General features: G+C 65.1%; 53 protein-coding genes (1 of these 53 cut by a window edge). 19 read left to right on the forward strand and 34 right to left on the reverse strand.

The window, feature by feature from the left end:
- Positions 1-546: 546 nt before the first annotated feature.
- Positions 547-1,947 carry an amidase gene (locus MKI84_RS05365; RefSeq protein WP_241617176.1) on the reverse strand — a complete coding sequence of 467 codons (1,401 nt, stop codon included), beginning with the start codon at positions 1,945-1,947 and terminating at the stop codon, positions 547-549.
- Positions 1,948-1,960: 13 nt separating this feature from the next.
- Positions 1,961-2,656: a cyclase family protein gene (locus MKI84_RS05370; RefSeq protein ID WP_241617178.1), complete on the reverse strand. Its 696-nt coding sequence runs from the start codon at positions 2,654-2,656 to the stop codon at positions 1,961-1,963.
- Positions 2,657-2,784: 128 nt separating this feature from the next.
- Between MKI84_RS05370 and MKI84_RS05375 the strand changes: the two genes are divergently transcribed.
- The 5 genes from MKI84_RS05375 to MKI84_RS05395 all read left to right on the forward strand — a co-directional run bounded on the left by MKI84_RS05375 (position 2,785) and on the right by MKI84_RS05395 (position 7,939).
- Complete coding sequence (locus MKI84_RS05375) at positions 2,785-3,903, forward strand: NAD-dependent epimerase/dehydratase family protein (RefSeq protein ID WP_241617181.1); 1,119 nt, start codon at positions 2,785-2,787, stop codon at positions 3,901-3,903.
- Between the two features lie 219 nt (positions 3,904-4,122).
- A complete protein-coding gene (locus MKI84_RS05380) occupies positions 4,123-5,433 on the forward strand; it encodes an ABC transporter substrate-binding protein (protein WP_241617183.1) in 1,311 nt (436 codons plus the stop codon).
- Between the two features lie 2 nt (positions 5,434-5,435).
- On the forward strand, positions 5,436-6,287 hold the full coding sequence (locus tag MKI84_RS05385; protein ID WP_241617185.1) for an ABC transporter permease: 852 nt from the start codon (positions 5,436-5,438) through the stop codon (positions 6,285-6,287).
- A 16-nt stretch (positions 6,288-6,303) separates the two neighbouring features.
- Positions 6,304-7,080 carry an ABC transporter ATP-binding protein gene (locus MKI84_RS05390; RefSeq protein WP_241617187.1) on the forward strand — a complete coding sequence of 259 codons (777 nt, stop codon included), beginning with the start codon at positions 6,304-6,306 and terminating at the stop codon, positions 7,078-7,080.
- A 10-nt stretch (positions 7,081-7,090) separates the two neighbouring features.
- Positions 7,091-7,939: an ABC transporter permease gene (locus MKI84_RS05395; protein WP_241617189.1), complete on the forward strand. Its 849-nt coding sequence runs from the start codon at positions 7,091-7,093 to the stop codon at positions 7,937-7,939.
- A gap of 40 nt (positions 7,940-7,979) precedes the next feature.
- On the opposite strand, the gene MKI84_RS05400 is transcribed toward MKI84_RS05395, so the two are convergent.
- The 4 genes from MKI84_RS05400 to MKI84_RS05415 all read right to left on the reverse strand — a co-directional run bounded on the left by MKI84_RS05400 (position 7,980) and on the right by MKI84_RS05415 (position 11,974).
- Positions 7,980-8,870: an IclR family transcriptional regulator gene (locus MKI84_RS05400; RefSeq protein ID WP_241617192.1), complete on the reverse strand. Its 891-nt coding sequence runs from the start codon at positions 8,868-8,870 to the stop codon at positions 7,980-7,982.
- Between the two features lie 411 nt (positions 8,871-9,281).
- Positions 9,282-10,094, reverse strand: a complete 813-nt coding sequence (locus MKI84_RS05405) for an ABC transporter permease (protein ID WP_241617194.1) — start codon at positions 10,092-10,094, stop codon at positions 9,282-9,284.
- Positions 10,087-10,959, reverse strand: a complete 873-nt coding sequence (locus tag MKI84_RS05410; RefSeq protein WP_241617196.1) for an ABC transporter ATP-binding protein — start codon at positions 10,957-10,959, stop codon at positions 10,087-10,089. The genes MKI84_RS05405 and MKI84_RS05410 overlap by 8 nt, the downstream gene beginning before the upstream one ends.
- Positions 10,960-10,963: 4 nt before the next feature.
- The gene (locus MKI84_RS05415) at positions 10,964-11,974 is read right to left on the reverse strand and encodes an ABC transporter substrate-binding protein (protein WP_241617199.1); all 1,011 of its coding nucleotides are present in this window, start codon (positions 11,972-11,974) and stop codon (positions 10,964-10,966) included.
- A 115-nt stretch (positions 11,975-12,089) separates the two neighbouring features.
- Between MKI84_RS05415 and MKI84_RS05420 the strand changes: the two genes are divergently transcribed.
- Positions 12,090-13,178 (forward strand): LLM class flavin-dependent oxidoreductase, encoded by a 1,089-nt coding sequence (locus MKI84_RS05420; protein ID WP_241617201.1) that lies wholly within the window; start codon positions 12,090-12,092, stop codon positions 13,176-13,178.
- Here MKI84_RS05420 and MKI84_RS05425 read toward each other — a convergent pair.
- Positions 13,175-14,236: a site-specific integrase gene (locus MKI84_RS05425; RefSeq protein ID WP_241617203.1), complete on the reverse strand. Its 1,062-nt coding sequence runs from the start codon at positions 14,234-14,236 to the stop codon at positions 13,175-13,177. The two genes, MKI84_RS05420 and MKI84_RS05425, sit on opposite strands and share 4 nt — an antisense overlap.
- Positions 14,237-14,348: 112 nt before the next feature.
- Between MKI84_RS05425 and dusA the strand changes: the two genes are divergently transcribed.
- Positions 14,349-15,350, forward strand: coding sequence for a tRNA dihydrouridine(20/20a) synthase DusA (gene dusA, locus MKI84_RS05430; protein ID WP_281063195.1), 1,002 nt, complete (start codon positions 14,349-14,351; stop codon positions 15,348-15,350).
- A 26-nt stretch (positions 15,351-15,376) separates the two neighbouring features.
- On the forward strand, positions 15,377-16,228 hold the full coding sequence (locus MKI84_RS05435; protein ID WP_241617208.1) for a sulfite exporter TauE/SafE family protein: 852 nt from the start codon (positions 15,377-15,379) through the stop codon (positions 16,226-16,228).
- Between the two features lie 21 nt (positions 16,229-16,249).
- Here MKI84_RS05435 and MKI84_RS05440 read toward each other — a convergent pair whose 3' ends face one another.
- Complete coding sequence (locus MKI84_RS05440) at positions 16,250-17,041, reverse strand: SDR family oxidoreductase (RefSeq protein ID WP_241617210.1); 792 nt, start codon at positions 17,039-17,041, stop codon at positions 16,250-16,252.
- A 172-nt stretch (positions 17,042-17,213) separates the two neighbouring features.
- Between MKI84_RS05440 and MKI84_RS05445 the strand changes: the two genes are divergently transcribed.
- From MKI84_RS05445 to MKI84_RS05455, 3 genes are all read left to right on the forward strand, one after another.
- The gene (locus tag MKI84_RS05445) at positions 17,214-19,214 is read left to right on the forward strand and encodes an acyltransferase family protein (protein ID WP_241617212.1); all 2,001 of its coding nucleotides are present in this window, start codon (positions 17,214-17,216) and stop codon (positions 19,212-19,214) included.
- A gap of 305 nt (positions 19,215-19,519) precedes the next feature.
- Positions 19,520-20,128 (forward strand): outer membrane protein, encoded by a 609-nt coding sequence (locus tag MKI84_RS05450; protein WP_241617214.1) that lies wholly within the window; start codon positions 19,520-19,522, stop codon positions 20,126-20,128.
- A 383-nt stretch (positions 20,129-20,511) separates the two neighbouring features.
- On the forward strand, positions 20,512-21,156 hold the full coding sequence (locus tag MKI84_RS05455; protein WP_241617216.1) for an outer membrane protein: 645 nt from the start codon (positions 20,512-20,514) through the stop codon (positions 21,154-21,156).
- Positions 21,157-21,230: 74 nt separating this feature from the next.
- On the opposite strand, the gene MKI84_RS05460 is transcribed toward MKI84_RS05455, so the two are convergent.
- The 11 genes from MKI84_RS05460 to MKI84_RS05510 all read right to left on the reverse strand — a co-directional run bounded on the left by MKI84_RS05460 (position 21,231) and on the right by MKI84_RS05510 (position 29,690).
- Positions 21,231-21,839, reverse strand: coding sequence for a glutathione S-transferase family protein (locus MKI84_RS05460; RefSeq protein ID WP_241617217.1), 609 nt, complete (start codon positions 21,837-21,839; stop codon positions 21,231-21,233).
- 120 nt (positions 21,840-21,959) lie between these two features.
- Positions 21,960-22,175 (reverse strand): cold-shock protein, encoded by a 216-nt coding sequence (locus tag MKI84_RS05465; protein WP_241617219.1) that lies wholly within the window; start codon positions 22,173-22,175, stop codon positions 21,960-21,962.
- An 88-nt stretch (positions 22,176-22,263) separates the two neighbouring features.
- Complete coding sequence (locus tag MKI84_RS05470; protein WP_241617222.1) at positions 22,264-23,136, reverse strand: 23S rRNA (adenine(2030)-N(6))-methyltransferase RlmJ; 873 nt, start codon at positions 23,134-23,136, stop codon at positions 22,264-22,266.
- Positions 23,137-23,149: 13 nt separating this feature from the next.
- Positions 23,150-23,833: a ribonuclease T2 family protein gene (locus tag MKI84_RS05475; protein WP_241617224.1), complete on the reverse strand. Its 684-nt coding sequence runs from the start codon at positions 23,831-23,833 to the stop codon at positions 23,150-23,152.
- A gap of 9 nt (positions 23,834-23,842) precedes the next feature.
- Entirely contained in the window at positions 23,843-24,388 is a 546-nt protein-coding gene (locus MKI84_RS05480) for a hypothetical protein (protein WP_241617227.1), read from the reverse strand.
- 98 nt (positions 24,389-24,486) lie between these two features.
- Entirely contained in the window at positions 24,487-24,783 is a 297-nt protein-coding gene (locus tag MKI84_RS05485; RefSeq protein WP_241617229.1) for a hypothetical protein, read from the reverse strand.
- Between the two features lie 40 nt (positions 24,784-24,823).
- Entirely contained in the window at positions 24,824-25,177 is a 354-nt protein-coding gene (locus MKI84_RS05490) for a cupin domain-containing protein (protein ID WP_241617231.1), read from the reverse strand.
- A gap of 83 nt (positions 25,178-25,260) precedes the next feature.
- The gene (locus MKI84_RS05495; RefSeq protein ID WP_241617233.1) at positions 25,261-25,776 is read right to left on the reverse strand and encodes a peptidoglycan-binding domain-containing protein; all 516 of its coding nucleotides are present in this window, start codon (positions 25,774-25,776) and stop codon (positions 25,261-25,263) included.
- A 184-nt stretch (positions 25,777-25,960) separates the two neighbouring features.
- Entirely contained in the window at positions 25,961-27,577 is a 1,617-nt protein-coding gene (locus tag MKI84_RS05500) for a regulator (RefSeq protein WP_241617235.1), read from the reverse strand.
- A gap of 67 nt (positions 27,578-27,644) precedes the next feature.
- A complete protein-coding gene (locus MKI84_RS05505) occupies positions 27,645-28,337 on the reverse strand; it encodes a cysteine hydrolase family protein (protein WP_241617237.1) in 693 nt (230 codons plus the stop codon).
- Between the two features lie 177 nt (positions 28,338-28,514).
- Complete coding sequence (locus MKI84_RS05510; protein WP_241617238.1) at positions 28,515-29,690, reverse strand: hypothetical protein; 1,176 nt, start codon at positions 29,688-29,690, stop codon at positions 28,515-28,517.
- Positions 29,691-29,824: 134 nt separating this feature from the next.
- Between MKI84_RS05510 and uvrB the strand changes: the two genes are divergently transcribed.
- Complete coding sequence (gene uvrB, locus MKI84_RS05515) at positions 29,825-32,458, forward strand: excinuclease ABC subunit UvrB (protein WP_241617575.1); 2,634 nt, start codon at positions 29,825-29,827, stop codon at positions 32,456-32,458.
- 109 nt (positions 32,459-32,567) lie between these two features.
- On the opposite strand, the gene MKI84_RS05520 is transcribed toward uvrB, so the two are convergent.
- Positions 32,568-33,008: a GNAT family N-acetyltransferase gene (locus MKI84_RS05520; protein ID WP_241617240.1), complete on the reverse strand. Its 441-nt coding sequence runs from the start codon at positions 33,006-33,008 to the stop codon at positions 32,568-32,570.
- Between the two features lie 161 nt (positions 33,009-33,169).
- On the opposite strand from MKI84_RS05520, the gene MKI84_RS05525 reads away from it, so the two are divergent.
- Positions 33,170-33,568 (forward strand): DUF805 domain-containing protein, encoded by a 399-nt coding sequence (locus MKI84_RS05525; protein ID WP_241617242.1) that lies wholly within the window; start codon positions 33,170-33,172, stop codon positions 33,566-33,568.
- A gap of 9 nt (positions 33,569-33,577) precedes the next feature.
- Here MKI84_RS05525 and MKI84_RS05530 read toward each other — a convergent pair whose 3' ends face one another.
- The 3 genes from MKI84_RS05530 to MKI84_RS05540 form a co-directional block, all read right to left on the reverse strand.
- A complete protein-coding gene (locus MKI84_RS05530; protein WP_241617245.1) occupies positions 33,578-34,699 on the reverse strand; it encodes a linear amide C-N hydrolase in 1,122 nt (373 codons plus the stop codon).
- Positions 34,700-34,818: 119 nt separating this feature from the next.
- Positions 34,819-35,853, reverse strand: coding sequence for a Tim44 domain-containing protein (locus MKI84_RS05535; protein WP_342593616.1), 1,035 nt, complete (start codon positions 35,851-35,853; stop codon positions 34,819-34,821).
- Between the two features lie 236 nt (positions 35,854-36,089).
- Positions 36,090-36,260, reverse strand: coding sequence for a hypothetical protein (locus tag MKI84_RS05540; protein WP_241617247.1), 171 nt, complete (start codon positions 36,258-36,260; stop codon positions 36,090-36,092).
- Positions 36,261-36,596: 336 nt separating this feature from the next.
- Between MKI84_RS05540 and ppc the strand changes: the two genes are divergently transcribed.
- A complete protein-coding gene (ppc, locus tag MKI84_RS05545) occupies positions 36,597-39,383 on the forward strand; it encodes a phosphoenolpyruvate carboxylase (protein WP_241617249.1) in 2,787 nt (928 codons plus the stop codon).
- A 259-nt stretch (positions 39,384-39,642) separates the two neighbouring features.
- Here the strand turns inward: ppc and MKI84_RS05550 are convergent, their stop codons facing one another.
- Together MKI84_RS05550 and MKI84_RS05555 are read right to left on the reverse strand one after the other, a co-directional pair.
- Positions 39,643-40,404, reverse strand: a complete 762-nt coding sequence (locus tag MKI84_RS05550) for a 3-keto-5-aminohexanoate cleavage protein (RefSeq protein ID WP_241617251.1) — start codon at positions 40,402-40,404, stop codon at positions 39,643-39,645.
- Positions 40,405-40,440: 36 nt separating this feature from the next.
- Complete coding sequence (locus tag MKI84_RS05555; protein WP_241617253.1) at positions 40,441-40,914, reverse strand: YaiI/YqxD family protein; 474 nt, start codon at positions 40,912-40,914, stop codon at positions 40,441-40,443.
- Between the two features lie 333 nt (positions 40,915-41,247).
- Between MKI84_RS05555 and ggt the strand changes: the two genes are divergently transcribed.
- Positions 41,248-42,993: a gamma-glutamyltransferase gene (gene ggt / locus MKI84_RS05560; protein WP_241617255.1), complete on the forward strand. Its 1,746-nt coding sequence runs from the start codon at positions 41,248-41,250 to the stop codon at positions 42,991-42,993.
- A gap of 44 nt (positions 42,994-43,037) precedes the next feature.
- On the opposite strand, the gene MKI84_RS05565 is transcribed toward ggt, so the two are convergent.
- The 7 genes from MKI84_RS05565 to urtA form a co-directional block, all read right to left on the reverse strand.
- Entirely contained in the window at positions 43,038-43,406 is a 369-nt protein-coding gene (locus MKI84_RS05565; protein WP_241617257.1) for an FmdB family zinc ribbon protein, read from the reverse strand.
- A 101-nt stretch (positions 43,407-43,507) separates the two neighbouring features.
- Positions 43,508-44,743: a formamidase gene (fmdA, locus tag MKI84_RS05570; RefSeq protein WP_241617259.1), complete on the reverse strand. Its 1,236-nt coding sequence runs from the start codon at positions 44,741-44,743 to the stop codon at positions 43,508-43,510.
- A gap of 84 nt (positions 44,744-44,827) precedes the next feature.
- On the reverse strand, positions 44,828-45,517 hold the full coding sequence (gene urtE / locus MKI84_RS05575; RefSeq protein WP_241617261.1) for an urea ABC transporter ATP-binding subunit UrtE: 690 nt from the start codon (positions 45,515-45,517) through the stop codon (positions 44,828-44,830).
- 13 nt (positions 45,518-45,530) lie between these two features.
- The gene (urtD, locus tag MKI84_RS05580; RefSeq protein WP_241617263.1) at positions 45,531-46,298 is read right to left on the reverse strand and encodes an urea ABC transporter ATP-binding protein UrtD; all 768 of its coding nucleotides are present in this window, start codon (positions 46,296-46,298) and stop codon (positions 45,531-45,533) included.
- A 10-nt stretch (positions 46,299-46,308) separates the two neighbouring features.
- Complete coding sequence (gene urtC, locus MKI84_RS05585; RefSeq protein WP_241617266.1) at positions 46,309-47,478, reverse strand: urea ABC transporter permease subunit UrtC; 1,170 nt, start codon at positions 47,476-47,478, stop codon at positions 46,309-46,311.
- Positions 47,479-47,488: 10 nt separating this feature from the next.
- Complete coding sequence (gene urtB / locus MKI84_RS05590; protein ID WP_241617268.1) at positions 47,489-48,415, reverse strand: urea ABC transporter permease subunit UrtB; 927 nt, start codon at positions 48,413-48,415, stop codon at positions 47,489-47,491.
- 147 nt (positions 48,416-48,562) lie between these two features.
- Positions 48,563-49,843, reverse strand: coding sequence for an urea ABC transporter substrate-binding protein (gene urtA, locus MKI84_RS05595; RefSeq protein ID WP_241617270.1), 1,281 nt, complete (start codon positions 49,841-49,843; stop codon positions 48,563-48,565).
- A 129-nt stretch (positions 49,844-49,972) separates the two neighbouring features.
- Between urtA and MKI84_RS05600 the strand changes: the two genes are divergently transcribed.
- The 4 genes from MKI84_RS05600 to MKI84_RS05615 all read left to right on the forward strand — a co-directional run bounded on the left by MKI84_RS05600 (position 49,973) and on the right by MKI84_RS05615 (position 55,193).
- Positions 49,973-50,263, forward strand: a complete 291-nt coding sequence (locus MKI84_RS05600) for a hypothetical protein (protein ID WP_241617272.1) — start codon at positions 49,973-49,975, stop codon at positions 50,261-50,263.
- Between the two features lie 43 nt (positions 50,264-50,306).
- Entirely contained in the window at positions 50,307-53,693 is a 3,387-nt protein-coding gene (locus MKI84_RS05605; protein WP_241617274.1) for a hybrid sensor histidine kinase/response regulator, read from the forward strand.
- Positions 53,683-54,615, forward strand: coding sequence for a response regulator transcription factor (locus tag MKI84_RS05610; RefSeq protein ID WP_241617276.1), 933 nt, complete (start codon positions 53,683-53,685; stop codon positions 54,613-54,615). Before MKI84_RS05605 ends, MKI84_RS05610 begins: the two co-directional genes overlap by 11 nt.
- A 236-nt stretch (positions 54,616-54,851) precedes the next feature.
- A complete protein-coding gene (locus MKI84_RS05615) occupies positions 54,852-55,193 on the forward strand; it encodes a hypothetical protein (protein WP_241617278.1) in 342 nt (113 codons plus the stop codon).
- Positions 55,194-55,345: 152 nt separating this feature from the next.
- On the opposite strand, the gene MKI84_RS05620 is transcribed toward MKI84_RS05615, so the two are convergent.
- On the reverse strand, positions 55,346-55,753 hold the full coding sequence (locus MKI84_RS05620) for a DUF779 domain-containing protein (RefSeq protein ID WP_241617281.1): 408 nt from the start codon (positions 55,751-55,753) through the stop codon (positions 55,346-55,348).
- A 266-nt stretch (positions 55,754-56,019) separates the two neighbouring features.
- Positions 56,020-57,139, reverse strand: partial view of an aldehyde dehydrogenase gene (gene adh / locus MKI84_RS05625; RefSeq protein WP_241617284.1) — the 3' portion only. The gene runs 398 nt beyond the window's last position; 1,120 of the gene's 1,518 nt are visible here — the last part of the coding sequence; its start codon lies beyond the right edge, outside the window; it ends in the stop codon at positions 56,020-56,022.

Below are 57,139 nucleotides of genomic sequence, written 5' to 3' on the forward strand. Positions count from 1 at the left end.
CGCAAAGCGGACGGCGCTGCAAGGGCAATCAGGGGCCGGTATGGGTCAGTCGACGCTCTATGGCGGTCTCGGCTAGTATTCTCCCGCCTGCTCGCCTGCCAGTACTTCTCAGGGGTTACGCTCGGTGCCGTAGCGAACGGCTCGAGATCTTTCACCGCCCGCTTGAGCTCACGAATTCGATTGGACTCCGCGCGCTTGAGCTGTGAGTGCGCAGTGGTGTATTTGCGCGCTTCTGCAATCGCCATCTTCTAGGTGTTAATCGCGACCAGCTTGCTTCGCGTAGAGTGGGCTGAGAATTCAAACGGTAACCGGCGCTACCAGCTTCAGTGTCACACGATTACACGCGAAATTGGGACAGTTCGGTTCTGGCGTGCCGGCGCCAGGAGCAAACATGCAGCGCGGAAGTACGCGTTCATCACAAACGATCTGACCACCCCTATTTCGAGACAACTCGTGGACTGGACGTAACTCCTCGCCATCTCCCTGGCAATCTTCTGTCGTCACCTATGGTGAGGAGTAAGGTGCGGGCAAGACTGGGATTATTTCTCAGCACAACGGTGCCCACAGATTCGGGAGGTCGAGCGCCTGGGACAGGGCATGCCCGACGCTCAGGACGCTCGCATCATCGCCAAAGCGGGCGACAAGCTGAACGCCGATCGGGCGGCCGTCGGGATGGGCCGGGCCTGGCACATTCATAGCCGGAAACCCGAGCGCATTAACCCACCCACAATAATTGCCCATGGAGGCGCCCGCATCGGTCCGGCCGTCGATGGTGACCGGACAAGGCAGGCCGATTGGCCATGCCGGCGCCGGCGCCGTCGGCAAGAGGAGGACGTCCCAGTCATTCCATGCTGCGTTGACGCGGGCCCGAAACGCAGAGAGCCGGTCGAAGGTCGCCACGAGTTCCGCCGCGGAGACGCCGTTCCCGCTTTCATAAAGCGCGCGCATCGGCGCCGACAGTTCGTCGACGTGGCCCGTGCCGTTCAGCTGAACGATGCGGGCGACCGAGGCGGATGTGATGGTGCTCCAGATATCGCGCAGATCGACCGGGTCGAAAGGCGGGGGCACGGTGCGTATCGTGTAGCCTATGCTGCGAAGCGTTTCGGCCGCCTGCTCGACCGCCTGGACGACTTCCTTTTCGATTGGTTCGCCGGGAAGCTCAGTCATCCAGCCGATCACCTGGCGGCTGCCGCCTTGCGGTTCGCTCAGCCGCATGGATGCGGGGTCGCGCCGGTCGGGCCCGGACACCGCGTCGTAAAGCATGGCGACATCCTCGACCGTGCGGGCAGCGAGGCCGATCGACTGGAAGTCGTGTGCGGTCGTAGGAAAGCCGAACCGCCGGGGCACCCGTCCATTGGAGGGGCGCAGGCCCACCATGTTGGTGAAGGAGGCCGGCATGCGGATGGAGCCACCGGCATCGGTGCCGACCGCAAGCGGTGCGATGCCCGTCGCAAGCGCAGCCATCGCTCCTCCGCTGGATCCTCCGGGCGTCAGCTCGGGGTTCCATGGGTTGCGGGTGATGCCGGAAATCGGACTGGCAGTGACCAGCCCGAGGGCAAATTCCGGCGTCGTCGTCTTGCCGAGAATCACCGCGCCGGCGGCACGCAGCCGCTCGACGACGATGTCGTCGCATGGCGCTACATGGGACGCAAACAGGCGACTGCCCCATCGTGCCGGCAAGCCGCCCACGAACAGATTGTCCTTCACCGTCACGGGGACGCCATCCAGAGGTCCCAGCCGCGCGCCGCGCTGCTGGCGCTCCTGCGCGGCTTCCGCGGCTCCTCGTGCTCCCTCCGTGTCGAGGCAGGTGAAGATGTTCAACCGCTCGTCGAAGATCTGCGCCCTTTCGAGCGCAGTCTCGATGAGATCGTCGACACGGATATCCCGTGCATCGAGGCCCGCCGAGAGCTGTTCAGCGCTCAGCCGCCAGAGTTCGGAGGTCGCCATGGGCCTGGTCGCGTCAATCGAGGAACGCGACGGCCCGCACGGGCGATCCGCTGCCATTGGCGATGTTCAGTGGCAGGCCGGAGAACTCGAACTCCCCCTTGCCGAGAAGCGACTCAAGGTTCACCAGCCACTCGTAATGGGTCATGCCACGGTCGCGGCATACCCGATGGTTCGGGAATTCATTGTGGGAGGGCTTGTCGGTCGATGGGCCTTCAACGCCATGCACCCGCGAGCGATCCGCCAGCCAGTGGCTCGCCTCATAGGTAATTCCGGGGTTCGACCAAACCACCTTGTCGGTAGGATAGTGGCGATTGTGCAGCCCGGTGCATAGAAGCACGATATGACCGTCGATCCTGACGCCGGCCTTCTTCTCGGCCGCCTCAAGCTCCGCAATGTCGATATCGCCGAGGTCCGGGATGTGGCGCAGGTCCAGGCAAACGGCCTTACCGATGAAAAGGTCGAGTGCCATCTGGTCGATCGTAAGGCCATCCTTCTTGGTGTGGATGAACGCGTCCACATGCGTGCCGACGTGATCGATCATCCCGAGATATGTCGTGCATCCGCCGAACGGGTCGCCTTCGACCCCGTTGCCCCAGGTGATCATTTCCTCGTGCGTCACATGCGGAACGATGACCGGCCGGGGGAAGAACTTGTGCGACGGCATATTGTTCGTGAGCTTCAGGCTCAGATCGATAATCTGTCTCGGCATCAGATATTACACCATACGTCCCGGTTGGTTGCTGAAGGCAGGTGAAGCCGTTCGCGACGCGGCAGTCGAGCCGCCGTATCGCGCTCGCGCATTCATTCTGTATATAGAATTGCATTCTATGAATAGGATTGCGGCGCGACCGGAACGATGTCAAGGATTTTCATCCTGCCGGGGCTCCGACGCGTCCGGCACAGATGCCCAGGCCCTTAACTACCGGAACATGGACCATGCCCCTCAGCGACTATCGAACCGTTGCCGTCACCGGATCGAACGGCTTTGTGATGAGCGTTTTGATTCAGCGGCTGCTGCAGCAAAGCGACGGGCCCCGCGTGCTTTGCCTCGACATCTTCCCGCCGGACGAGATGGCTATGAAGCTGTTCGCCCCGTTTCGCGAGCGCCTGTCCTTCCACACGGCCGATGTCCGTGACCCTGCCGCGCTAAAGGCGCTCTTCGCCGAGCTGAAGCCGGAAGCGCTCGTCCATGGAGCGAGCTACACCCATGTCCCGGCGTGGGAATTTACCGCGCCGCACCCCTTCATCGACGTCAGCGTGTCCGGCACTCTGAATGTCTATGAGGCCCTTCGTGCCGCAGGTTCGGTCCGCAAGATCGTTCATGTCGGGTCGATCGCGTCCTATGGGAGGCCAGGTCCCGGAACGCCCGAAGGCCTGCAGGACGAAGACGGCCCCTTCTATCCCGACGACTACTACAGCATCGGCAAGTATGCCGGCGAACTGGTCGCGCGCCGCTTCGCCGAGTTGCACCGCATCGACCTTTCCGTGGTCCGCTACAGCAAGGTGTTCGGTCCGATGGAACGGCCGACAGGCGCGCGCAAGACGATGCATGTGCCCTTCCATCTCGCGGCCGGCGTCATTCACGGTCGTCCGGTGCGCGTGACACGGCGCACACGCGAGGCGGTCGGCGACTGGATCAATGTCGAGGACGCCGCGGACGCCACGCTTGCTGCGCTCGGCGGCGCGGGCGCGCCGGGACCCTACAATGTCTCCACGGGACGGAAGATTTCGGTGTCCGAGCTCATCACGCTGATGCCGGCGCCGGTCGTCTGGGTCGATCAGGGCGAGGAAGCGGACATCGACATGGACCCCACGCTGCGGAGCGGCCATTACGGGGCATTTTCCAACGAGCGGATCGGGCGCGCCCTCGGCTGGAAGCCGCGCCAGCTTGCCTGCCAGGTCGCGGGCTATCTGGAGTGGGCGGCACAGAACCCGGCCGTGTTCGATCTGCGCTGAAGGCGCGCGGGCGGAGCGCGCGGAATGCCGGCCAAGGCAGCGGCGCATGCCATGCGCCGCCGCCCCGATGATCAATGTTTAGCCATCATCCTGGGCAGCTTGAATGAATATTGAGCTTCCGCGGAATACCCTCTTGACAGTGAAGTCCATCCTAATCTTGATATCGGTAAGTTCCCTATAAAGCATATCATTCTGTATATAGAACGTTATGGAGCTGCCATGTCCGACCATCCCTCCCGAAGCGTCAGCCGCCGTACCGTTCTCAAGGCAGGCGTTGCCGGTGCCGCCGCTGCCGCGATGCCCGCTCCCGTCTGGGCGCAGGCAACCAACATCCCTGCGATTCCCGATGTCACCGTCCGGTTCGGATGTTTCGCGGTGACCAACCACGCATGGACGATCCTCGCCTCCCAGAAGGGCTTCCTGAAGGATGTCGGGATCACCATGGCCGGCGGAGCGCCGAAGCTTTACCGCTTCACTCAGGTCGTTCCGGCCATGCAGAACGACGAGATCGACATCGGCGGCATGTATTACGGCCTGATGACGCAGACGTTGGACAAGCTTACGAACTTCAAGCCCATTCTCGTCTATTCCTTCTTCCAGGGTAAATCGATCCTTGGCTCGGCAAAGAAGGGGTACAGGTCGGTTGACGAGTTCATGGCCTCGGGCATGGACTGGGACACGGCGGCCAAGGCGGCGCTCGGCCAGATGAAGGGCAAGTCCTTCGCCGTGCCGAACGAGCCGAGCAGCTATCCCTGGAACGAGTTCACCCTCGGCCTCGCCGGCATGGCGATGAAGGACACCAAACTCGTTGCGGTCGAGGATCCGAAGATCGTGCAGCTCGCCGCCGGCGAGCAGGTGGACTTCGCCGCGCCGGCCGGCGCCGTCCAGATCTACCAGTTGCGCCATCAGGCCGGATGGAAGCCGGTCATGACCATGGATCAGCAGCTCAAGCATATGTATTCGGGCTCTGAATCGCCGCTCAACCGCTTCCTCGACTACGATCTGATCCAGGTGACGGACAAATATCTGCAGGAGAACCGCGATACGGTCTTCCGGTTCACCTCGGCGATGTACCGCACGCTGGCCTATATGTTCGGCCCCGAGCAGAATCAGGCGCTGACCCAGTACGCCCCCTTCATCAACGCCAATGCCGGGTCCAACCTGAACGCCGAGGCGATCAAGTTTATCTTCGAGGAGATGGACCCCTTCTTCCAGTGGAAGGACCAGGAACAGGTCTGGAATGATCCGAAGTACCCATTGTACTTCAAGAACGTCTACGAGCCGAAGATTAGGCAGTTCGTTGCGTCGGGCACCATCAAGGACCAAGCCTACGATCTCGACGACATTTTCCAGGGCAAGGCGATCTATGAGGAGATGAAGGCCCAGAAGGCACAGGCGGAAATGCTTATGGCGCAGCTCGGCCAGACCCTGGGCGATGACCGCAAGCCGTTGTACGACAAGGGGAAGTTCCACTACGATAACTTTAACTACCTGGATGCGGTCCGCTTTTTCGAGGCTGCTAAGGCCTGACGATGACGGAGGCGATCATCAACGCGCGCAGCCGGACACCGGGGGCGGCCATGATGGCGCGGTGGAGCAACAGGCTTCGCCGCGCCGGGGTCGGTACGCGCCTGCTTGAACTCGCGGGCATCGGGCTGCTGCTGGTGATCTGGCAGCTCTGTCACTATTTCATCGGCCAGTTCTTTCCGGCCCCGCTGGATGTCTTCGACAACATCGCTGCGAATTTCTGGAGCAGCCGCTACTTCGAGGGCATAGGTCTGGCGCCGGGCGGATATGCCGACCATGTCCTCGCGACGACGACGACCGTGCTCGTCGGGCTGGCGATCGGCGCGGTGGCGGGCGTCGCGGCCGGCTATGCCAGCGCGCTGTCGAGCGTCGCCGACCAGATCATCAGCCCGCTCGCGACCATATTGGGAACCGTGCCGATACTGGTGGCCTCGCCGTTCCTTCTCATCTGGTTCGGTCCCACTTTGGTGCCGAAGCTGATCCTTGTCGGCTTCTATTCGGCCGTGGTCCTGCACGTCTATGCGATGCGGGCGGTTCAGAATGTGAACCCGGCTTATGTCGCCTATGCGCGCACGCTCGGGGCCGACGGATTCGGCATCTTCCGCGAGATCATTGTGCCGGCGAGCCTTCCGGAGCTGTTCGGTGGCCTGCGCACCGCGCTCGGCGCGGCCTGGGGCTTCGCCGTGATCGGCGAACTGCTCGGCTCCGAGTACGGAGTGGGACGCGTGATCACGGCGACATGGAGCGCCTACGACATCACGTCAATGATGGCCGGCGTCGTCGTGCTGGGCGTCGTTGCCGTCATCGCCGACGCCATCCTCGCAGGGCTGCGCCGCATGCTCACGCGCTGGCGATAACCCGGAGGTCGCGCCAATGGAAAAGCTGATCGAGATTCACAAGGCTAGCTGCCGCTTCGACCATGCCTCCGGCCGGGTCGTTCATGCGCTCAACGAGATCGACCTGACGATCGGTCGCGGCGAGTTCGTCTGCCTGCTCGGGCGCTCCGGCCATGGCAAGTCGACGCTGTTGCGGTCGTTGGCCGGGCTGAACCCGCTGACTTCCGGCTGGATCCGCGTCGAGGGCGAGCTCGTCGCCGGTCCGAGTTCCCAGCGCGGCATGGTCTTCCAGGAGGATACGGTGTTCCCCTGGATGACGGTGCGGGAGAATGTCGAGTTCGGGCTCAAATGCCAGGGCCTTCCGGCCGCCGAGCGGACGCAGATCGCACGGCGCTGGCTCGCCGCCGTTGGTCTCGCGGCCTTCGAGAACAGCTGGCCGAAAGAGCTTTCCGGCGGCATGCGCAAGCGCGTCGCCATCGCGGCGGCCTTCGCCGGCGGCGCTCCGATCCTGCTGATGGACGAACCGTTCGGAGCGCTGGACTATGTCACGCGCATGGACCTGCAGAATCTCCTGCTGGACCTATGGCAGCGCACCCGGACCACGATCGTGTTCGTGACGCACGACCTTGAGGAGGCCCTGGTCCTCGCCGAGCGGATTCTCGTCTTCTCGGCCGGCCGGGTCGTCGAGGACATGACCATCGATCTCGCACGGCCGCGCAACGAGGAGGTCCGGGCCCGCGCGGAAGCGGTCGCCATCACCAGAACCATCCTTCGGCGACTGGAGCCGAACAACGACGTTCTCCGCGTCGCTTGAGGACATATACATGATGCACGCCGTGCGCCGCATGCTGGCGCGGAACTGGATCGGCGCCCTCTCGGTGCTCAGCCTCGTCGCGGCATGGGAGATCGCGGCCCATCTGGTACCCGTCAGCCCGCTGCAGGGAACGCCGATCGTCCCCTCCCTGGAACACATGCTCGGCGTTTCCTTCATCGGGATGTCCGACTACTGGAAATTCCCGTTCTGGGCGCCGGTGCCGGAGCTCGGCGGAGCGCAGACCTATCGTGGCGCGATCCTCGCCATGAGTTATCATTCGTTGATCACACTCTACCGGATCAGTGCGGGCATGTTGCTTGGCGCCAGCGTCGGCGTCACGCGGGCGCTGCTCCTCGCCCATTTCCCGCTGTTCCGTGCGCTTGCTGCGGGACCACTGCATTTCCTGCGCATGTGTCCGCTTCTGGCGATGATCCCGCTGTTCCAGTTCTGGTTCGGCGCGACCGACAAGTCGGTCATCATCTTTGTCGCCTACGGGGTGGGAGTCGTGTATCTGGTGACCGCGCTCAACGCGATTGCCAACCTGCCGCACAAATACATCGAGGCGGCGTTGTGCCAGGGCGCCTCGAGGCTTCGGATATTGCGCAGTATCGTCATTCCGGCAATCCTGCCGGAGTTCTTCTCCGCGATCTATGTCACTCTCGGCATCGCCTGGAGTGCCGTCGTCGCGGCGGAATACATAGGTGTCGACAGCGGCATCGGCCGGATGGTGATCTGGGCGGATTACTTCAGCGACACCGGTCGCATGATGATCGTGACGCTGTTCATTCTGGCCTATGCCATGCTGACCTTCGCGTTCGTGCGCATCCTGCAGCGCTATGTGCTGCGGTGGATGCCGTAAACTCCCGCGCCAGAAGTCCGCGTCATGCCGTCGCCACCTCTCAATAGTCGGGCGGGACGCGTGCGAGCGTGAGCCGGTGGATCTCCGCCGTCGCAGCGCGCATCAGCTCGGCGAGCTTCCGCTCGTCAACCTCGTCGTCCGAGCCCAGATATGACACGCTGAGGATATAGCTCACCTTGCCGTCCCGATCGAAGATCGGCCTCGCGAGGCCGGTCATGCCCGGTGCAAACTCGCTCAGGCTGCGGGCGTAGCCCCTTTTGCGGGTATCGAGAATTTCCTTCAGCACGCCCTCCTTGTCGATCACCGTATGCTCGGTGTGCCGGACGGCGCGCCAGTCCTGAAGCCATTCGTCGATGGTCTTGCGGTCCTGCCAGGCATAGAGGGCGCGCATCTGCGCCGAGGCCGTCCCCGGAAAGCGGTAGCCGATCGGATAGAATATCTGCATGAACTGACGGCTGCGAAACGTATCGACCACGACGAAGGAACGGTCGGGCAATGGCTGCGTCAGCACGCAGGGCATGTCCGCTTGCTTCACAAACTCGCTCAGTGTCGTGCGCACATGCTCAAGGATCGGATAGTTGAGCAGCGAGGTAATGTAGGACAGCAGGCCCGCCTGAAGCTGGTAGGTCTTGCGGCGCGCATCGAACAGAACCCAGTCGAAGTGGCTGAGCGTCTTGAGGATGGAATGGGTGTGGCTCTTCGAGATGCCGAGATCGGACGATATTTCCGCCAGCGTGGCGGCCTCGCTTGCGCGTTCGTTCAGGTAAGAGACTATGGAAATAGTGTGGACCACGGCCGGAACGGCGGGCCGCGCGAGACTCTGCCCCGCTGATTTGGTCTCGTCAGCAACACTGGCGGGAGCGTTGGTTCCAGCACGGCGGCGAATGGATTGAACGGTCATATCTCTCAGATGGTTGCGTGCTGTCACCATGAGGGCAAACCGGCACGGCAGGAAACGACATCATTTTAGAGAGCCGAGCATCAACAGCAAAGGCAATCGCACCTTAAACCCTCAGCTCCTTGAACTGCCCAGGGTTTGTGGGAGGCCACCTGTCGCACGTTTTCAACCTAGATCCAGATGTTTCGTAGGCCACGTCGGCTCAGCTTCGATGACCGTGCCGATGGAAGTGTGGACCGCTTGAAACCGGACATTGCGGAAGGCCGGAATGGGTCAACTCCGGCTGCTCCGGTCCTTCTCCGCTCCCCAAACATCTTCCACGATTTCTTGCCGCAGTTGCGGTCCCTTCGCGAGGCGAGCCTGCCCTGATGTGCCAGTAACGGTGCAGATGTTCAATCGAGCGAGTTTGGTGACGCAGAGCACCTTGCTGCGGCCGGCCAACTCTCAGGCTTCCTGTCCCCAGCGCTGCACGGTCAGACGGTTGAGAGTGGCGAAGACAAAGCTCTCAACGGCCAACCCGATTAGAATCACGGTCAGCAAACCGGCGAAGACATTGGCGGTTTCGAGCTGGGAGCGGTTCACGAAGATGAACCATCCGAGGCCACCCTCTCGCGCACTGGCGCCGAACACCATTTCGGCGGCGATCAGGGTACGCCAGGCGAAGGCCCAGCCGAGGCGCAGTCCCGACAGGATGGACGGCAATGCGGCGGGGATCAGTAGCCCGACGACATAGGACGGGCCGGTGAGCCCGATGTTGCGTCCCGCCATGCGCAGCGTCGGCGGCACGGCGCGAAAGCCTGCATGACAGGCGAGCGCCAAGGGCCAGAGCACCGAATGGACGATGACGAAGACGAGGCTGGAGGCGCCGACGCCGAACCACAGCAACGCCACGGGAAGAAGGGCGATCGCGGGCAGCGGATTGAACATCGCCGTCAGCAGGCCCAGCAGGCTCTCACCCCAACGGCTCAGTGCGGCCAGCGCGGTGATGATCGCGGCGACGCCGATGCCGATGCCGTAGCCGGTGAGCAGGATGCCGAGCGAGGCGCGCACCCGCTCGGGAAGTTCGCCGTTGCGTAGGTTCTCCCACAAGGCCACCAACGTCTCCAGAAGGCTTGGCAGCAGGAGCGAGTTTCCCAACCAGCGGGCATAGAACTCCCAGATCAGGGCAAGTGCCACAAGGATGACGAGACGGCGTGCGCGGGGGCCCAAGGTGAACGGGGCAGGGCGGGCGGACGTCGAGAGGGTGCTTTCAGACATTGTGAGTAACCTTGACGCGGTGATGAGCGTCCGTGCTAGCCGCGAGACTGGCAGCGGTTTTCGTCTCCGGCAGCGCCGCGCCGAAGATGCGCTGCTGGATCTCCATCTCCAACCGTCCGAATTCGGGGGTGCCCCGCTGCCGCGCTGCATCGGGCACGGAATATTCCGCCCCGATCCGGCCGGGATGCGGCGTCATGACCAGTACGCGGGTGCCCACATGCAGCGCCTCGTCGATGGCGTGGGTGACGAACAGGCAGGTGGCGCCGGTCTCCTCGCAGAGGCCCAGCAGCTCGTCCTGCATGCGCCGCCGAGAGAGCGCGTCGAGCGCGGCAAAGGGTTCGTCCATCAGCAGGATAGCCGGCTGCACGGCGAAAGCGCGGGCGATGGCACAGCGCTGCTTCATGCCGCCCGACAAGGTGTGCGGGTAGGCATCGGCAAAGCCGCCGAGACCGACGCGCCCCGCCCAGTCGCGCGCGCGTTCAAACGATTCAGCCCGACCCAGCCCGCGGGCACGGCGAAGGGCGAAAGCAATGTTCCCCGCCACCGTCCGCCAGGGCAGGAGCTGGTCAAATTCCTGGAACACCACCATGCGGTCGGGCCCCGGTGCGCGCACCGGCGCGCCATGGAGCCTGATTTCGCCGGAACTCGTCTTGAGGAAGCCGGCCACGGCGCGCAGCAGCGTGGACTTGCCGCAGCCCGAGGGGCCGAGCAGGGCCAGTCGCTCGCCGGCGCCGATGTTGAAGGACACGTCCTCCACCGCCGTGACCGTTCCGGCATCGGTTTGGTAGCGCAGAGTAACGTGCTCCACCGCCAGCGGCGGCGGGCCACCGGCCGCCGGCTGGTTCTGCGGCGGCAGCCAACCCACCGGCTCAGCTCCCATTGCGTGCGTGCAGGCCCGGCTGGAACAGTTCCTTCCAGCTCGGCTTCTGCTTGATGAGGCCGATGCGGTGTTCAAAGTCGACGAACACCTCCACCCGCTCCGGGACGGTCGTAAAGCGGATCTGCGGGTCGCGGATGATGGCCTCTATAAAACCGGGATCCAGCTTCGACTTCTCGGCGGCGATATAGAGGGCGGCGGCGTCCTTCGGGTTGGCCTTGATCCACTCATTGGCCTCGTCCAGCGCGGCGACGAAGGCATCGACGGTCTTGGGATTGTCCAGCGCAAACTTCTTCGTGCCGTAGACGACGTTGAAGGTGTGCGGGCCGCCGAGCACATCGTAGCTGTTCAGCACCGCATGAACCTTGTCGTTCTGGAGCTGCTGCTCGAAGAAGGGCGGCGACGTGAAGTGGGCGGTGATGCCGCCGGTGCCGGAGAGGATCGAGGCCGTCGCATCCGGATGTGGCAGGCTCACGGTGAGATGATCGAGCTTGTCGTACTGGCCGAACGTCTTTTCGGCTGCGATCTGGAGCACAATCGGCTGGAACCCGACCTTGACCGAGGGCAGGGCGATGCGATCGGTATCGGTGAAGTCCTTGATGGTCTTTACAGCAGGGTTGTTGGTGGTCAGCACATTCGGCATCGAGCCAAGGGCGGCGATCAGCAGGATGTCAGTCTTGCCGCGCGTCTTATCCCAGGTGAGGATCGCCGGAGCAACGCCGGCCGTCGCGAAATCCAGCCCACCGGAAATGAGTGAGTCGTTCATCGCCGCTGCGCCGGAGAGACGCAGCCACTCGACTTTGAGATCGTTTACGCCGGCGGTGGCGGCGTGTTTCTCGATGAGTTTCTGCTCCTTCGCGACGATCAGGGGCAGATAGGCGATTCCGAACTGCTGGGCGATCCGCAACTCACTCGTCTCCGCGCGGGCGGAGGAGACAGCGGATGAACCAGCGACCCACACTAGTGAAAATGTGGCAGCAGCGAGCAGGGCGCGAACGCGCATGGGAAAGGCTCCATGTCTTGGGATGACCAACATTCAGAGCTTTATTATACAAAGTCAATATACTATAGAGACTTCTCTCCGCCGCTGCCTCGGCGCTCATGGAACGTGGATTGAAATGAGCCGTTCTGACTTCCTTTGGTACATCCCCAACGACGTGAAAGCCGGCCATCGTGGCGACGTGCCGACGTCAAATTCCGGCAGCCTCGACAGCCTGACCGATCAGGCGAAGGCACTTGAACAGCACGGCTGGAGCGGTGCGTTGATCGGCACCGGTTGGGGGCGGCCAGACACCTTTACGGTCGCAGCGGCGCTTGCTGCGCGCACGACCCGTTTCGAGCCCCTGATCGCGATCCGTCCCGGCTATTGGCAGCCGGCCCAATTCGCATGTGCGGCGGCAACGCTCGACCAGCTCTCGGATGGCCGAACCCGTTTCAACATCGTCTCGGGCAAGGACAATCTCGCCGCCTATGGCGACAGCGAGGGAGATACCACGCAACGGTACGCGCGCACCCGCGAATTCATGCGGCTGGTGCGCCGGCTCTGGACCGAGGAAGATGTCACCTTCAGCGGCAACTACTTCCAGGTGACGAACGCGACGGTCGAGCCGCGCATCACGGCGCGCGGCGCGCGGCGGCACCCGCGCTTCTATTTTGGTGGCGCCTCGGAGGCGGCGGAGCGGGTGGCGGCGACCGAAGCCGACGTGCAGCTGTTCTGGGGCGAGCCGCGCGACGGCGTTGCCGAGCGGATTGAACGTCTGAAGGCCTTGGGCCGCACGCTGGACCGGGATCTCCCGCCCCTCGAATTCGGCCTGCGCATCACGACGCTGGTGCGGGACACGACGGCGCAGGCCTGGGCCGACGCCGAGGCAAAGGTAGCGGAGATGGCCCGAACCGGAGGCGCCGGCTGGCAGGATCACAGGGGCCCAACCGCTGTTGGTCAGCAGCGCCTGCTCGACCTGCATCACCGTGGCGACGTGCTCGACGACAATCTCTATACGGCTCCGGGCAAGTTCGGCGGTGGTGGCGCCGGCACGACCTGGTTGGTCGGGTCGGCCGAGGACGTCGCCGGTTCGCTTCGAAAATACCAGGACCTCGGCATTACTCAGTTCATATTGTCCGACACGCCCTATCTGCGCGAGATCAAGCGGCAGGGGGAAACGCTGCTGCCTCTGCTGTCGCGACCGAACGTTTCTCTCGGCTACTAAGCCGCTCTCGCAGCCCGAACGGTGTGAAGCGCCTCCGGCTTGAGGTGGGTATAGCGCCGCAGCATCTTCCAGTCCTTGTGGCCGGTCACGAGGGCCACCTGTTCGATGGTGAAGCCGGCCTCGAACAGCCGGCTGGTGCCTTCGTGTCGCAAATCGTGGAAATGCAGGTCCTCGATGTTGAGGTCTTGGCACTGCCGACGAAATGCGGTGCCGACCGAGCGGCCGTTGTAGGGGAAGATGCGGCCTTCTCGAGCGCTTGAGCAGCGGGCTTGCTCCTCGATGATCTCACACGCGTCATAACCCGACACATCGAGCAGCGGGATGCGCTGATGGTTGCCGTCCTTCCTGCGCGGGTCCTTGCGATCTCGAATGAGCAGCATCCGCGTTCGCGGATCGAAGTCACGCCATTCGACCCGGCAGATTTCTTCCTGACGCATGGCCGTAGCTACAGCAAAGCGCACGATCCTTCCGACGGGGATGCTTTGCCGAGGGTTCTCGTCCAGCGCCGTGAGGATGCGGTCAAGTTCGTCCAGCGTCGGCCGGCGATCCCGCTCCTTGCCTTTTCCAATCAGGCCGAGTCGCTTCAGGGCGATGCGCGCGAGATCGAGGGGCTCGGTCGAGAGGATCACGCCGTGGACCGCCGCAGCATGGGAGAGCACGGTCTTGATGTATCCGAAGTCCATGCTGACCGTGACCGGACCAGCCCCTTCTTTGGCGCGGTTCCTTCCGTATTTGATGAGGCGCTCGCGGTCGAGCTCGGTGATCTTCAGCGCGCCAAGCGCCTCGTCGAGGGCCGTAAGGCAGAAGTCCTTGGAACGACCGATCCGGACCCCCACCTCAGCCATATCCTGGCGGTGGAGCGCGACGAGATCGCGGAAGCGTTTTGCATCGCGCGACTTGCGCGTGACGGCTGGCTCCTGGCGATCGATGCGGCGCTCCAAGTCGAGCGCCCATTCCTCGGCATCCTTGCGGCGCAGGAACGTCTCGCTGACGTACTGCCCCTTCCGACGGATCTGGGCTCTCCAAGAGCCGGATTTTAGTTTAGTGAAGGTAGCCAATCCGTGTGCGCTCCGTGTGCACTCACGCGTCGAAAAACCGGAAATTGGAGCGTATCGTGGCGAAAAATCGAGTGCACACGACGCGTCCCAACTCGTTGAATCTACAAAAATAATGTCGAAAAATCAATCATTTAGATTTGCCGTGGCACCTATGATGGATTGGACGGATCGGCATTGCCGGTCCTTCCATCGCGTTCTGACGCGCCATGCGCTGCTCTATACGGAGATGGTCACCGCCAATGCCGTGATCTTTGGTGATCGCGACCGGCTGATCGGGTTTTCCGATGCCGAGCAGCCGGTGGCGGTGCAACTCGGCGGATCGGACCCGCGCGCGCTGGCGCAGGCGGCGGCGATCTGCGCCGAGCGGGGCTATGTCGAGATCAACCTCAATGTCGGCTGTCCGTCCGACCGGGTGCAGGGCGGCAATTTCGGCGCCTGCCTGATGCGCGATCCTAAGCTGGTTGCCGATTGCGTGGCGGCGATGAAGGCGGCGGTGGCTATCCCGGTCACCGTCAAATGCCGCATCGGCGTGGACGAGCAGGACCCCGAGGTCGCGCTCGACGCGCTTGCCGATATGGTGCTGGAAGCGGGAGCGGATACCCTCACGGTGCATGCCCGCAAGGCCTGGCTGGAGGGCCTCTCCCCGAAGGAGAACCGCGACATTCCTCCACTCGATTACGATCGGGTCTACCGCCTGAAGGCCCGGCTGCCGGATGTGCCTGTCATTCTCAATGGCGGCATCGGCTCGCTGGAAACGGCGCTCGCCCATATCGGCAAGGTCGACGGCGTCATGCTCGGCCGCGCGGCCTATCACGAGCCGGAGCTGCTGCTCGGCGTCGATGCCGCGTTTTTCAGTGCGGCGCCGGCTCACGCCGACGCCTTCGCGGCGGTCGAGGCGTTCGAGCCTTATGTGGCGGCGCATGTCGAGGCCGGCGGCCGGCTGCACGATGTCACGCGTCACATGCTGGGCCTGTTTACCGGCCGGCCGGGCGCGCGGGCGTTCCGGCGCCGGCTGGCGATCGAGGGCGTGCGCGCGGGGGCGGGGCTTGACGTTCTGCGTGCGGCGGTAGACGAGGTGCGGCAGGCCGAGCGCCGCCGCGAAATGGTCGCGTGAACGGCCCGGCCTAAGGGCGGTGCAGCATGCTGGGTGGCATTGATCTGAGCGGAATTCCTGTTGAACAGGCCCTGTGGCTGTCCGGTGCCCTGATCGGGGCGGGCCTTGCCACCGGGATTCTCGCCGGTCTGTTCGGCATTGGCGGTGGGGCGATCCTTGTTCCCGTGCTCTATGAGGTGTTCGGCGCGCTCGGCATCGGCGAGGCGGAACGGATGCACCTGTCGGTGGGCACCGCGCTGGCGATCATCGTGCCGACCGCGCTCCGGGCCTATTTCGCCCACCGCACCCGCACCAAGACCAATGGCGAGATCGTGCGCCGATGGGCGGCACCGATCGTGATTGGCGTGATCACGGGCAGCTCGCTGGCGGCGATTTCGCCGGACCGGGTGCTGCAGATCGCCTTCGTCGCTTTCGCGGCGCTGATGTCGTCGCGGCTGCTGTTCGGCGGGGACCGCTGGGTGCTGGGCGAGACGCTGCCCGGCCGGCTGGCAATGAACCTTTACGGCTTCGGCATCGGCGTGGTGGCCCCGCTGATCGGCATAAGCGGCGGCGGCATCGCAACGGTGGTGCTGACGCTCTACAAGGTGCCGATCCACACCGCGATCGCCACCTCGGTCGGGCTCGGCGCGCTGATCGCCGTGCCCGGCACCATCGGTTACATCATCTCGGGCCTGACGCATCTGGCCCAGCTTCCCCCGCTGTCGCTCGGCTATGTCTCGCTGCCCGGCGCGCTGATCGTCGGCGGCTTCGCGACGCTGGCCGCCCCGCTTGGCGCGCGGCTCGCCCATGCCTTCACACGCCGCCAGCTCGAGATCGGCTTCGGGCTGTACCTGCTGATCGTCGGGCTGCGATTCGTGGCGGTGCTGGCAGGGTTCTGAGGGCCGCAGTATCCCGGCGGTCTATTCAGGAATCTCGGTGTCCGGCGTGCGCCAGGAGATGTGCTGGCCGCCATCGACGGCGATCATCTGACCGGTGACGCTGGAGGCGCCCGCCAGATAGAGCACGGCGTCCGCCACTTCCCGCGCGGACGGGCCGTGACCGAGCGGCATGGAGGCGCTCTGCCGGGCGAAATCCTCCGCGCTCTGCCGGCTGTTGGCATAGGTCGGCCCTGGCGCCACCGCGTTGACCCGCACCCGCGGCGCCAGCGCCTGGGCGAGCAGTCGAGTCTGGGTCCACAGGCCGTTCTTCGTGAGACTGTAGGAGAGGTAGAGCGGCGTCGGCTTCAGCACACGCTGGTCGACGATGTTGATCACGACGCCTTGCACGCCTTCCGGAAGCTGGGCGGCGAGCGCGCGCGCCAGAAAGGCCGGAGCGCGCAGGTTCACCGCGAAATGGCGGTCCCATAGTGCGGCGTCGAGGCTCTCCACCGCATCCGGGTGGAATTCCGAGGCGTTGTTGACCAGCAGGGTCACCGGGCCGAGCGCGGCGCGGGCCGCCGGGACCAGTTCATCGACCGCCTGCGGGTCGGCGAGTTCGGCGGCAAGCACAACGCAGCGCGCGCCCGCCGCCTCGACCTCGGCGCGGGCCTCGATGTCGCCGGGGCGTGGGTGGCGCACATGGATGGCGATGTCGTAGCCGGCCTGCGCAAGCGCGCAGCTGATGGCGCGCCCGATGCGCACCGCGCCGCCGGTGACCAGCGCAACCGGGCGGGCGGGCGTCGCGGCGGCGGGAGTAGGGGAGGGGTTCGACATGCCGTCCCTTTTGCCCCGCGTTGCGGCGCACGTCCATGGGGCGGGGCGCTACGCTGAGCCACTTTCGTGGGTGGTGGGACAATGGGCGTATTAAAATAGAGTTAAAGATCAGCTATTCTTACGTATGTTGGGGAAGTCGGGATTTCGCGGGGAAGCTTGTACGATGGCGCATATGTCCTATCGCCCTGAAATCGACGGGCTGCGGACCTTGGCAGTCATGCCGGTGGTGCTGTTCCATGCCGGCTTTACGGTGTTTTCCGGCGGATTCGTCGGCGTCGACATTTTTTTCGTCATCAGCGGCTATCTGATCTCGCGCATCATTCTCACGGACGTTGCCGAAAAGCGCTTCACCTTTCGACGCTTCTACGAGCGACGTATTCGCCGCATCATTCCAGCTCTTCTGGTAGTGATCCTCGTAACGCTCGCGGCGGCGAGCTGGATCGCGCTTCCGGACCAACTGACGGATATCGCCAAGTCCGCATTGGCGGCGCTGCTCTCCGGCTCAAACATATGGTTTTGGACGCAAAGCGGCTACTTCGGTGCAAACGCCGAATTCATGCCGCTCCTGCACACTTGGTCGCTGGCTGTGGAGGAGCAGTTCTACATCCTGTTCCCGATCGGGGTGCTCGTGCTGGCGCGGCTGCGTCTGCCGATAGGGCTGACGATCGCCCTGCTGTTGATTCCCGCTTTCGCGCTGTCGGTCTGGATGTCGTACAACAAGCCGACGGCGGCGTTCTATCTGCTGCCGGCGCGCGGGTGGGAACTCGGTCTTGGCGCGGTCCTCGCCAGCGGCGTCGTGCCGGCGATCCGCAACCGCCGGGTGCGGGAGGCGGCTGCGCTTGCCGGGCTTGGCCTCGTGGTGTTCGCGATTTTCTGGATCGACAACTCAGTGCGTTTTCCGGGCTGGGCGGCGCTGCTGCCCTGCGTCGGAGCGGGGCTGATCATCCACGCCTCCGGTGAGGGCGGGGTGGTCCAGCGCCTGCTGTCGCTTCGGCCGATCGTGTTCATCGGATTGATCTCCTACTCGCTCTATCTCTGGCACTGGCCCGTGTTCGCCCTGACCCGCCTGTACGAGGCCGACATTCATCTCGGCGTCGGACATGCGCTGGCGGGCACGGCCCTGTCCTTCGTGCTGGCGGTGCTGACATGGCGGTATGTCGAGCAGCCATTCCGCGGCAACCGGATGCCGTTCTCCCGGGTGGCGCGCACATTGTCCGGCGGGGCGGTGCTGGCGACTGTCGCCGCCGGTGCGCTCATCATCTCCGCCGGTCTGCCGGGCCGGCTTAATGATCAGGCACTGCGCCTCGTCGCGGCTAGCGCGGATATCGATCGTCTCGTTGACCCCTGCCAGGACGGCGAGGACAGGAGCGACTGCCGCTTCGGTCCTGCTCTGGAGCCCGTGCGCTATATGATCGTCGGCGACAGCCACGCCGCGGCGTTGCGGCCGGCATTCGACCGCGCGGTGGAGGGCATAGAGGGGGCCGGGACCATGTGGTGGTCCGGACGATGCGCCATGCTGGACGGGGCCGTGCTGACTTTCAATCCTCCGCGCGGCTGCACCGAATTTCGCACTCGGGTGATGGAGGCGCTGCGTCAGTCGCCGGAAATATCGACCGTCCTGCTTGCGGGACGCTGGAGCTATTATCTCACCGGCGCGATGCCGGAAGAGCGCGGCGCGTCGGCCGCTTATTTCGTGGACGACCAGACGGAAACGCCGTCGGAAGAGGAAAGCCAGCTGGTTTTCGAGCGCGCCCTGGGCCGCACGCTCGACCAACTCTCCGCCATGGGCAAGCGTGTGATTATCGCCGGCGGCGTGCCGGAGCCCGGCTTCGACGTGCCTCACATCCTGGCTCTCGCCGAGTTGCATGGGCAGCCGAGCCCGACCATCGATGCCGCCGATGCGCAGGCCAAAGAGCGGATGCTGGAGGACATTTTCCGGCGGGTGACGGCGAACCGGCCGAATACCTACTATATCCCTGTCGCCGATGCGTTCTGCGCGGGCGAGCGCTGCCGGCTGCTGATCGATGGTACGCCGCTCTATCACGACGATGACCATGTCGCGGCCGCCACTGCCCGCGGCGTGCTGGGGCCGTTGCTGCAGGAGCGGATCGCGGCCGCCATGCAGCCGACCGCTCCGACGGCGCCTGTCTGTGCCGGCTCCACTGGCTGCTAAAAATCCCGGCTCCCTTCCTGCCTCATTCGGTGGTGCCCGCTTAAGGCATTGCGCGCAGCATTAGCAATTTCTCAACCATGAAAATGGAAATCCGCGTTAAAAATCAGCTCCTGTCGTGAACGACGAAGTCTGGCGGTGCTGCGGTATTTTAATAATGCGGAAAACATCTTGATTAGAGGAGCGTTAATCATAACGCATCCTTTCAAACTACCCTAAGATTCTGCTCATAATTTTATGGGAACGTCGACGTTATCTCATTCGGAGACGACGGCGCTGTGCGCCTCTTTACGACGCAGGAGACCATCATGAACAGCAAGATGCTCGCTGGGCTCGGCCTCGCCGCCCTGCTCGCTTCGCCGGCGGCGGCCGCCGACATGTCCTATCCCGCTCCGGCAGCCTATGCGGCGCCGGCGCCAGTCTTCACCTGGACCGGCTTCTATCTCGGCGGCAACCTCGGTTATGGCTGGGGCACCGCCGATTTCTCCGGCGATACCGACGGCTTCATCGGCGGCCTTCAGGCCGGCTACAACTACCAGACCAGCGGCCCGCTCGTGATCGGCGTCGAAACCGACATCCAGGGCACGAATATCGGCAGCTCGACCTATGAGTTCGACTATCTCGGCACGCTGCGTCTGCGCGCCGGCTTCACCGTCGACCAGTTCCTGCTCTATGGCACCGGCGGCTTCGCCTATGGCCGCGCCGGCTATGAGCTCGCCGGTCTGACCAGCAAGCAGACCTCGACCGGCTGGACCATCGGCGGCGGTGCGGAATACGCCATTGACGCCAACTGGAGCGCCAAGGCCGAATATCTCTATGTCGACCTCGGCGACGAGACCTATACGACGATCGCCGGCCCGCGCAATGTCGGCAGCACCACCAACCTGCTGCGGCTCGGCGCCAATTATCGCTTCTGAGCGTTCCTTCGCCGATCCTGAACCGGCCCTTTTGCGGCTGCGAGGCTCCTGGTGGGGAACCTCGCAGCCGCTGCCGTTTCTGCGGTCAAAGCAAGCGGCGTGTAATCGAAATCTGTTGCTTTTACGCTACAGGTATTCGGAGATCGCCCGCGCATCGTGGCGAAATTGTTGCGCTTTTTTCGCTGCGGTTTACGACAAATTTACCTCCGAAAACACAGCGGCAGTAACTATTCGCGGCGGCATTTCACGGATGCGTGAAGATGCCGGGTCACGAGCACGTTACAAATTTTGCCGCAATCTCGCCCTCGACATGCCAAGCTCGGCTCCTATCTCCCCTCTCACGTCTGCATCGTCGTGTTCCGGCAGATCGTTGGAGAGTTACTATGAAGAAGATCATCAGCTCGGGCGTCGCCGCCGCCGCCCTTTTCGTCGCGGCCCCGGCTTTCGCTGCCGACATTGCCCAGCCTTATCCCACCAAGGCTCCGGCTTTTGTCGCCGAGCCGGTTTTCTCCTGGACGGGTTTCTACCTCGGCGCTAACGCCGGTTATGCTTGGGGCAGCGGCGACGGCCTCGCCGATACGCTGGCGATCGACCCCAATGGCTGGCTCGGCGGTGGTCAGATCGGCTTCAACTACCAGTTCGGCAACAATGTCGTGCTCGGCGCCGAAGCCGACTTCCAGGGCTCGGACATCAAGGACAGCAGCCTCGGCATCGAGTCCAAGATGGATTATTTCGGCACGGTCCGCGCACGCCTCGGCTACGCGTTCAACAACGTGCTGCCTTATGTGACCGGCGGTCTCGCCTGGGGTCACAATGAGGTCAAGGATCAGTATCTCGGCCTCAGCTCCGACAAGACGGCCGTGGGCTGGACTGTCGGCGGCGGCGTGGAATATGCCTTCGACAATAACTGGTCGGTCAAGGGCGAGTATCTCTACATGGATCTCGGCGATGACTATTACGACAGCATCGGCACCAAGACCGGCCTGACCAGCAGCGTCGTGCGCGCCGGTATCAACTACAGGTTCTGATTCCCGACGCCGGCTTTCCGGTTGTTGAGAGAGGCCCCGGGGCGATGGCTCCGGGGCCTTTTTCGTACCCGCGGTCAGGATGGGGCGCGGGTTGCCTCGAAAGCAGGCACGCGGGCGGCGAAAGCATCGAGCCAGTTCACCAAAGCGGCGTGATCGGCGCGCCAACTGCCGGCAAAACGCAGGTCGAGATACCCGAGCGCGCAGGCCAGCGCGATCTCGCCGACATCGGCGACCGCCGAGACCGGGCCGTGGCTCGGCGGCGCAGCCTCAAGCGCCTTGAGAGCCCGCGCGACCTTGCCGGCCTGACTGTCCATCCATTTGGTGCTGCGCTCGCCCTCCGCCCGCATGCGCACCTCGTAGACCTGCAGCAGGGCGGCATCCATCAGTCCGTCCGCCAGAGCCTGCGTGGTGAGCGCCTGGAAGCGCGCCTCGCCGCTCGCGGGCAGGATACAGCCGCCGCCGGCGAGGTCGTCGAGATACTCGAGGATCACGGGCGAATCGTAGATCGCCGCGCCATCCTCGCGCAGCAGCACCGGAATCTTGCCGAGCGGATTCTGGGTGCGCAGGGAATCGGTGGGGCTGGAGGTGTCCGCCCACTCAATATCGAGATGGATTCCGCACAGAAACGCGCCGACCTTGACCTTGCGGCCAAACGGCGAAGGCGGCGAGGAACGCAGCTTCATCGGGCATACCGTTTCACGAAAGGCAGGCCCGTCAGTGCGCCCGGCGGCGCACGCCACCATGGTGGTAAACCGGGCCGGCCGCCGGCGGCGGAGTGCCCCCGGCTTCGCGGCGCAGAATTATCAGTCCGCCGCTTCGAGGTCGATGGCCTTGGGGCCCTTGCCCCGCTTGTCCGGCTCGATCTCGAAACTCACGCGCTGCCCTTCCGCGAGCGTGCCCATTCCCGAACGCGTCACCGCCGACACATGGACGAAGACGTCGCGTCCGCCATCGTCCGGGCGGATGAAGCCGTAACCCTTTTCCGTGTTGAAGAACTTGACGGTACCCGTCGTCGCCATCGTGTATGCTCCTTAACTCCTTGGGTTGGAGTTGAAGCAAATCCGATGCCGGACGGCTTAGCCGCTTGGCGGCGTCGCGCAAACGGTGTCAGCGCTCGGGGATCAGCCAGCTGACGCGCACCCGGCCGACGCCGTCGCTGGAGAGCACCGGCGCGAGCGCCGAGAGCACGGTGCGCAGTTCATCCGCCAGCGTGAAGGGCGGGTTGACCACCACCATGCCGCAACCCGACAGCGTATCGGCCTGTCGGACCGCGCGAATATCGAACTGGATATTCAGGGTCTTGGGGATATGCGCGCGCTCAAGCTCGCGGCGGAACGTGTCGACGGCACGCACATCCTTAATCGGGTACCACAACGCATAGATACCGGTCGCAAAGCGGCGATAGGCGCTCGCCAGCCCCTCCGCCATGCGGTGGAACTCGCCGGGTTGCTCGAAGGGCGGGTCGATCAGCACCAGCCCGCGGCGCTCCTTGGGCGGCAGATGGGCACCGAGCGCCTGCCAAGCGTCCATCGGCAGCACCTTGGCGCGGGCGTCTCGCCCCACCGCCTCGGTCAGCGCGGCGCGCACGCCGGGCTCGGTCTCACAGAACAGCAGGCGGTCCTGGGGCCGGGTCAGTGCCTGCGCGATGAGCGGGGAGCCGGGATAGCGGCCCAGAGGATGGGCGTCGCCGGTGCCGGCGCCCGGCGGGTTGAGTTCGGCCACCAGAGCCAGCCACGGCGCCAGCAACTCACGCACGGCGGGGGAGAGCTCGGCTCGAAGCACCGCACCGATGCCGGCCTCCCATTCGCCCGTTCGCCGGGCATCCTCGCCCTGAAGGTCGTAGAGCCCGGCCCCGGCATGGGTGTCGAGCACGCGGAATGGTGCGTCCTTCTGGCCGAGATAGGCGAGGATGCGCGCCAGCACGACATGCTTGACGACATCGGCGAAATTGCCGGCGTGGAAGGAGTGGCGGTAATTCATGTGAAAAAAGGCCTCAGCCGCCGCGCATGGGCGGCATGACGATTCGCTGCGTGCGGCACGAGCGGCGGTCGACCTCCTCGCAGGGCGCGAAGGCGAGCGATTTGTCGAGGCAGATCTTGACCTCGGTCAGGCGGCGACTGTCGCAGGCGACCGAGATCATATCGGCTTGCAGCCCGGGATTGGCGGCGCGGAACGCGGCCTCCACCTCGCCGGGCGAGACCATGCGGTAGTCGTCGATCCGGCGGAACGGCTCGGGAATGACGACCGCAGCGCGAGCCTGGCGCACCTTGTCGAAATAGGCGGTGGCGTCCAGCCCCGAGCACGTGCCGTGCTTGCGCCACTGGTGCAGCACCAGACGACGGCTCGGCATCAGTTCCAGCATCGAGCGCAGCACGGGTTCCGGGACGAAGGGCGCGGGATCCTGACAATATTCCGGCCAGCCGCGCTCGAATTGCGGCCACAGGCCATGGACCACGAAGGCGAAAGGCCGCGCGCGCCGGCACTGCGACGGCTCGGCGCGCGGGCCTTCCATCTCGCAATAGGTCGGTGACCAGGAAAGTGTCAGCACATAATGGTCGAACCGGCCGGGCGTGTCGGTGGAACGCGCGCCGGCAGGAAGGGCCGCGCCGGGGCCGAGCAGGAGAAGGCCGGCAAGCAGCGCGGCGAACGGGCGCCGCGCCGAGCCGTCACGCCTCACGGCACACATTCACGGCAGGGCCATGCGGCAATTGGGGGCGTAGGTCCATGAGCGGTCGAAGCCCTCCACGCACCATTCGACGCCCCAGGAATAGCCGATGAAGCCGCCATCCTCGACGATGGAATAGTACACCTTGGTGCGCTTGCCGGCGACCGGCTGCGCGGCGACCTTGCCGCCGACATACTGGCCATGGCTGGACGCGGGCACGCCGGTCACGACCACGTCGGCCGAGCAGTACCGGCGCGGAATGTACTCGTCGCCCCAGGGCCGGAACGCGATCTCATGGATGCGCTCGAAACCTTCCAGCGTGGCGGTGGAGTTCCAGAAGCGGCTCTCGGTCTGCGCGAAAGTCTTCTGGATGTGGCCGATCGCGGCGGGCGTGTCGCAGGCGGGCACGTTGCCGCTGTAGTTCGGGCCGGAGAGCCAGAAATTCTTCTCAAGGAAGCTCGCTGCCTGCGCGGCGCCAGCGGAAACCGCGAACAGGGCCGCGCCAGCCAGCAGCTTCGTCGTCCAACGTGTCGCGGCGCCCATTGCCCGGCTCCGATACTTGACCATGACAGCCCTCTCCCATGCGTTGGCGGGACGATGCATTCCACCTCGCCACCGGTCAAGGACGGGGGAGCAACACATGAGGTAAAATCCACGGGGCCGGGTCAATGCGGCCGGAGCGCGCCCGCGGCGAGGCGCTGCGGCGCCGGGCGCCGGGAGACGCTGCACGGTTCATTGGCGAATACCCAGCTCGATACATTCTGGCTCATGGCGCACACCGCGATGAGCGGACCGGAGGGAGCCGAGAGGCACACCCGTTCGCCGAGCTGATAGTCCCGGCCACCGGCGCGACAGGTGCAGTCGGCGGCCGCGCTGCCGCCGGCGATCAACAGAAGGGCGAGCGCGGCGCTGAACGGGCGGGCCGACAGCGGAGAGGCGCACCGGCGGAGTTCATGCAGCATGTCGGCACCCTGTGATGAGGCGCGTGCTGCGTGAAATCTGTCAGATAAGGCGGATGACGTAAAGTTTGCGGGTGGTCTCGACCACTTCCCACACGCCCTTGAAGCCGGGACGGATCACGAAAGTGTCGCCTGCCTTCAGCGTCACCGGCGCCTCACCGTCCTCGTGGAGGATCGAGATGCCGGCGGTGAGGGTGCAGAACTCCCACTCTTCATAGTCGACCCGCCAGGCGCCGGGGGAGGATTCCCAGATGCCGGCGAACAGCGCACCGTCCGGCAGCGTCTCGGCGTTCCAGGTCAAATGGCGAGGATCGCCGGAGACGATGCGATCGGGCGGCGGAGCGGTCTCCTCCGGGGCGCCGAGGGTGGCGAGATCGATGGGCAGCAGAAAGGACATGGCGCGTTCCACGGCAAGGGCGACAGGGGCCGAGACTAGCAAGAACGGGGCCCGGTCGAGGCCGGACCCCGTTCCGCCAGTGCTCAGTTGAAGAAGCTCTTGATGGTCGCCCAGATCGAGCGGGACGGTGCTTCGCCGGCGGCCGATGCCTCGGTCACGCCAGCCTCCTTTGCGGCCTCGGGCGTGATCTGCGCCTTCTCGATCACGGCGGGGGTGATCTCGGCAAACAGGGCGAGCTTGGCCAGTGTCGCCGGGCCGGCGAAGCCGTCGGCCTCAAGACCCTTGCTGGCCTGATAATCCTTGACCGCCTTCTGGGTGCCGGCGCCGAACTTGCCGTCGGCGGCGATGCCGAGCGCGGATTGCAGCTTCTTCACCGTTTCGCCGGACGTGCCGACCTTCAGCAGGACCAACTCGTAAAGACCAAGGGCGGCGAAGGTGTCGGGGCCGGCAATGCCATCGGCCTTGAGGCCATTCTGCTTCTGGTAGGCCTCCAGTGCTTCCTCGGTCTTGGGACCGAACCGGCCGTCGGCGGGAACGCCGAGCTTGGTCTGCAGGATCTTCACCGGCTCTCCGGAGAGCCCTTTTTTCAGGACCGACATGGGGTGTGCCTCCTTCTTGACTGCGCGCGCCGGCGGCGCCGGTACGCGGGAGGCGATGAGAGCACAGCTTCGATGTCGGGAGAATGGCCAGTGTGGCGGGAGGAGCCGCGAACGAGAAAGGGCGCGGCCTCCCCGTGGTGGCCGCGCCCGCTCGCTCGTCTCGATCCGCCCCCGACGGGAGGAGCTATTCCGCCGGTGCGGGGTGAGCCCCCTCCAGCATCACATCGTCCGGCACCGTGTCCACGACCGCATATTTCGCGCAGCCGAACAGGAAGCCGGCGACGAGCACATAGGAAAGCGCCACGCCGGGCTGAACGGCGATACCCACCGTCTCGCCATGCATGAAGCCGAAGAAGGTGAGTACCGCCCCGGCCAGGGCGAAGGCGGCGGCGTGGGTGAATTTGCGGTCGATGACGAAGACGCCGATGGCGCCCAGCACCAGACCGACCAGGATGGCGCCGCCACCCATTATTTCCAGCCCGTGATAGAGCACGCCGACCGCGCCGAGCTTCTCCATGCCGATCGCGGCAGCCGAACTGCCGGCCATGCCGAGCGCATTGTCGATCAGGAGCTTGGCCCAGGCGGCAAGGTGCGGGGTCAGCGCCAGCACCACGGCCGGGGCGTGGCGCGAGGGCGTGGTCTGGAACGCCTGCGCGCCGATAAGCATGCCAATGTACAGCAGGATCGGCGAAATCGCGACCACCGGGATCAGCGCCAGCAGCACGGCGATGATTCCGAACCAGGACAGCACGATGACCATCAGCCCGGTGGCGGCGGAATAACCGATGCGACCGCCCATGGATTTCCAGCCGGGGTGGCCGATATAGACCGCGTTGATGAACGGGTTGCCCATCAGGCAGCCGATGAGGCTGACCACGCCGTCCGCGCTCAGCACGCGTGTCGTGGGGTAATGGTCGCCCGCCGCCTCGGCGCTCTCCACATTGTCCATGGCTTCCACCAGGTCGTAGATGCCGAACGGGATGGCGGTGACGAGGATGACGCCGAGATAGTTGAAGCCGTGGAAGACGTGGTCGAAGGCCGGCAGCGGGATCGAGAAGCCGAAATTGGCGAAGGAGGCGCCGAGCTTTTCCACGCTCATGCCGCCATAGCCGAGACCGAAGATGTTCGAGCCCCAGGCGATGATCATGCCGACGGCGATGGCGATGAGGCCCGCGGGGATGCCCTTGGGGTATTTCACCCCGCCGAACCAGCTCACCATGATAATGGCGAAGCAGGTGAGGCCGATCACCGGCGTCATGAAGATTTCGAAAGCCGGGCGCATCGAGATGAAGGCGATGGAGACACCGGCCAGCGTGCCGAGCAGGGCCGCGCGCGGGGTGATGCGCCGGATGTAGGGTGCGACAAAGCCGCCGATCATCAGGATGAAGCTCTGGAAGAACACCCAGACGAGGCCGGCTTCCCAGCCCTGGATCGGGTCACCGGTGGCGGCGCCGATCGGCAGCATGATGACGAACACCACCACGAACATGTGCGGCACGCTGATGCCGGAGGGCAGGGCGCACACATCGTCGCGGCCGGTCTTCTTCGCGAGCTGGAAGGCGAGAAAGGCATAGTAGGCAGTCGACAGGAACATCATCAGGCCGACCGCCGGCAGGATGCGGCCGAACACGATCTCCGAAGGCATTTTCAGCACGAATTGCAGCAGGCCGGTCAGCACCAGCATGTTGACCAGGATGTTGGTCCCGAAGCCGAACAGGGCGTTCCAGTCACCCTTGGTCCAGATCGTCGGCCGCATGCCCATGCGGGACGGCGATATGGGGGTCATCTCGTTGTCTGACATGAAGCTCTTCCCCTCTTGATGGATATGGCGCGTGAGCGGCAGGCGACGGCAGGTTGAGGCGGTGTTTTCAGGCAGCTTTGGCCTTGTTGCCGAGCGCGGCGATCAGGGCCGAGGAATCGGAGACCCAGCCGAAGATGCCGCCCTGCGCCTTGATCATCTCAAGGCCGATGCGGTGGAACTCCGGGAAATAGGAGGCGCAGCAATCGGCGAGCGCCACACAGCGATAGCCGCGATCATTGCCCTCGCGGATCGTGGTGTGGACGCAGACCTCGGTGGTGACGCCGCACACCAGCAGCGTGTCGATGCCACGGTTCTTGAGCATCAATTCGAGGTCGGTCTGGTAGAAGGCGCCCTTGCCGGGCTTGTCGAGCACCGGCTCGCCCTCAGTGGGATAGAGCTCAGCGATGATGTCGTGACCGGGCTCGCCACGAATGAGAATGCGGCCCATCGGGCCGGCGCAGCCGATGCGCGCTTTGGGCTCGCCGCGCTCGACCTTGGCCGGCGGCGCGTCCATCATATCCGGGCGGTGACCCTCGCGGGTGTGAATGACCAGCATGCCGGCGGCGCGGGCGGCCTTGAGCGCGGCCTTGCACGGCCCGACGGCGGCCTGAAGCAGGGAGACGTCATTGCCCAGCGTTTCGCCGAAACCGCCCGGTTCCAGGAAGTCGCGCTGCATATCGATGATGACGAGCGCGGTGCGCGTCGGATCGAAGGCGAGTGGGGAAGGTTCGGCGGCGAGCAGGCTTTCCGGCATGGGCATCCCCCCGAGGCAAGCGATTTGCCATTGCATGCATTGATGCATGCATCAGGTGTGCCAACGCATTTTTGATATTAAGTGACTGTTATTGTTTGATTAAATTTGAGAGGTCGACTGCTCGGAGCTGGCTGTTTTCTGCCTGATTGCTCAAACATTAAGCTGTGTCGTCAGCGGTCGCATTTATGTCGCGCCGGCTTGGCCGATTTCGGTCATTTTCTTCGCCGCTTCGGTAGCGGCGTCCGTTGTCGCCTTGAGCGCGGTGGATTCGCCGGCGCCTTTCTCTGTCGTCGGCGCGGGTGGGCTAAGGTCGGTGTCTGCCAGAAGCTGGGAGGCCGGAGCCGAACAGAACTTGAGCAACTGAACGGCCGCGATGCCGAGATCGGCGCAGCTTCGCTTGATCATCTCGGCGACCATCTTGAAGTGCGCCGGCCGCGGTGTCGGATACCCCAGAGGGCGCGGGTTGGCGGTCTGGGCCGGCTTGCCAAGCGGCGCCATCGCGGCGGGCGGGGCCGGCGGGGGCGTCGGCGTCCCGTTGACGGCTTCGAGCGGGCGGCCCTTCAGGTAAGCAAGCTCCGCTTTCCAGTCCGAAAGCTCTCCAGCGCCGCCATGATAGACCTCCCGCAGCCGCGCGGTCAGCTCGTCATCGATCGTCGGGTCGTCCAGCCACACCCGCACTTCCAGCTCGATCGAATCCCGGTAAAGCGCCCCGACTTCCCGTTGCAGCTGAAACGCTTGCTCGCCGACCTGGATGAGGGCCTGCACGGTATCGAGGCCGCCGCTGGCAACCTTGGTGATGAAGGATTCGCCATCCTCGACCGAGAGCGAGGCGAGGGCGAGGCTGAACAGGTCTCCCTGCCAGGCGACCATAAGGTCGTCGAAAAAGACGCAGCCGGTGGGGTCGTGCTCGTTGTACTTTTTGCTGGCGCTTTCCCAGGCGGACCTGGCATTGACCGTTGCCGGCGCTGTCTCTCCGAACAGCTTCACCGCCTCGTTATATGCCGATCTATTCTCGGCCACCTGCGTGGTGATTTGTTTCTGTGCTTCGAGCGCGGCCGTATCACGATAGGCGCAGGAATAGGCCGCCGCATAGGACGTGTTTGCCTGCGATGCGCGCGTCGCGATGATGGTTCGATCCTTGGCCCCGCGCGGCGAGGTGACGCCGATGCGGACAAGCGACGCCTGCACCACATAGGCGCGCAGCACTCTCATTTTCTTGGTGTCGGCGCGCATCCAGTATTTGTCGGAAACATAATCGAGATAGCCGCCGCGATTATTGAATTCCTGCTTGAGATAGCTGCATCCAGATACCGTCAACGCCAATGCGAACACCACCGCGAACCTGCGCGTCCTGCCCATAGCTGCCCCGGATGCTGGTGTGAAACGTTCGCAAATGGGGCACTGATTCGCGTTTCAATCAAAGGTTGAAGTTCGGAAGTTCACAGCGTTCTGTGGCTCTTCCCACCGCCGCCCTCGCACCCCATATTCGCGCCATGGCCAAAGCTGCACGTCCCGGCGGATTCGGTGAGCGCTCTCAGCGCGCCTTCGAGCCCGCAACCTCCGCCACGCTCGACCCCGCGCTCGCCGAGAAACTCGGCGTGGCGCCGACCTCGGGTGCCTCCGCCACCGTCGCCGCGCTCTCCGCCCTGATCGAGAGCGGGCGCGCCGAGGTCGATAATCAGGTCTGGGTTCCCCATCGCCCGCCGCGCCCGGAAAAATCCGAAGGCGGTGTCCGCTTCGAATTGAAGTCGGATTACACGCCGAATGGCGACCAGCCGCACGCGATCGAGGAACTGTGCAAGGCGGCGCAGGAAGGCGAGCGCGACCAGGTGCTGCTGGGTGTGACCGGCTCGGGCAAGACCTTCACCATGGCCAATGTCATTCAGCGCCTTCAGCGCCCGGCGCTGGTGCTGGCGCCGAACAAGACGCTGGCGGCGCAGCTCTATGGCGAGTTCAAGAGCTTCTTCCCGGACAACGCTGTCGAGTATTTCGTCTCGTATTACGACTATTACCAGCCGGAAGCCTACGTCCCGCGCACCGACACCTTCATCGAGAAGGAATCCTCGATCAACGAGCAGATCGACCGCATGCGCCATTCGGCGACGCGGGCGCTGCTGGAACGCGACGACGTGATCATCGTCGCTTCCGTGTCCTGCATCTACGGTATCGGCTCGGTCGAGACCTATGCTTCGATGACACTGAAGATTTCGGTTGGCGAGCGCGTTGACCAGCGCCAGCTCCTCGCGGATCTGGTGGCGCTGCAATTCAAGCGTACGCAGGCCGATTTCGGCCGTGGCACGTTTCGCGTGCGCGGCGACGTGATTGAGATTTTCCCCGCCCACTATGAAGACAGAGCGTGGCGGGTGTCGCTGTTCGGCGACGAGGTGGAGAGCATCCAGGAGTTCGACCCGCTCACCGGGCAGAAGTCGCAGGACCTCAAATTCGTCAAGCTCTACGCCAACTCGCATTACGTGACGCCGCGCCCGACGCTGATCCAGGCGATGCAGGGCATCAAGGCCGAGCTGAAGATGCGGCTGGACGAACTCAACGCCATGGGGCGCTATCTGGAGGCGCAGCGGCTGGAGCAGCGCTGCACCTTCGACATCGAGATGATGGAAGCGACGGGAAGCTGCGCCGGTATCGAAAACTATTCGCGCTGGCTCACCGGCCGCCTGCCGGGCGAGCCGCCGCCGACGCTGTTCGAATACGTGCCCGACAACGCGCTGATCTTCTGCGACGAGAGCCATGTCACCGTCCCGCAGATCGGCGCGATGTATCGCGGCGACTTTCGGCGCAAGGCGACGCTGGCGGAATACGGCTTCCGCCTGCCGAGCTGCATGGACAACCGGCCGCTGCGCTTCGAGGAATGGGAAGCGATGCGCCCGCAGACCGTCCATGTCTCGGCGACACCCGGCAAGTGGGAGATGGAGCAGACCGGCGGCGTATTCGTCGAGCAGGTGATCCGTCCGACCGGGCTGGTCGATCCTCCTGTGGAGGTGCGCTCCGCCCGCACGCAGGTGGACGACCTGCTGGGCGAGGTGCGGCAGGTGGCGGCCAAGGGCTACCGCACGCTGGTGACCACGCTCACCAAGCGCATGTCGGAGGACCTGACCGAGTATCTGCATGAGAACGGCATTCGCGTGCGCTACATGCATTCGGATATCGACACCATCGAGCGCATCGAGATCATCCGCGACCTGCGGCTCGGGGCGTTCGACGTGCTGATCGGCATCAACCTGCTGCGCGAGGGGCTCGACATCCCGGAATGCGGGCTGGTCGCGATCCTCGACGCCGACAAGGAGGGCTTCCTGCGCTCGGAGACCTCGCTGGTGCAGACCATCGGCCGCGCCGCGCGCAACGTCGACGGCCGGGTGATCCTCTATGCGGACAACATCACCGGCTCGATGGAGCGGGCCATGGCGGAGACCGAACGCCGCCGCGCCAAGCAGATCGCCTGGAACACCGAACACGGCATCACGCCGGAAAGCGTGCGCAAGGCGATCGGCGACATCCTCAACAGCGTCTATGAGCGCGACCATGTGACGGTGGACAGCGGCTTCGCCGAGGCGCCCGCCGCCTATGGCAATAATCTGGCCGCCGTCATCTCCGACCTTGAGAAGCGCATGCGCGCGGCTGCGGCCGACCTCGATTTCGAGCAGGCGGCGCGGCTGCGCGACGAGGTCAAGCGGCTGCAGGCCACCGAGCTGGCCATTTCCGACGACCCGCTGGCGCGGCAGGACGCGATCGACGACCGCACCGGCGGCTATCGCGGCGAACGCAAATATGGCCGCGCCGCCAATCTGCCGGAGAAGAGTGGGCGGGGCGGAGCCAAGGGGAGCTCCAGGCCCGGCTCCAAATCGAGTTCCAAGTCGGGCTCCAAGTCCGGACCGCGCTCATCGCCGGGCCATGTCTCCTCCGGGCATCAGGCGCGGGCGGAGGAAGCGCAGGCGGCCTATGATCCCGACGAGACGCCGGTGCGCTCGCGCGTGGTGAAGCCTTCGCTCGACGATATGGGGCCGGGCACCGACCGCGCGGAGCCGCTGGGGCCGGAAGGCTGGACCCGGCCGGAGCGGCCGGACCCGATGACCAAGGGCTACCGGCCGGGCGGCCGGCGCAAGGGGCGGTGACGACGCGGGCATTTGCCCGGTCGCCGTGCTCACCGTCATCCTGAGCCGCCGGACGCTCGCCGGGTCTCGAAGGACGCCGATCCAGAGAGAGAGCGGCCCGGCAGGCGCGTCAGCTCGCGGCGGCGGGAGGTGCCTCGAACGTCTTCTTCAGCCAGACGCAGGCATGGCCGGGCGGGAAATCCTCGATCCGGCCGAACTCCTCATAGCCCCGGCGTGTGTAGAATTCCGGCGCCTGGAAGCTGAACGTATCGACATAGGCGCCGATGCAGCCCCGCCGCCGCGCCTCGGCCTCGGCCGCCGCCAGCAGCTTGGCGCCAATTCCCTCGCCGCGCGCGGCGGGCGAGACCCACAGCCAGTCGATGAACAGCCAGCCATAATAGGTGTGGCCGCGAAGGCCGCCCTGGGTGCCGCCCTCATCGCCGCCGCGGGAGATCACCCACAGCTCGCGTTTCGCGGCTGGGCCGGCCTTGGTGTCGTTGAAAGCGTCCAATCCCCGATCGATCAGGGCGCGGACCTCGGGGCCGGGATTTTCCTCGATGACGATCGGCATGGACATCTCCAGTTGCCGTAACAGCAGGGTTTATGCGGGGACATCTTCTAGCCCGAGGCATGCCGAAGTCCCAAATCCGCCTCATTCCCCAACGTCGTGGAGTGGATTATGTTCGACCCTGCGGCCGAATCCGGCCGCCGCAGCCGGCCCGGGAACGTGTCATGAATTTCAGCAGCGCCGTCTCTTCCGTTTTCAGCAAATACGCCACCTTCGAGGGACGCGCGCCACGCTCTGAATATTGGTGGTGGGTGCTGTTCTCCGTGGCGGTGAACTGGGCGACGACCTTTGTCGACACGCTGCTGTTCGGCGAGTTCTACCTGATGCACTATGACGAGATACAGGTGTTCACACCGATCTCGACACTGGTCGGCCTGGCGTTGATCGTGCCGTCGATCGCGGTCGGCGTGCGGCGCTTCCATGACATGCGCCATACCGGGTGGTGGCTGCTGATCGGCCTGACCGGCATCGGTGCGCTGGTGATCTTCTTCTGGTTCATGCGCCGGGGCACGGAAGGCCCGAACCGCTACGGCCCGGACCCTCTCGACCACCGCCCGGTGTGAACGGCCGGCCTATTGCGACAGGTCGATATCCGCCGCCGGCTGGTTGATCGGGATGAGCCTCACGGCCTTGGCGTCGAGGTCGAGCTTGCTGAAGTCGAGCTTGCGCGCGGTGGGGTTGGCGTAGTTCCAGATCGAATAGGTCATGTTCTTCAGGTCGGCGATGCCGCTCCATTCGGTGATCTCGAAACCAGCAACGCCGCCCCCGGCACCACCCGCTACCGTGACCACCGAGCCCGGCGGGATGTCGAAATTGTTGAGGATGTGCCTGGCCGCCGTCGACGCTTGAGCGGTGGTCGGGATATCCGGCAGGTTCTGCACGAAATTGAAGGCGCGCACGAAGCGCGAGGGCGAAAGTGAATCGCCCGGCATGCCGTGCAGCCCGGCGCCGGTGCTCGGGGCGGCAATGGTCAGGTCGCCGACCTTGCGCGGGGCCGGCTCCTTGCCCGAGAGATTGCCGTAAAGGCCGAGATTGGCGAGGTGCCAGGGCAGGGCCGGCGCATTGGTCAGCACGCCGGTCGGGTTGTCGTACATGTTGAGGTGGCCGTCGACATATTCGATGACGAGGCTGTTGCCGCCCGCGTCGTGCAGCGTGACATGGAGCGGAACCAGGCCCTGGAACGTCGCCTGCGGCGCATTCGAGACCTTGATCTTCGGCAGGTTGGCGCGGACCTCCGCGACCGTCGCGAAGCTGGTCAGGATATAGGTCAGCATCTCGAAGGAGGCGATCGAGTTGCCGGCCTCGGCGGGCGGCACGTCCTGGAATTTGGCGAGGCCAGGGAAGAACAGCAGCCCGCCGGCAAGGCCCTTCTCGTTCATTCCGTCGATGAGTACTGGCAGGCCGAGGCCGTTGGCGCCGGCCGCGCCATATTTGCCGGTCCAGGCCAGCCCGCCGTCCGCCGTGCCGTCAGGCGCGGTGCCCTTGATAGTGAGGTTGCGCGGGATGACGATGAGCTGCGAGTTCAGCGGGAGGCCGAATTCCAGGGTGCGGCCATAGACCTTGCCCCCATCCTTCGCCGACAGCAGGAAGGAGGTGCAGGCCTGCGCGGCAATCGGCGAGAAGGCGAGCGAGGTCGACATCAGCGCCGCGATCGCGCCGCGCCCTAGAAGACGAGACCCGGGAAAGTTGGACATGGCATTTTCTCCCCGCCGGCTGATTCCAGCTTGTCGGGCGAGTATGCGATCAAAGGCCGGCGGTGACGATGGCCTGTCGCAAGAACGCCCGCCTTTGGGGGCGGGCGTTCCGGGGTCGATCAGGCCTGCTGGAGGGCGCTCAGGCGCCACTCCCCGCCCGGCGGGCGGGCGAAGGTCCAGAATTCGGTCGCCTGCGTCGCGCGGTCAGGGTCGCCCTGCACCACGCGGCCGGTCGCGCTCTCGACGATCACGTCCTTCATCTCGTAGCGCATGGCGACGGTGGCGTAGTCGGCCTCGCCCTCGCTCCAGGCCTCGGACAGGTCGCCCTGCAGCAGCTTGACGTCGGAGAGCTTGTTCTCCAGCCCGTCACGAGCCAGTTCGTCCAGCTCCTCGCCGATATAGGAGGCCATTTCCGGGGTCAGCAGACGCTCCAGCGTCACGCGGTCATTGGCGCCATAAGCGGTCTGGATTTCGGTCAGCAGCTTCTCGAAGCTGTCGAAATCCGAACCCTGAAGCTTCAGCGGTCGTCCGCGCGGGGCCGAGCCGAAGCCGAAGTTGCCGCGCGGGCCGGCCGCAGCGTCACCGCCACCGGTAGCGGTGGTGCCGGGCGTGTTGGCGCCTTCCAGAGAGGAGCGCTGCATGGGATCGGGACGCGGGCCGCCGGCATAGGACGGCTGGTTGCGCGAGCGCATCCAGCCCATGACGAGGCGCACCACAACCACGATCAGCGCGATCTGCAGCAGCAGGCCGAGAATGCCGGAGAGGCTGCCGAGGCCGGAGAAGAAGCCCGAACCCATGAGCAGACCAAACAGGCCGGCGCCGAGCAGGCCGCCCATCAACCCGCCCATGAAGCCGGGCCGGTTGAAGAAGCCGCCCGTCTGCGCACCGGGCGCGCGGGCGCCAGCGGCGGGCGCGGTCGTGCCGGGCTGGGTCATAGAACGCTGGATCGGCTGGGCGCTCGGCGCGGTGGGGGTCGGCGCCGGCGTCGACCAGGTGCGCGCGCCGCGGCTGCCGATGCTGCCGCTGCGGCCAAGCCGCGCTTCGGCGAAATCGGTAGCGACGAGGCTGCCGGCCATCAGCAAGGCGGTGACGACCGCAAGCCGGGCGAAGATCCGCCGCACGGAGCGACGCGCCGCCGGGGAACGCTCTGCCACAGCACGCTCTGCCTTGGCCGGGCGCAAACGCAAAGTCTTGAACATGTCTCTCCCAATCGCATGTCTGAGCGGGCAATCTCGCTGCCGCTAGGTAAGCGATATGGGGCTTTCCTTCCGGTTTGTCACCGGCCGAACGCTGCATTGCCGGACAAAGGCCCGGCAAAGTCTTTGCACGGTTGGCACGCGGCGCCATCACAAATCCGTGGGCGCTTCCAACCGCAGACCTCAAGGGCCGATCAGAAGCCGAGACGGGACTCGATAGCGGCGATGGAGCCGGTCGGGGCGTTCACGGCGAGGGCTGCCTTTTTTTCCGGCGAGTTCGCCACGTCGGCAGGACGCTGGGCTGACATGAACTTGGGTGCGTTGGATTGAAGCGCAGCCGGCAGGGGAGCCTCGGCGCGGTTCATGGGGGTAGGCATCGTACTGTCCTTCCTGATACTCGGTACGCGTTCGTCACGTTGTCGGCCGAAGCCGAAGCGGTATGCACAACCGGCTGTCCGATCATGCGCAGATGTTTATGAACCAACTGCGCTGAATCATCGCTGACCGACCCGTTCATGTTCGCGGGGATTTCGTTCAGAATCGCGGCAACCGTGGGGCAAAGGATTGAAAACGCCCGGGTGTGGCTCTGCGGCCTCACTTTGCGCCATCAAGGTATTCGGGTCCCGGTAAGGCCGGTCCGGTCTGCCGGCTCACGGCATGCTAATTGCTAAGTTGCCTGTAAAGTTCACGGGAGTATCGCCATGTCACTTGCCCTCACCATCGCCCAACCCGAAGCCGAGATCGATGTCGAGGGCGAGTCCGATGTCTCGCTGCGCGACGACATCCGCATGCTCGGCCGGGTGCTCGGCGACACGCTGAGGGACCAGGAGGGCGAGCCGACCTTCGATCTGGTCGAGCTGATCCGGCGTGTCTCGATCCGGTTCCACCGCGAGGAGGACGAGGGGGCCCGGCACGAGCTGGAGGCGATCCTGAGCGAGCTTGGGCCGGACCAGACCATCGCCATCGTCCGCGCCTTCTCCTATTTCTCGCACCTTGCCAACATCGCCGAGGACCAGCACGTCATCCGCCGCAAGCGCCAGCTCTCGGCCGCCGGACAGGGAGCGCAGCCGGGCACGATCGCGAAGGCGGTGGAGCGCTCGCTCGCGGCCGGCATCGACATCGCCGGGCTGCGCCGCTTCTTCGATACCGCGCTGGCGAGCCCGGTTTTGACCGCCCATCCCACCGAGGTGCGCCGCCGCTCGACCATGACGCATGAGATGCGCATCGCCGAAATCCTCGCCGAGCGCGATCGGCTGACGCCGACGCACGAAGAACAGGCCGATGCCGAGGAGGAGTTGCGCTGCCGCGTACTGACGCTGTGGCAAACCAACCTGCTGCGCAAGACCAAGCTGACCGTGCTCGACGAGGTGGCCAACGGGCTCGCTTATTACGACTACACCTTCCTGCGCCAGCTGCCCCGGCTCTATGCGGCGCTGGAGGACAGCCTCTCGGCGCTGGAAGGCGGGGAGGGCGCGGAGATCGCCTCGTTCCTGCGCGTGGGCAGCTGGATCGGCGGCGACCGCGACGGCAACCCCTTCGTAACCGCCGACGTGACCGCGCAGACCATGCGCCTGCAGAGCGCGGTGGCGGTACAGTTCTATCTGGACGAGCTGAATGCGCTCGGCGCCGAGCTTTCGATCAGCACCATCCGCGTCAATGTCTCGGACGAGTTGCTGGCGCTGGTGGATTCCTCGCCCGACGGCTCCCCGCACCGGCGCAACGAGCCCTATCGGCTTGCCGCTGGTGGCATCCGCGAGCGCGTGCGCGCCACCGCGTTCCGGCTGGAGGTCGCCGATCTGGTAGGGATCACCGAGAAGCCGGCGGCCAAGCCCTATGACAGCGCGGCCGAGTTGCTCGCCGATCTCGATGTCATCGCGCGTTCGCTGAAGCTGCATAAATCCGGCGCGATCGCGCGCGGCAAGCTGCGCATGCTGCGCCGCGCCGTGGACTGCTTCGGCTTCCACCTCGCCATTCTGGATTCCCGTCAGAATTCGGACGTGCACGAGCGCTGCATCGCCGAGCTGTTCGAAGTCGCCGCTCCCGGCACCGACTATAAGAGCCTCCCGGAAGGCACGCGCGTGGCCCTGCTGCTGCGCGAACTGACGACGGCGCGCCCCTTGACCTCGCCCTTCGCCGCCTATTCCGAAGAGACCATCGGCGAAATGAACATGCTGCGGGCCTGCGCGCGGATCCACAAGATCTACGGCGCCGAGGCGATCCAGACCTGCATCATCTCCAAGGCTGAGAGCGTCTCGGACATGCTTGAGCTGGCGCTGCTGCTCAAGGAGGTCGGCCTCGTCGATCCGGCGGGCTCTTCGGCCGTGAACATCGTGCCGCTGTTCGAGACCATCGGCGATCTGCGCAACTCGGCCAAGGTGATGGAGCAGATGTTCCGCCTGCCAGAGTACCGCAAGCTGGTGGACAGCCGCGGCGGCATGCAGGAGGTGATGCTCGGCTATTCGGATTCCAACAAGGATGGCGGTTTCGTCACCTCGGGCTGGGAACTCTACAAGGCCGAGATCGAGCTCATCGAGGTGTTCAAGCGCCATGGCGTGCGCCTGCGGCTGTTCCATGGCCGCGGCGGTTCGGTCGGCCGTGGCGGCGGGCCGAGCTACGACGCCATTCTCGCCCAGCCGGGTGGGGCGGTGCAGGGCGCGATCCGCATCACCGAGCAGGGCGAGATCATCTCGTCCAAATATTCCAACCCGGCGGTGGGCCGCGGCAATCTGGAAACGCTGGCGGCCGCGACCATCGAGGCAACGCTGCTGTCGGGCGACGCGAAGGCGCCGCGCGAGGAATACCTGACCGTGATGGACGAGCTTTCCGACGCCGCCTTCGCGGCCTATCGCTCGCTGGTCTACGAGACCCCGCGCTTTGAGGATTATTTCTGGGAATCCACCGTCATCAACGAAATCGCGACGCTGAACATCGGCTCGCGCCCGGCCTCGCGCAAAAAGACGCGGCGGATCGACGATCTGCGCGCGATCCCCTGGGTGTTCTCCTGGGCGCAGTGCCGGCTGATGCTGCCGGGCTGGTACGGCTTCGGCACGGCCGTGCGGCTGTGGCTTGAGAAGAACCCGGATGGCCTGCCGTTGCTGCAGGAAATGTATCGTGAATGGCCGTTCTTCCGCACCCAGCTCTCCAACATGGACATGGTGCTCTCCAAGAGCTCCATCGCCATCGCCTCGCGCTATGCGCAGCTGGTGGAGGATGTGGAACTGCGCGAGAGCATTTTCGGGCGCATCCGTGCCGAGCATCAGGCCGCGATCGACGCGTTGCTGGCGATTTCCCAGCAGGAGAAGCTGCTGGCGTCCAACCCTCATCTCGACCGCTCGATCCGCGCCCGCTTCCCCTATATCGATCCGCTGAACCATGTTCAGGTCGGCCTGCTGCGCAAGTACCGCGCCAGCGACACCGACGAGAAGGTGCTTCAGGGAATCCAGCTCACCATCAACGGCATTTCGGCGGGTCTGCGGAACTCCGGGTGAGGGCGCGGCTGGGGCAGGGGCAGACGATGCGCGTATGCTCCTGACAGGGAGGTCGCCGACCACGCCCTCCCTGATTGAGGGCGCTTTGCCCAGAGGCTCGGCCTTGAAGTGAGCCTCTGGGTTTGATTGCAAGCCTCGTCCGACACGCGGATGCGCGTCGGGACAACTTGGCTTTTGCAGATATGTCGCGAGAAGGCGTCGCTGGGATCAGGCAAGCCCTTGTTCCAGCTCATTTCTGCGCAGGAATGGCGGTCTGGCGTCAGGCGCTGCCAAGAGGCGGCGCTGCTTCCGGGGCCAGGTTCGGCGGCACGCGCGCCATCAGGAAAGCGGCCTTGATCAGGGCGGCATTGTCTGCCGCCTCCTCGCCGTCCGGCAGATATTTGCCGTCTTCCAGGCCGATCCGGCTGTCGAGGCCGCGCAGCAGGGCGTCGCGGTAGAGCGGCCATTTGGTGGCGTCGAGCCCGTGCTGAAGAACCGGCACGTCCAGGCTCGCGCCCGCCAGAATCGTGCGGATGCCGGCGGCAGCGGCGAGCCCCTCTGTCTCGTCCTGCTCGTTTATCTCAATGAGAATGCGCAGCATTTTGCGTGCCTGCGGCAAAGCGACGAGCCGCTCGGCGTCGGCCACCGACCACAGCCCAGCTTCGACGCCGATGCCGCGTTTCATCGCGAGAGCGATCATTTCCGGTGCATCATCCTCGATCAGGTTGATCGAGACGTAATCCGGCACGTCGGTCCACGCGCGAACTGCCGCCAGCCGCCCCGCGCCGCCGGGAGCGATCCCGGCATGGGTCGACAGCCCGACCGGTACGCCCGGCACCCGTGCTCGCACCGCCTGAAGCGCCTGCGCGACGATCGCGGCATCCAGCGTTTCCCGGCCCTCGGCATCGCGGGGGTGAAAATGCAGCTCACTCGCGCCGGCAGCGATGGCGGCGGCGGCGTCCGATGCCAGCTCAGCCGCCGAAACAGGCGTGTAGGGGTGGAAATCCTTGGTCCGGGAGCCGTTCAGGCAGGCCTGGAGCATGTGGTTGTCCCTTTGCGTCGCGGTGGTGTCGTGCCCTCAACCCGCAAGGAAGCCTTTTCGTTTCAGGCGCATCACCGCGCGCTCCATCGCCTGCAGGAATTCCGAGCGGTCGCGCGGTCCGAAGGGGCGGGGTCCCCCGGTGATCTCGCCGGCCTCCCGCAGGTCCTGCATCAGGTTTCGGGTGGCGAGTTGCATGCCGATGCTGGAGGCGGTGAAGGGTTTGCCGTTCGGTGCCAGAACCTCCGCGCCTGTTGCGACGGTGCGGGCGGCGAGCGGCACGTCGGCCGTGATGACGATATCGCCCTCAACCGCGCGCTCGGCGATCCAGTCGTCGGCGACGTCGGGGCCGGCCTCGACGATGACCCGCTCGACATCGACGCCATAGGGCGTGGCGATGAAGCTGTTGGCGACGAGGAACACCTTGATGCGATGGCGCTCGGCCACGCGATAGGCCTCGGTTTTCACCGGGCAGGCATCGGCGTCAATGTAGATCAGAATTGGTTTGGACAAGGTATTCCGGGCGGGCTGGAGCGTTGAAGCAAGAAAGAAGGGCTGCCCTTGCGGACAGCCCTTCCCATGTCAGACCGCGGTCCGGTCAGGGTGCTGCCTATTGGCAGCGCGACTTTGTCGCATCACGCGGCACGGACCTCGAAAGAGGCAAGCGTCCAGGTCACGGATACCGACGACCGCAGATCAAGACGATCAGACACTGGATCACCTCCTTTCAATTGTTGACGACATCATCAGATTACGCCGATTCGCGCCGACGTCATCCCCCCATGCAGACCGCGCGTTCACTTCCCGTTACGGTGTGACATGTTGGTGCGAGCGAGACCGGGTAAAATGAGGCGTATCGCTATATCGCTGCTGGTTTTTCTGCTGTTGGCCGCGCCCGTCGGCGCCCAGCAGGCGGCCGATGCGCAGGCTCCGGAAGCCGCTGGCACCATTGCCGGCCGCGGCAATGTCACGGCCCGGCACTGGATGGTCGCGGCGGCAAACCCGCTGGCGGCCGAGGCCGGGGCGCAGATGTTGCGGGAGGGCGGTAGCGCGGTCGATGCGATGATCGCGACGCAACTGGTACTTGGGCTGGTCGAGCCGCAATCCTCGGGGCTCGGCGGTGGGGCATTCCTCGTTTACTGGGACCGTTCGAGCGGCCGGCTCACCAGCTTCGACGGACGCGAGACCGCGCCCTTGGCCGCGACGCCGACCCTGTTCCAGAACGCTTCCGGCGAGCCGCTCGGCTTCATGGAGGCGGTTGTGGGCGGGCGTTCGGTCGGCACCCCCGCGATCCCTCGGCTGCTCGAAGACGCGCACCGCCGCCATGGCCGGCTTGCCTGGGCACGGTTGTTCGAGCCGGCTATTGCATTGGCAGAGAACGGTTTTATCGTCTCGCCGCGTCTCGCCGGGCTGGTCGCGCAGGATGCGGGGCTGAAGCGCATGCCGGGGACGCGCGATTATTTCTTCACGCCCGACGGCGCGCCGCTGGCGGCCGGCAGCTTGCTCAAGAACCCGGCCTATGCCGCGACGCTGCGGCTGCTGGCGCGGGAGGGGGCCGGTGCGTTCTACCGCGGCGAACTCGCGGCCAACATCGTGCGCACGGTGCGCGAGGCGCCGGGCAATCCGGGCGTGCTGGCGATGGACGACCTCGCCACCTATCGGGTGAAGGAGCGGGAGCCGATCTGCGTGCCCTATCGCGGGCTCGACATCTGCGGCATGGGGCCGCCGAGTTCTGGCGCGCTCACGCTCGGGCAAATTCTCGGCATGCTTGAACCCTATGATATCAATGGCTTGGGGCCGGATTCACCGGAAGCCTGGCGACTGATCGCGGATGCGTCGCGCCTCGCCTTCGCCGATCGCGGCCGCTACATGGCGGATGCGGATTTCGTGCCGATGCCGACCAGGGGGCTGGTGGCGCGCGACTATCTGAAAGCCCGCGGGAAACTGCTGCGCGGCGACGACGCGCTGCCGGAAGTCGCGCCGGGGCGGCCGAAATGGGACCATGCACGGCTTGATTATGCTGATGATTCCGCGCTGGAACTGCCCTCGACCACGCAGATTTCCATCGTGGACGGGGAGGGCAATGTGCTGTCCATGACCTCGACCATCGAGAACGCCTTCGGCTCGCGGCTGATGGTCGGCGGGTTCCTGCTCAACAATGAGCTGACGGATTTTTCCTTTAAAAGCCAAGAGGATGGCGTCCCGGTTGCCAATCGCGTGGAGCCGGGAAAGCGGCCGCGTTCCTCGATGGCGCCGACCATCGTGATGAAGGACGGGCGCCCGGTCCTGGCGCTCGGCTCGCCCGGCAGCAGCCAGATCATCGGCTATGTCGCGAAGACGCTGATCGCCCATATCGACTGGGGAATGGACCTGTCGCAAGCCATTGCCAGCCCTAATGTTCTGGCGCGTTTCGATGCGGTGGAGATCGAGGAGGGGACGGCGGCGGTGCGCCTCGCCCCGGCTCTGGAGGCGCTCGGCTTCACGGTGAAGCAGGCGCCGATGACCTCCGGTGTGCAGGCCATCGGGATCACGCCGGAGGGGCTGACCGGGGCCGCCGATCCGCGCCGGGAGGGCGTCGCGATCGGCCAATAAGGACGCGCCGACGTCGGCGCATCGGCGCTCCGGACGCCGCGCCCTCAGTGGCTGATCATCCACGGGCGGGCGGAGGGGAAGCTCTTGGCGCCGGACGCGGAGGTCGCGGTGCGGTTTTTCTTCGAGCGGCTTTTCATACCGCCCGAGCAGCAGGAGCAGTTCGAGGCGTGCTTGGCGCGCTCCTGTTTCTCCTTGTAGCCGTCGACGCTCATCGGGTTGTGCCGCGCGCTCTCATTGGTGGAATGGGCGATGCGGCTCTCGCGCGAGAGGCCGGAAAAATGGGGGGCGGTGAGCATCACGCGCGGGGCCATCGCCCCGCAATCCGGGCAGGGCTGGGGCGCCTGATATTCGCTCATCGGCCGAAGCTCGGTGAAGTCGCCGCAGCTGTCGCACATATATTCATAGACGGGCATGGCGTTTTTCCTTCGGGCTGTTGAGCCCCGACCTTGGGCGTTTCCTCAAGAACCGCGGGACGGCATGGCAGCCGTCCCGCGCACCGGACAATTACGGGGGGTCAAAGGTCCGGCGATATCGGCATGTCGATCGACCCGTCAATGAACTTGGTCGGACCGGCAGCCGAGGGCTTGATGTCGAAATCGAAGATTTCCGTGGGCAGCCACAGCGTGGCGCAGGAATTCGGGATGTCGACGACACCCGAGAAGTGGCCCTGCACCGGCGCGACGCCGAGGATGGAGTGCGCCTGCGCGCCCGAATAGCCGAACTTCTTCATGTATTCGATGGCGTTCAGGCAGGCCTGACGATAGGCGACATTGGCGTCCAGATAGTGCTGGGTGCCGCTCTCGTCGACCGAAATGCCCTCGAAGATGAGGTAGTCCTTGTAGTTCGGCGTGATCGGCGACGGTTTGAAGATCGGGTTCTTGATCCCGTACATCTCCATGCCGTTCTTGATCAGGTCGACCTTGATGTGCAGCCACGCCCCGAACATTTCGATGGCGCCGCAGAAGGTGATTTCGCCGTCGCCCTGGGAGAAGTGCATGTCGCCCATGGAGAGGCCGGCGCCGTCGACATAGACCGGGAAGTAGATCTTGGAGCCGCGCGACAGGTCCTTGATGTCGCAATTGCCGCCATGCTCGCGGGGCGGCACGGTGCGGGCGCCCTCGGCCGCGACCTTGTCCCAGGCGTCGCCCTTGGCGAGCTTGCCCAGATGCGCGGTCTTCGCGAAAGGCGGGTTGGCGAGCGGGGGCACGCGGGTCGGGTTGGTGTCGATCAGCGCCTGCTCGCGGGAATTCCAGGTGTCGAGCAGCTTCTGCGAGGGCAGGGTGCCGATCAGGCCGGGATGGATCAGGCCGGCGAAGCCGACGCCGGGCACATGACGCGAGCGCGTGAACATGCCCTCGTAATGCCAGATCGACTTCTGGGCGAGCGGGAAGTGCTCGGTCAGGAAGCCGCCGCCGTTCTTCTTGGAGAAGAAGCCGTTGAAGCCCCATTCATGGCCCTTGAGCGTGCCGGCGTCGAGAATGTCAACCACCAGCAGGTCGCCGGGCTTGGCGCCCTTCACCCCGATCGGGCCGGAGAGATAGTGCACCGTCGACAGGTCGACGTCGCGGATGTCGTCGGCGGAATCATTGTTGGCGATCGCGCCGCCGGTCCAGTCGACGGTCTCGACCAGGAAGTCGGCGCCGGGCTCGACCCAGGTGGCGATCGGAATGTCCGGGTGCCAGCGATTGTGCAGGTACTCGTTCTCCGTGGCCGGCTTGGAAAGATCGACCGAGATCAATGTTTCAGGCATCGCTAACTCCATTTCCCCCTTGGGCACAGTTGGGCAGGCGGAACCGGACCGGGATCTGCCGGGCCGGAAGAAGATGGCCGGCGGTCACACCGAGAGGAAACGGGCGACCTTGGCCTCGTCGACATCGGCGCGCAGGTCCTCATGGACGATCTCGCCGTTCTCGATGACCAGCACGCGATCAGCGATGTCCAGCGCGAAGGACAGCACCTGCTCGGACACCACGATGGACAGGCCACGCTCATCGCGGATGCGCTTCAGCGTACGCGCCATCTCGCGGATGATCGAGGGCTGGATGCCTTCGGTCGGCTCGTCGAGCAGCAGCACCTTGGGCGCGGTGGCGAGCGCGCGGGCGATGGCGAGCTGCTGCTGCTGGCCGCCGGACAGGTTGCCGCCGCGCCGGCCCTTCATTTCCAGCAGCACCGGGAACAACTCGTAGAGGTCCGGCGGAACCTTGGTGGCGCCGCGCGGAATGAGGCCGGTCTCGATGTTCTCCTGCACCGTCATGGTGGAGAAGATCATGCGGCCCTGCGGCACATAGGCGACGCCCTTGGCGACGCGCTCATAGCTCTTGAGCCTGGTGATGTCGGAATCCCCGACCGAGACCGAGCCGCTTTTCGTCGGCACGATGCCCATGAGCGACTTCATGAGCGTGGTCTTACCCATGCCGTTGCGGCCCATGATGGCGATGATCTCGTTGGGGGCGACCTTGAAGCTCAGCCCGTGGAGCGCTTCGCTTTCGCCGTAGGAGACGTGCAGATCGGAGACGTTCAGCATGATCCGCCCTTCCTCAATGGCCGAGATAGACTTCGATGACCTTGGGGTCCGCCTGGACCTTGGCCATGGAGCCTTCCGAAAGGATCTTGCCCTGGTGCAGCACCGTCACCTTGTGGGCGATGTCCTCGACGAACTTCATGTCGTGCTCGATCACGATCACCGAGCGGTCCTTGATGATGGTGTTGAGCAGCTCGGCGGTCTTCTTGCGCTCGGACACGCTCATGCCGGCGACCGGCTCGTCGAGCATCAGGAGTTCGGGGTCCTGGATCAGCAGCATGCCGATCTCCAGCCACTGCTTCTGGCCGTGGGAGAGATATTCGGCGCGCTGGTCGAGCTGGTCGGCGAGGAAGATGGTCTCCGCCACCTCGTGCACCCGGCCCTTCACCGCGGCGTCGCGCCGGAAGGTGAGGGCGCCGACCACCGAGCGACCCTTGGGATAGGAGATTTCCAGATTCTCGAAGACGGTGAGGTCTTCATAGATCGAGGGGTTCTGGAACTTGCGGCCCACCCCGGCGCGCACGATCTCGTGCTCCTTCATGGTGGTCAGCTCGCGGTCCTTGAACCGGATCGAGCCGGTGGTGGCCTTGGTGCGCCCGCAGATCAGGTCGAGCACCGTGGTCTTGCCGGCCCCGTTTGGGCCGATGATCACGCGGATCTCGTTTTCGTCGACATAGAAGGACAGGTCGTTGACCGCCTTGAAGCCGTCGAACGAGACCGTGAGGCCTTCCACCGCGAGGACGAAGTCCTTGTTCATCTGGTCGGCGATGACTTGCGTGTTCATGGGGAGGCCCTCACTCGGCGGCGGCGGGGGCGACGGGCCCGGAGGGGCTCGCCGGCGGGGTGGCGGCGGTGCGCACGGCCGCCTTCGGCTTGTCCGAGAACAGCGGGCCGAGGCGGGGGGCGACATAGGTCTGCCAGAGGCCGGCAATGCCGTTCGGGAACAGCAGCACCACGGCGATGAACAGGCCGCCGAGGCCGAACAGCCAGAGCTCGGGGAAGCTCTCGGAGAACGAGGTCTTGGCCCAGTTCACCAGCAGCGTGCCGTAGATGGCGCCGAGGATGGAGAGCCGGCCGCCGACCGCGGTGTAGATCACCATCTCGATCGAGGGCACGATGCCGACGAAGGACGGCGACATGAAGCCGACCTGAAGGGTGAACATCGCCCCGCCAATGGCCGAGAGCGAGGCGGCCAGGCAGAACACGAACACCTTGAACGAGGCCACGTCATAGCCCGAGAACCGCACCCGGTCCTCCTTGTCGCGCATGGCGACGAGGATGCGGCCGAGCTTGGACGACTTCACGAAATAGGCGATCAGGATGCAGGCGAGCAGCAGGCCGACGCAGACGAAATAGAGGACGGTCTTGGCGCTGTCGGTGCGGATGTCCCAGCCGTGCAGCGTGCGCAGGTCGGTGATGCCGTTGATGCCGCCGGTATAGCCCTGCTGGCCGATGATCAGGATGGTGAGGATCGCCGCCAGCGCCTGGGTGATGATGGCGAAGTACACGCCGCCCACCCGGCGCTTGAACATGGCGAAGCCGACGATGAAGGCGAAGATCGCCGGCACCACGATCACCGCCAGCGTGGTGAAGCCGAAGCTGCGGAACGGCTCCCAGAACCAGGGCAGCGAGGTGATCTGGTTCCAGTCCATGAAGTCCGGGATGCCCGGGGTCGACTGGATCTTGGTGTTCTCGACGCTGGAGGCTTCCAGCTTCAGATACATCGCCATGCAGTACCCGCCGAGGCCAAAGAACACGCCCTGGCCCAGCGAGAGAATGCCGGCATAGCCCCAGCACAGCACGAGGCCGAGCGCGACGAAGGCGTAGGTCAGGTACTTGCCGACGAACTGGAGGCGGAAATTGTCCAGCGCCAGCGGCAGGATCACCAGCAGGAGCACGGCGAGGATGACGATGCCGATGGCATCCCTGGGGCGAAGGAAGAAGGTGCGTCCGGATTGGGTCATGTGCGGTTCCTCAGCGACGGACCTTGATGACGAACAGGCCCTGCGGCCGCAGCATCAGGATGATGACCACGCCAAGCAGCGTGAGGACCTTGGCCATCGAACCGGAGAGGAAGAACTCCATGGTCGACTGGGCCTGCGAAATGGTGAAGGCGGAGGCGATGGTGCCGAGCAGGCTCTGCGCGCCGCCGAAGACGACGACGAGGAAGGTGTCGACGATGTAGAGCTGGCCGGAGGTCGGGCCGGTGGAGCCGATCATGGTGAAGGCCGAGCCGGCGACGCCGGCAATGCCGCAGCCGAGGCCGAACGTGTAGCGGTCGACCTTCTCGGTGTTGATGCCAACGGCGCCGGCCATGACGCGGTTCTGCACCACGGCGCGCACCTGCTTGCCCCAGCTCGACTTGTACATCAGCAGGGCGACCGCGACGGTGATGGCGATGGTCAGGCCCATGACGAACAGGCCGTTGATCTGCACCTCGACCACTTCGGTGACCGGCAGCGAGCCCATCATCCAGCTCGGCAGCTCGACGCCGACCTCGCGCGGGCCGAACACGGAACGGTAGAACTGCTGGAGGATCAGGCTGAGGCCCCAGGTGGCCAGCAGCGTGTCCAGCGGGCGTTTGTAGAGGCGCCGGATCATCAGCCATTCCACCGCCATGCCGAGCGCGCCGGCGGCGAAGAAGGCGAGGATCATGGCGATGAAGAAGTAGATGCTGAACAGCGAGGGGATGTAGTTCAGGAAGAGCTGCGACGTGAAATAGGTGACATAGGCGCCAAGAATCATGAACTCGCCATGGGCCATGTTGATGACGCCCATCTGCCCGAAGATGATCGCCAGCCCCAGCGCCATCAGCAGGAAGACGGAGAACAGGATCAGCCCGGCAAAGCCCTGCATCATGAAGATGGAGCTGAGTTCGCTCAGCGAATATTCAGAGAACATCACGAATCCCCCGGCGTGCGCATGGTGGCGCGGTCTCAAGCGGTCTTGCGGTCGACTGGTCGAAAGGCCCACGGCCGACAGGCTCGCGGTCCAAAGGAAAGAGCCCGGAGAGGGCGGGCGCCCTCTCCGGGTTCGGGCCTCAGGCGATCACTGGTAACCCTTGGGGAACGGATCCGGCTCGATGAGCTCGGGGGTCTCGAACACCACCTTGAACTGGCCGTCGAGCTGCGCCTGGCCGACGCGGGTCTTGGACCACAAATGATGGTTCGGGTGGATCTTGACGTAGCCTTCCGGCGCCTTGGTGAACTCGATGCCGGCGGAGGCCTCGGCGATCTTGTCGATGTCGAAGGAGCCGGCCTTCTCGACCGTCATTTTCCACAGCCACGGGCCGAGATAGGCGGCCTGGGTCACGTCGCCGATCACGGTCTTCTCGCCCCACATCTTCTTGAAGGCGGCGACGAAGTCCTTGTTGTTCGGGTTGTCGAGCGACTGGAAGTATTTCATGCAGCTATAGGCATTGGCGAAGTTCTCGCCGCCGATGCCGTCGATCTCGTCCTCGGTGACCGAGATGGTCAGCAGGGTCTGCTTGCTGAGGTCGATGCCAGCGGCCTTGAGCTGCTTGTAGAAGGCGACGTTCGAGCCGCCGACGACCGCGGCGTAGATCACGTCGGGCTTGGTCAGCTTGATCTTGTTGATCACCGAGTTGAACTGGGTGTGGCCGAGCGGGAAGTACTCCTCGCCCGAGACCTTGCCGCCGAGCTTCGCCTCGATGTGCTTGCGCGCGATCTTCATCGAGGTGCGCGGCCAGATGTAGTCCGAGCCGATGAGATAGAAGCTCTTGCCGCCCTTCTCCTTGTTGACCCAGTCAAGGCCGGCGAGGATCTGCTGCGTGGCTTCCTGGCCGGTATAGATGACGTTCTTGGACTGCTCGAGGCCTTCATAGAAGGTCGGGTAGTACAGCATGCCGTTATACTGCTCGAACACCGGCAGCACCGCCTTGCGCGAGGCCGAGGTCCAGCAGCCCATGACGGCGGCGACCTTGTCATTGACCAGCAGTTTCTTGGCCTTTTCGGCGAAGGTCGGCCAGTCGGACGCGCCGTCTTCCTGGATGTACTTGATCTTGCGGCCGAGCACGCCGCCCATGGCGTTGATCTGCTCGATCGCCAGCTTCTCGGCCTGCACCGAGCCGGTCTCGGAGATCGCCATGGTGCCGGTGACGGAGTGCAGGATGCCGACGGTGACTTCCGTGTCGGTCACGGCAAGACCCGTGGTGTTGACCGCGGAGGTCGCCGGCGCCTGTGCGAGGGCAGGCGTAGAAAACAGCCCGGACGACGCAAGCACAGGAATGGCCGGCATCGCCGCGATGCCCATCAGAAGCTTTCGGCGGGTGCTCGAAAACTTCATCGAATTATCGTCACTGGAAGACATACATTCCCCTCCACGGGTTAGACGTGCCTCGACAAGCTTTTCGTCATGCTTGTGTTGAGGCGATCGTGGGGGGCGATGCGGCGGTGCAGCAATACGTCGATTGACGTATAGGTGATCGGCGGGTTGCGCATGACACTGATGGCAACGATGGACGTGGGGTGTGCGCGCCGGCGTCGTGCGTTTTTTCGTGCGCGCGCGCGACGGATATTTTTGAAATACTTTGCGGTAAACGAAGCTTCGGGAGTCGATTTCAGGGTTTCTGTTGCGTTTCTGCCTCAATGCCGGAACGTTCGTGTGGTGTTTTCTGGCGATGGTTTGCTTTTCGTGTTTGATAGTCTCGGGGATGGTCTATGCATCCCGATTGGTGCCGTGAACCGGAACGGCGGTTCGCAGGGCAGTGCAATAAAAGCCTGGGAGTGAGCGGAGGAGTATGTCGGGCGTCAAAGCGGCGAGGCAGACCCCAATGGCGGCTGAGCAGAGGATCGTTCGCGTTCGGCGCCGCTATAACCAGTGGGTCGTCAACGAGACGCTCGAGGACTACGCGCTCCGCTTCACCGCGAAGAGCGCGCGGCGCTGGTCGGCGCTGCGCGTGGCGAACACCGCGCTGGGTGCGGTCTCCTTCCTCGCGCTGGAGGCGATCGGCGGGGCGATCACGCTGGCCTATGGCTTCGAGAACGCGGTGGCGGCGATCATCGCGGTCTGCGTCATCATCTTCGCCGCCGGCCTGCCGATCAGCTTCTATGCCGCCAAATTCGGCGTCGACATCGACCTGCTCACCCGCGGCGCCGGCTTCGGCTATATCGGCTCGACCGTCACCTCGCTGATCTACGCCTCCTTCACCTTCCTGTTCTTCGCCATCGAGGCGGCGATCATGGCGCTGGCGCTGGAAATGTGCTTCGGCGTGCCGCTGATGGTCGGCTATTTCGTCAGCGCGCTGGTGGTGATCCCGCTGGTGACGCACGGCATCACCTTCATCAGCCGGTTCCAGCTCTGGACGCAGCCGCTCTGGCTGGCGCTGAACCTCATTCCCTTCGTCTTCATCCTGCTCCAGCACGGCGATTCCCTCGCCGGCTGGACCAGCTATTCCGGGCGCCTCGGGGCGCCGGGCGGCGCGTTCGACCTGATGCAGTTCGGCGCCGCCTCCACGGTGATCTTCGCGCTGGTGGCGCAGATCGGCGAGCAGGTGGACTTTTTGCGCTTCCTGCCGCGCCGCGCGCCGGGCCGCACCGCGGCGGGGCGCAACGCGCTGTGGTGGGTGGCGCTGCTCTCCGCCGGGCCGGGCTGGATCATTCCCGGCGGGCTGAAGATGCTGGCGGGCTCGTTCCTCGCCTATTTCGCGCTGACCCATGGCGTGCCGTTCATCCATGCCGCCGAGCCGACCCAGATGTATCTGGTGGCGTTCGAGACCGTGTTCTCGCCCCCGGTCGCGCTGGCCTTCACCGGCGTGTTCGTCATCCTCGCCCAGCTCAAGATCAACGTGACCAACTCCTATGCGGGGTCGATCGCCTGGTCGAACTTCTTCTCCCGCCTGACGCACAGCCACCCCGGCCGCGTGGTGTGGCTGGTGTTCAACGTCTCGATCGCCCTGATGCTGATGGCGCTCGGCATCTACAAGGCGCTGGAACAGATTCTCGGGCTCTACGCGATCGTCGCGGTCGCCTGGGTCGCGGCGCTGGTCGCCGATCTCGTGGTCAACAAGCCGATGGGCTGGAGCCCGCCGGGCATCGAGTTCAAGCGCGCCCATCTCTACGACATCAATCCTGTCGGCGTCGGCGCGGTGATCGCGGGCACCGGGGTCGCGGTGCTGGCCTTTGCCGGGCTGTTCGGCGCGGTGCTGCAGGCCTTCGCGCCCTTCGTCGCGCTGGTGGTGTCCTTCGTCGCCGCCGCCGCCATCGCCTTCGCGACGAAGGGGCGCTACTACATCGCCCGCCGCACCACCAAGAACTGGGAGGGCCGGCTCTCGCTCAAGTGCTGCATCTGCGAGCACAAGTTCGAGCCGGAGGACATGGCGCATTGCCCGGTCTATGCCGGGCCGATCTGCTCGCTGTGCTGCTCGCTCGATGCCCGCTGCCATGACCGCTGCAAGGAGGAGGCGCGCTTCCCCGAGCAGATACTGGCCGCGCTTCAGGCGACGCTGCCGAGCTGGATCGTGGCGCGGATCAACTCGCGCATCGGCCATTATATCGGCGTGCTCTCGCTGCTGGCCTCGGTGATCGGGGCCATTCTCGGCGTGATCTATTTCCAGTCCGCCTTCGCGCCCGTCGCCGAGCGCGAGGCGATCGGGCACATGCTGTTCACGCTGTTCTTCATCCTGCTGATCATCGCGGGCGTGGCGGCGTGGCTGTTCGTGCTGGCGCAGGAAAGCCGGCGCGTGGCGCAGGAGGAGAGCAACCGCCAGACCGCGCTGCTGATGCGCGAGATCGAGGCGCACAAGCGCACCGACGCCAAGCTCCAGAAGGCGAAGGAGGTGGCCGAGGCCGCCAACCTCGCCAAGAGCCGCTATGTGGTCGGCGTGAGCCATGAACTGCGCACGCCGCTCAACGCCATTCTCGGCTACGCCCAGCTTCTGGAGCGCGACACCTCGATTCCCCCGCACCGGCGCGACGCCATCCGCGTGGTGCGCCGCTCGGCGGAGCATTTGTCGGGCCTGATCGACGGGCTGCTCGACATTTCCAAGATAGAGGCGGGGCGGCTGCATCTCACCCGCGACGAGGTGCGGATCGGCGAGTTCCTCGACCAGCTGGTCGACATGTTCCGCCTGCAGGCCACCGCCAAGGGCATCGATTTCGTCTATGTCCGCCCGGAGCGCCTGCCGGCCGTGGTCTATACCGACGAGAAGCGGCTGCGGCAGATTCTGATCAACCTGCTGTCCAATGCCATCAAGTTCACAGAGAACGGCCGGGTGGCGCTGCGCATCGGCTATAAGAGCCAGGTTGCCGAGTTCGAGGTCGAGGATACCGGCATCGGAATCCCGCCGGGCGACCACCAGCGCATCTTCGAGCCGTTCGAGCGCGGCGAGCGCGCGGGCACCTATTCCACCGCGGGCATCGGGCTCGGCCTGACCATCACCAAGCTGCTGACCGAGATCATGGGCGGGGAAATCTCGCTGCGCTCCACGCCCGGCACGGGCAGCACGTTCCGCGTCAAGCTGATGCTGGCGGAGGTCGCCTCGCCGACCCGCGCGGGGCCGATCCAGCACCGGCGTATCGCCGGCTATGCCGGGCAGCGTCGCACCGTTCTCGTCGCCGACGACGACGTGGCGCATCGCGAGCTGATGCACGAATTGCTGGTGCCGCTCGGCTTCACCGTGCTCTCCGCCGCCGATGGCGTCGCGGCGCTGGACATGGTGCGCGAGTGGGACCCCGACCTCTTGCTGCTGGACATTTCCATGCCCGGCCTCAATGGCTGGGAAGTGGTACGCCAGCTACGCGACGAGGGGTTCGGACGGCTGCGCATCATCATGATTTCCGCCAATGCCGGCGAGATCCTCGGTCCCGGCGTCGACATGCCCAGCCATGACGACCACATGGTCAAGCCGGTGCATCTGCGCGGGCTGCTGGAGAAGATGCAGACGCTGCTCGACCTGGAATGGTTCGGCGATGCCGACCCGGCGACGCAGGCCGCGCCCCCAACTGAGCGGCTGAACGCGCCCGCGGCCGGCCATCTGGAAGAGCTGCTGAAGCTCGGCGAGATCGGCTATGTGCGCGGCATCCAGGCCAAGCTGAACGAGATCGAGAAAGCCCCCGGCGACAATGACGCCTTCGTCTCCCACATGCGTGAACTGATGGAAACCTTCGACTTCAAGCGTTACATGGCGGTGCTGGAGGCCTTGCGCGGCAATGATGCATAGCGTGGAGCGCCGGGACATCGTGCTCGTGGTGGACGATTCCCCCGAGACACTGAGCCTTCTGACCGACGCGCTGGAGGCCGCCGGCGCGACGGTGCTGGTCGCGACCGAAGGCGCCAACGCGCTCGCGCTGGCCGAGCGCATCACGCCCGACGTCATCCTGATGGACGCGCTGATGCCGGGCATGGACGGCTTCGAGACCTGCCGACAGCTCAAGCGCAACAAGGCGATCGCCCATGTGCCGGTGATCTTCATGACCGGGCTCTCGGAGACCGAGCAGATCGTGAAGGGGCTGGAGGCCGGCGGCGTGGATTACGTCACCAAGCCGATCTCGCCGGACGAGTTGATCGCGCGCATCCGCGTGCACCTTGCCAATGCCCGGCAGGCGCACAGCGCGCGCGCCGCGCTCGACGCCTCCGGCCGCTTCCTGCTGTCGGCGACGCGCGGGGGGCGGGTGCTGTGGGCGACGCCGCAGGCGACCGCGCTGCTGGGCGCGGTGTCCGGCACCGTGCCGGGGGATTCGCTGGTGCTGCCCGAGACGGTGCGCCGCTGGCTCGACGGCCAGCGCGGCGACCCGAGCGGGGTCGAGCCGGGCGTGATCGAGCTGTCGGTCGAGGGCTCGCCGCGCCGGCTGCGCCTGTCCTATGTCGGGCAGATCGGGCCGGACGAATTGCTGCTGCGCATCGTCGAGGATGGCGGCGTGCCGCCCGAGCAGGTGCTCCGCGCCAAGCTGAACCTGACGGCCCGTGAGGCCGAGGTGCTGATGTGGCTCGCGCGCGGCAAGGCCAATCGCGATATCGGTGAGATTCTCGGCCTCTCGCCGCGCACCGTGAACAAGCACCTCGAACAGATCTATTCCAAGATCGGGGTGGAGAACCGGGCCGCCGCCACCGCGCTCGCCGTGACCGCGCTGACGCCGAAATAGTCACCCATCTCAGAACATTACCGCGGGATTGCGCCGCGCATCCACCGACCCGAAAGGCCGGTTGATGCGCGGTTTTCGCGCGTCCGTCGCGCGGCTCTCCCGCGCGTGCGGCGCGGTATCGAGGTGCAGATTTGAAATTTTGATTAATCCGTGCTCGAAAAACTACGAAATTATTGCTTTTTTTGTTGAAACTTGTAGCTTCCCGCCAGATCGTTAGCCTCATTCTGGAGGACGTCATGAAACGCAAGATTGCGGCGCTGAGCTGCGCGGCCGCGATGACCGTGGCAGGCCTGCCTGTCGGCGTTGCTTCCGCCCAGCAGCGGTCGGCCGGGCAGGCGTTGCAGGAAGCTGTCGACCGGACCTGCGTCGTCGAGATCACCACCACGACGATTTCGACCGCCAGCGGGCGCATCCAGCTTCAGAACCTCTGCTACAATCCCCGCGCAGTCCGCATCTCGTGGAGCGACGGCCGTCTGGTGGATTACTGCCTGAACAGCGCCGGCGATGTGCGCTATGTCCAGAAGCTGACCGACAGTTACAAGCTGACGCGCGAACAGGACATCCTGCTCTGCCCCTGAGCCTCGGCTCCGGCACGCGCGAACGACATCGCCCGAACAACAAAACGCCCGCTCGGCATGCCGCGGGCGTTTTGTCGTTTCAGGGTGCGGCGCGCCGGGGTAACCGGAGGCTTCAGCTTCCAGAGGGGCCATCCGTGCGCGCGGAACGTGCGCTAGGCCGGCTCGGGCATGCCCTCGGCGGTGGGCACCAGCCGGTCCAGCTCGTCGTCGGCGAACAGGCGGGAGCGGGTGAGGAAACGCTTGTCGCGCCCGTTCTCCAGGCTGAACATGCCGCCGCGTCCGGGCACCACGTCGATGATGAGCTGGGTGTGCTTCCAGTAGTCGAACTGTGACGGGCTCATGAAGAACGGCACGCCGCCGATCTCGCCCATACGCACGTCGCGGTCGCCGACGATGAAGTCGCCGGTCGGGTAGCACATGGGGGAGGAGCCGTCGCAGCAGCCGCCGGACTGATGGAACAGGATCGGGCCGTGCTCGGCCTTGAGTTCCGCGATCAGCTCAAGCGCGGCCGGCGTCGCCAGCACGCGGGCAATCGGGGCGTCGGTTACGATAACGGTCATGGCGTCCTCCGTTTCACGTCGCCGGGACCTGCTGTCGGGCCGCGTGCGGCGAGGCTGTCCTGTGAAGATGGCAAGGGCCGGCCACGGCGGCAAGGCTGGTCGCGGCGGCCGGTCGCGGCGGCCGGTCTCGCCATGCCCGGCGCGTGCTCGGGCGGGAGGTGGCGCGCGATGGCCGTCCGGACCGAACCGTGCCCGGCGGGAGGAGGGCGCAGCCGCTCCCGCCGGGCATCGATGTGGCAGCGTGGGCGCTCGCCCACGCGCGCCGATCAGAAGAAGCCGAGCTTCTTCGGGCTGTAGCTGACCAGCATGTTCTTGGTCTGCTGGTAGTGGTCGAGCATCATCTTGTGGTTCTCGCGCCCGATGCCGGACTGCTTGTAGCCGCCGAACGCCGCGTGGGCCGGATAGGCGTGGTAGCAATTGGTCCACACGCGGCCGGCCTGGATGGCGCGGCCGAAGCGATAGGCGCGGTTGCCGTTGCGGGTCCACACGCCGGCGCCCAGCCCGTACAGCGTGTCGTTGGCGATGGAGAGCGCCTCGTCCTCGTCCTTGAACGTGGTCACCGACACCACCGGCCCGAAGATCTCCTCCTGGAAGATCCGCATCTTGTTGGTGCCCTTGAACACGGTCGGCTTGACGTAATAGCCGCCGGCCAGATCGCCGCCGAACTCGTTGCGCCCGCCGCCGGTGAGCACCTGCGCGCCCTCCTGCTTGCCGATGTCGATGTAGGAGAGAATCTTCTCCAGCTGCTCGGAGGAGGCCTGCGCGCCGATCATGGTGGCGGGATCGAGCGGGGAGCCCTGCACGATGGCCTCCACGCGCTTCAGCGCCCGCTCCATGAAGCGGTCATAGATGTCTTCCTGGATCAGCGCGCGCGAGGGGCAGGTGCAGACCTCGCCCTGGTTCAGCGCGAACATGACGAAGCCCTCGATCGCCTTGTCGAAGAAATCGTCATCCTCGGCCACCACGTCGCTGAAGAAGATGTTCGGCGACTTGCCGCCCAGCTCCAGCGTGACCGGGATCAGGTTCTGGCTGGCATACTGCATGATCAGCCGGCCCGTGGTGGTCTCGCCGGTGAAGGCGATCTTGGCGATGCGGTTGGAACTCGCCAGCGGCTTGCCGGCCTCAAGGCCGAAACCGTTGACGATGTTGAGCACGCCGGGGGGCAGCAGGTCGGCGATCAGCTCGGCCAGCACGAGGATGCTCGCCGGGGTCTGCTCCGCCGGCTTCAGCACCACGCAGTTGCCGGCCGCGAGCGCGGGGGCGAGCTTCCACACCGCCATGAGAATCGGGAAGTTCCACGGGATGATCTGCCCGACCACGCCGAGCGGCTCATGGAAGTGATAGGCGACGGTGTCGTGGTCGATCTCGCTGATGCCGCCTTCCTGC

Source organism: Ancylobacter gelatini (genome assembly GCF_022601675.1).
Lineage (GTDB): Bacteria > Pseudomonadota > Alphaproteobacteria > Rhizobiales > Xanthobacteraceae > Ancylobacter > Ancylobacter gelatini.

Coding starts and splice junctions, on each gene's coding strand:
- MKI84_RS05365 (WP_241617176.1), bottom strand. CDS start 1,947: ATGGCGACCTCCGAACTCTGGCGGCTGAGCGCTGAACAGCTCTCGGCG.
- MKI84_RS05370 (WP_241617178.1), bottom strand. CDS start 2,656: ATGCCGAGACAGATTATCGATCTGAGCCTGAAGCTCACGAACAATATG.
- MKI84_RS05380 (WP_241617183.1), top strand. CDS start 4,123: ATGTCCGACCATCCCTCCCGAAGCGTCAGCCGCCGTACCGTTCTCAAG.
- MKI84_RS05385 (WP_241617185.1), top strand. CDS start 5,436: ATGACGGAGGCGATCATCAACGCGCGCAGCCGGACACCGGGGGCGGCC.
- MKI84_RS05390 (WP_241617187.1), top strand. CDS start 6,304: ATGGAAAAGCTGATCGAGATTCACAAGGCTAGCTGCCGCTTCGACCAT.
- MKI84_RS05395 (WP_241617189.1), top strand. CDS start 7,091: ATGATGCACGCCGTGCGCCGCATGCTGGCGCGGAACTGGATCGGCGCC.
- MKI84_RS05400 (WP_241617192.1), bottom strand. CDS start 8,870: ATGGTGACAGCACGCAACCATCTGAGAGATATGACCGTTCAATCCATT.
- MKI84_RS05405 (WP_241617194.1), bottom strand. CDS start 10,094: ATGTCTGAAAGCACCCTCTCGACGTCCGCCCGCCCTGCCCCGTTCACC.
- MKI84_RS05415 (WP_241617199.1), bottom strand. CDS start 11,974: ATGCGCGTTCGCGCCCTGCTCGCTGCTGCCACATTTTCACTAGTGTGG.
- MKI84_RS05420 (WP_241617201.1), top strand. CDS start 12,090: ATGAGCCGTTCTGACTTCCTTTGGTACATCCCCAACGACGTGAAAGCC.
- dusA (WP_281063195.1), top strand. CDS start 14,349: ATGTCGAAAAATCAATCATTTAGATTTGCCGTGGCACCTATGATGGAT.
- MKI84_RS05435 (WP_241617208.1), top strand. CDS start 15,377: ATGCTGGGTGGCATTGATCTGAGCGGAATTCCTGTTGAACAGGCCCTG.
- MKI84_RS05440 (WP_241617210.1), bottom strand. CDS start 17,041: ATGTCGAACCCCTCCCCTACTCCCGCCGCCGCGACGCCCGCCCGCCCG.
- MKI84_RS05445 (WP_241617212.1), top strand. CDS start 17,214: ATGTCCTATCGCCCTGAAATCGACGGGCTGCGGACCTTGGCAGTCATG.
- MKI84_RS05450 (WP_241617214.1), top strand. CDS start 19,520: ATGAACAGCAAGATGCTCGCTGGGCTCGGCCTCGCCGCCCTGCTCGCT.
- MKI84_RS05455 (WP_241617216.1), top strand. CDS start 20,512: ATGAAGAAGATCATCAGCTCGGGCGTCGCCGCCGCCGCCCTTTTCGTC.
- MKI84_RS05460 (WP_241617217.1), bottom strand. CDS start 21,839: ATGAAGCTGCGTTCCTCGCCGCCTTCGCCGTTTGGCCGCAAGGTCAAG.
- MKI84_RS05465 (WP_241617219.1), bottom strand. CDS start 22,175: ATGGCGACGACGGGTACCGTCAAGTTCTTCAACACGGAAAAGGGTTAC.
- MKI84_RS05470 (WP_241617222.1), bottom strand. CDS start 23,136: ATGAATTACCGCCACTCCTTCCACGCCGGCAATTTCGCCGATGTCGTC.
- MKI84_RS05480 (WP_241617227.1), bottom strand. CDS start 24,388: ATGGTCAAGTATCGGAGCCGGGCAATGGGCGCCGCGACACGTTGGACG.
- MKI84_RS05485 (WP_241617229.1), bottom strand. CDS start 24,783: ATGCTGCATGAACTCCGCCGGTGCGCCTCTCCGCTGTCGGCCCGCCCG.
- MKI84_RS05490 (WP_241617231.1), bottom strand. CDS start 25,177: ATGTCCTTTCTGCTGCCCATCGATCTCGCCACCCTCGGCGCCCCGGAG.
- MKI84_RS05495 (WP_241617233.1), bottom strand. CDS start 25,776: ATGTCGGTCCTGAAAAAAGGGCTCTCCGGAGAGCCGGTGAAGATCCTG.
- MKI84_RS05500 (WP_241617235.1), bottom strand. CDS start 27,577: ATGTCAGACAACGAGATGACCCCCATATCGCCGTCCCGCATGGGCATG.
- MKI84_RS05505 (WP_241617237.1), bottom strand. CDS start 28,337: ATGCCCATGCCGGAAAGCCTGCTCGCCGCCGAACCTTCCCCACTCGCC.
- MKI84_RS05510 (WP_241617238.1), bottom strand. CDS start 29,690: ATGGGCAGGACGCGCAGGTTCGCGGTGGTGTTCGCATTGGCGTTGACG.
- uvrB (WP_241617575.1), top strand. CDS start 29,825: ATGGCCAAAGCTGCACGTCCCGGCGGATTCGGTGAGCGCTCTCAGCGC.
- MKI84_RS05520 (WP_241617240.1), bottom strand. CDS start 33,008: ATGCCGATCGTCATCGAGGAAAATCCCGGCCCCGAGGTCCGCGCCCTG.
- MKI84_RS05525 (WP_241617242.1), top strand. CDS start 33,170: ATGAATTTCAGCAGCGCCGTCTCTTCCGTTTTCAGCAAATACGCCACC.
- MKI84_RS05530 (WP_241617245.1), bottom strand. CDS start 34,699: ATGTCCAACTTTCCCGGGTCTCGTCTTCTAGGGCGCGGCGCGATCGCG.
- MKI84_RS05540 (WP_241617247.1), bottom strand. CDS start 36,260: ATGAACCGCGCCGAGGCTCCCCTGCCGGCTGCGCTTCAATCCAACGCA.
- ppc (WP_241617249.1), top strand. CDS start 36,597: ATGTCACTTGCCCTCACCATCGCCCAACCCGAAGCCGAGATCGATGTC.
- MKI84_RS05550 (WP_241617251.1), bottom strand. CDS start 40,404: ATGCTCCAGGCCTGCCTGAACGGCTCCCGGACCAAGGATTTCCACCCC.
- ggt (WP_241617255.1), top strand. CDS start 41,248: ATGAGGCGTATCGCTATATCGCTGCTGGTTTTTCTGCTGTTGGCCGCG.
- MKI84_RS05565 (WP_241617257.1), bottom strand. CDS start 43,406: ATGCCCGTCTATGAATATATGTGCGACAGCTGCGGCGACTTCACCGAG.
- fmdA (WP_241617259.1), bottom strand. CDS start 44,743: ATGCCTGAAACATTGATCTCGGTCGATCTTTCCAAGCCGGCCACGGAG.
- urtE (WP_241617261.1), bottom strand. CDS start 45,517: ATGCTGAACGTCTCCGATCTGCACGTCTCCTACGGCGAAAGCGAAGCG.
- urtD (WP_241617263.1), bottom strand. CDS start 46,298: ATGAACACGCAAGTCATCGCCGACCAGATGAACAAGGACTTCGTCCTC.
- urtC (WP_241617266.1), bottom strand. CDS start 47,478: ATGACCCAATCCGGACGCACCTTCTTCCTTCGCCCCAGGGATGCCATC.
- urtB (WP_241617268.1), bottom strand. CDS start 48,415: ATGTTCTCTGAATATTCGCTGAGCGAACTCAGCTCCATCTTCATGATG.
- urtA (WP_241617270.1), bottom strand. CDS start 49,843: ATGTCTTCCAGTGACGATAATTCGATGAAGTTTTCGAGCACCCGCCGA.
- MKI84_RS05600 (WP_241617272.1), top strand. CDS start 49,973: ATGACACTGATGGCAACGATGGACGTGGGGTGTGCGCGCCGGCGTCGT.
- MKI84_RS05605 (WP_241617274.1), top strand. CDS start 50,307: ATGGCGGCTGAGCAGAGGATCGTTCGCGTTCGGCGCCGCTATAACCAG.
- MKI84_RS05610 (WP_241617276.1), top strand. CDS start 53,683: ATGATGCATAGCGTGGAGCGCCGGGACATCGTGCTCGTGGTGGACGAT.
- MKI84_RS05615 (WP_241617278.1), top strand. CDS start 54,852: ATGAAACGCAAGATTGCGGCGCTGAGCTGCGCGGCCGCGATGACCGTG.
- MKI84_RS05620 (WP_241617281.1), bottom strand. CDS start 55,753: ATGACCGTTATCGTAACCGACGCCCCGATTGCCCGCGTGCTGGCGACG.